Origin of the sequence: Burkholderia sp. IMCC1007, assembly GCF_027257875.1 — a bacterium.
Classification (GTDB): domain Bacteria; phylum Pseudomonadota; class Gammaproteobacteria; order Burkholderiales; family Burkholderiaceae; genus Burkholderia.
On sequence record NZ_JAPVQY010000042.1, the window covers coordinates 1 to 57,671 of the forward strand.

At 67.7% G+C, this 57,671-nt stretch carries 42 protein-coding genes and 2 pseudogenes (1 of these 44 running past the window's edge); 30 read left to right on the forward strand and 14 right to left on the reverse strand.

The annotated features are described in order from the left end of the window. Positions 1-6: 6 nt before the first annotated feature. Together O1Q03_RS28090 and O1Q03_RS28095 are read right to left on the reverse strand one after the other, a co-directional pair. Positions 7-645 (reverse strand): hydrolase, encoded by a 639-nt coding sequence (locus tag O1Q03_RS28090; protein ID WP_098549143.1) that lies wholly within the window; start codon positions 643-645, stop codon positions 7-9. Positions 646-1,034: 389 nt separating this feature from the next. Continuing rightward, entirely contained in the window at positions 1,035-1,772 is a 738-nt protein-coding gene (locus O1Q03_RS28095) for a GntR family transcriptional regulator (RefSeq protein ID WP_269507352.1), read from the reverse strand. A gap of 159 nt (positions 1,773-1,931) precedes the next feature. Here O1Q03_RS28095 and O1Q03_RS28100 point away from each other — a divergent pair, with 159 nt between their 5' ends. The 5 genes from O1Q03_RS28100 (at position 1,932) to O1Q03_RS28120 (ending at position 8,074) form a co-directional block, all read left to right on the forward strand. Further along, complete coding sequence (locus O1Q03_RS28100) at positions 1,932-2,783, forward strand: fumarylacetoacetate hydrolase family protein (protein WP_269507295.1); 852 nt, start codon at positions 1,932-1,934, stop codon at positions 2,781-2,783. Positions 2,784-2,825: 42 nt separating this feature from the next. Next, positions 2,826-4,616 (forward strand): FAD-dependent monooxygenase, encoded by a 1,791-nt coding sequence (locus O1Q03_RS28105; RefSeq protein WP_269507296.1) that lies wholly within the window; start codon positions 2,826-2,828, stop codon positions 4,614-4,616. 11 nt (positions 4,617-4,627) lie between these two features. Further along, positions 4,628-5,569 (forward strand): VOC family protein, encoded by a 942-nt coding sequence (locus O1Q03_RS28110; RefSeq protein ID WP_269507297.1) that lies wholly within the window; start codon positions 4,628-4,630, stop codon positions 5,567-5,569. A 122-nt stretch (positions 5,570-5,691) separates the two neighbouring features. Next, positions 5,692-6,789 carry a porin gene (locus O1Q03_RS28115; RefSeq protein WP_269507298.1) on the forward strand — a complete coding sequence of 366 codons (1,098 nt, stop codon included), beginning with the start codon at positions 5,692-5,694 and terminating at the stop codon, positions 6,787-6,789. A gap of 34 nt (positions 6,790-6,823) precedes the next feature. Continuing rightward, a complete protein-coding gene (locus O1Q03_RS28120; protein WP_269507299.1) occupies positions 6,824-8,074 on the forward strand; it encodes an MFS transporter in 1,251 nt (416 codons plus the stop codon). A 397-nt stretch (positions 8,075-8,471) separates the two neighbouring features. Here the strand turns inward: O1Q03_RS28120 and O1Q03_RS28125 are convergent. After that, a pseudogene (locus tag O1Q03_RS28125) lies at positions 8,472-9,779 on the reverse strand (ATP-binding protein); the annotation flags it as partial. Then, a complete protein-coding gene (locus O1Q03_RS28130; protein ID WP_269507300.1) occupies positions 9,780-10,505 on the reverse strand; it encodes a response regulator in 726 nt (241 codons plus the stop codon). It abuts the pseudogene before it with no gap. A gap of 247 nt (positions 10,506-10,752) precedes the next feature. Between O1Q03_RS28130 and O1Q03_RS28135 the strand changes: the two genes are divergently transcribed. Together O1Q03_RS28135 and O1Q03_RS28140 are read left to right on the forward strand one after the other, a co-directional pair. Next, a complete protein-coding gene (locus O1Q03_RS28135; RefSeq protein ID WP_269507301.1) occupies positions 10,753-11,499 on the forward strand; it encodes a MipA/OmpV family protein in 747 nt (248 codons plus the stop codon). A gap of 276 nt (positions 11,500-11,775) precedes the next feature. Next, positions 11,776-12,108, forward strand: coding sequence for a hypothetical protein (locus tag O1Q03_RS28140; RefSeq protein WP_269507302.1), 333 nt, complete (start codon positions 11,776-11,778; stop codon positions 12,106-12,108). A 364-nt stretch (positions 12,109-12,472) separates the two neighbouring features. Here the strand turns inward: O1Q03_RS28140 and O1Q03_RS28145 are convergent, their stop codons facing one another. Then, positions 12,473-13,720 carry a lytic transglycosylase domain-containing protein gene (locus tag O1Q03_RS28145; protein ID WP_269507303.1) on the reverse strand — a complete coding sequence of 416 codons (1,248 nt, stop codon included), beginning with the start codon at positions 13,718-13,720 and terminating at the stop codon, positions 12,473-12,475. Between the two features lie 392 nt (positions 13,721-14,112). Then, positions 14,113-15,273, reverse strand: a complete 1,161-nt coding sequence (locus O1Q03_RS28150) for a porin (RefSeq protein ID WP_269507304.1) — start codon at positions 15,271-15,273, stop codon at positions 14,113-14,115. A 485-nt stretch (positions 15,274-15,758) separates the two neighbouring features. Here O1Q03_RS28150 and O1Q03_RS28155 point away from each other — a divergent pair, with 485 nt between their 5' ends. After that, positions 15,759-16,352, forward strand: a complete 594-nt coding sequence (locus O1Q03_RS28155) for a flavin reductase family protein (RefSeq protein WP_269507305.1) — start codon at positions 15,759-15,761, stop codon at positions 16,350-16,352. A 40-nt stretch (positions 16,353-16,392) separates the two neighbouring features. Here the strand turns inward: O1Q03_RS28155 and O1Q03_RS28160 are convergent, their stop codons facing one another. Continuing rightward, complete coding sequence (locus O1Q03_RS28160; protein WP_269507306.1) at positions 16,393-17,289, reverse strand: LysR family transcriptional regulator; 897 nt, start codon at positions 17,287-17,289, stop codon at positions 16,393-16,395. A 97-nt stretch (positions 17,290-17,386) separates the two neighbouring features. Here O1Q03_RS28160 and O1Q03_RS28165 point away from each other — a divergent pair, with 97 nt between their 5' ends. Genes O1Q03_RS28165 through O1Q03_RS28175 form a run of 3 tightly spaced genes read left to right on the forward strand, consistent with a single transcriptional unit; the run spans position 17,387 to position 20,397 of the window. Then, the gene (locus O1Q03_RS28165; protein WP_269507307.1) at positions 17,387-18,685 is read left to right on the forward strand and encodes a CitMHS family transporter; all 1,299 of its coding nucleotides are present in this window, start codon (positions 17,387-17,389) and stop codon (positions 18,683-18,685) included. Between the two features lie 39 nt (positions 18,686-18,724). Further along, positions 18,725-20,086, forward strand: a complete 1,362-nt coding sequence (locus tag O1Q03_RS28170) for an acyclic terpene utilization AtuA family protein (RefSeq protein WP_269507308.1) — start codon at positions 18,725-18,727, stop codon at positions 20,084-20,086. Further along, the gene (locus O1Q03_RS28175; RefSeq protein ID WP_269507310.1) at positions 20,086-20,397 is read left to right on the forward strand and encodes an AtuA-related protein; all 312 of its coding nucleotides are present in this window, start codon (positions 20,086-20,088) and stop codon (positions 20,395-20,397) included. Before O1Q03_RS28170 ends, O1Q03_RS28175 begins: the two co-directional genes overlap by 1 nt. Before the next feature lie 25 nt (positions 20,398-20,422). On the opposite strand, the gene O1Q03_RS28180 is transcribed toward O1Q03_RS28175, so the two are convergent. Continuing rightward, positions 20,423-21,244, reverse strand: a complete 822-nt coding sequence (locus O1Q03_RS28180) for a carbon-nitrogen hydrolase family protein (protein WP_269507311.1) — start codon at positions 21,242-21,244, stop codon at positions 20,423-20,425. A 149-nt stretch (positions 21,245-21,393) separates the two neighbouring features. On the opposite strand from O1Q03_RS28180, the gene O1Q03_RS28185 reads away from it, so the two are divergent. Further along, positions 21,394-21,600: a hypothetical protein gene (locus O1Q03_RS28185; RefSeq protein WP_269507312.1), complete on the forward strand. Its 207-nt coding sequence runs from the start codon at positions 21,394-21,396 to the stop codon at positions 21,598-21,600. A 42-nt stretch (positions 21,601-21,642) separates the two neighbouring features. Here O1Q03_RS28185 and O1Q03_RS28190 read toward each other — a convergent pair whose 3' ends face one another. Further along, positions 21,643-22,449 (reverse strand): response regulator transcription factor, encoded by an 807-nt coding sequence (locus tag O1Q03_RS28190; protein ID WP_269507313.1) that lies wholly within the window; start codon positions 22,447-22,449, stop codon positions 21,643-21,645. 130 nt (positions 22,450-22,579) lie between these two features. On the opposite strand from O1Q03_RS28190, the gene O1Q03_RS28195 reads away from it, so the two are divergent. Beyond that, positions 22,580-22,798, forward strand: coding sequence for a hypothetical protein (locus tag O1Q03_RS28195; RefSeq protein WP_269507314.1), 219 nt, complete (start codon positions 22,580-22,582; stop codon positions 22,796-22,798). A 28-nt stretch (positions 22,799-22,826) separates the two neighbouring features. On the opposite strand, the pseudogene O1Q03_RS28200 reads toward O1Q03_RS28195, so the two are convergent. Then, positions 22,827-23,011 (reverse strand): annotated as a pseudogene (locus O1Q03_RS28200) (phosphatidate cytidylyltransferase); the annotation flags it as partial. Positions 23,012-23,215: 204 nt separating this feature from the next. Here O1Q03_RS28200 and O1Q03_RS40305 point away from each other — a divergent pair. The 4 genes from O1Q03_RS40305 to O1Q03_RS28215 all read left to right on the forward strand — a co-directional run bounded on the left by O1Q03_RS40305 (position 23,216) and on the right by O1Q03_RS28215 (position 34,855). After that, positions 23,216-23,851 carry a two-partner secretion domain-containing protein gene (locus O1Q03_RS40305; protein WP_442865865.1) on the forward strand — a complete coding sequence of 212 codons (636 nt, stop codon included), beginning with the start codon at positions 23,216-23,218 and terminating at the stop codon, positions 23,849-23,851. Next, positions 23,757-31,709, forward strand: coding sequence for a hemagglutinin repeat-containing protein (locus O1Q03_RS28205; RefSeq protein WP_442865866.1), 7,953 nt, complete (start codon positions 23,757-23,759; stop codon positions 31,707-31,709). The genes O1Q03_RS40305 and O1Q03_RS28205 overlap by 95 nt, the downstream gene beginning before the upstream one ends. 676 nt (positions 31,710-32,385) lie before the next feature. Beyond that, positions 32,386-32,679 (forward strand): hypothetical protein, encoded by a 294-nt coding sequence (locus O1Q03_RS28210; protein ID WP_269507315.1) that lies wholly within the window; start codon positions 32,386-32,388, stop codon positions 32,677-32,679. Positions 32,680-33,115: 436 nt separating this feature from the next. Further along, complete coding sequence (locus O1Q03_RS28215; protein WP_269507316.1) at positions 33,116-34,855, forward strand: ShlB/FhaC/HecB family hemolysin secretion/activation protein; 1,740 nt, start codon at positions 33,116-33,118, stop codon at positions 34,853-34,855. 233 nt (positions 34,856-35,088) lie between these two features. Here the strand turns inward: O1Q03_RS28215 and O1Q03_RS28220 are convergent, their stop codons facing one another. The 3 genes from O1Q03_RS28220 to O1Q03_RS28230 are packed head-to-tail and all read right to left on the reverse strand — an operon-like array spanning position 35,089 to position 37,137. Then, on the reverse strand, positions 35,089-36,018 hold the full coding sequence (locus O1Q03_RS28220; RefSeq protein ID WP_269507317.1) for a phosphatidate cytidylyltransferase: 930 nt from the start codon (positions 36,016-36,018) through the stop codon (positions 35,089-35,091). Positions 36,019-36,052: 34 nt separating this feature from the next. Further along, positions 36,053-36,685, reverse strand: a complete 633-nt coding sequence (locus O1Q03_RS28225; RefSeq protein WP_269507318.1) for a lysophospholipid acyltransferase family protein — start codon at positions 36,683-36,685, stop codon at positions 36,053-36,055. Next, positions 36,682-37,137, reverse strand: coding sequence for a hypothetical protein (locus O1Q03_RS28230; RefSeq protein ID WP_269507319.1), 456 nt, complete (start codon positions 37,135-37,137; stop codon positions 36,682-36,684). The genes O1Q03_RS28225 and O1Q03_RS28230 overlap by 4 nt, the downstream gene beginning before the upstream one ends. A 6-nt stretch (positions 37,138-37,143) precedes the next feature. On the opposite strand from O1Q03_RS28230, the gene O1Q03_RS28235 reads away from it, so the two are divergent. The 4 genes from O1Q03_RS28235 to O1Q03_RS28250 all read left to right on the forward strand — a co-directional run bounded on the left by O1Q03_RS28235 (position 37,144) and on the right by O1Q03_RS28250 (position 41,448). Next, positions 37,144-37,749, forward strand: coding sequence for a CDP-alcohol phosphatidyltransferase family protein (locus O1Q03_RS28235; protein WP_269507321.1), 606 nt, complete (start codon positions 37,144-37,146; stop codon positions 37,747-37,749). A 68-nt stretch (positions 37,750-37,817) separates the two neighbouring features. Next, positions 37,818-39,587 carry a bifunctional alpha/beta hydrolase/class I SAM-dependent methyltransferase gene (locus O1Q03_RS28240; RefSeq protein WP_269507322.1) on the forward strand — a complete coding sequence of 590 codons (1,770 nt, stop codon included), beginning with the start codon at positions 37,818-37,820 and terminating at the stop codon, positions 39,585-39,587. Continuing rightward, on the forward strand, positions 39,584-40,996 hold the full coding sequence (locus O1Q03_RS28245) for a phosphatase PAP2/dual specificity phosphatase family protein (RefSeq protein WP_269507323.1): 1,413 nt from the start codon (positions 39,584-39,586) through the stop codon (positions 40,994-40,996). Before O1Q03_RS28240 ends, O1Q03_RS28245 begins: the two co-directional genes overlap by 4 nt. Then, positions 40,996-41,448, forward strand: a complete 453-nt coding sequence (locus O1Q03_RS28250; RefSeq protein WP_269507324.1) for a hypothetical protein — start codon at positions 40,996-40,998, stop codon at positions 41,446-41,448. The genes O1Q03_RS28245 and O1Q03_RS28250 overlap by 1 nt, the downstream gene beginning before the upstream one ends. Before the next feature lie 64 nt (positions 41,449-41,512). Here the strand turns inward: O1Q03_RS28250 and O1Q03_RS28255 are convergent, their stop codons facing one another. Then, positions 41,513-42,934 (reverse strand): sensor domain-containing diguanylate cyclase, encoded by a 1,422-nt coding sequence (locus O1Q03_RS28255; protein ID WP_269507325.1) that lies wholly within the window; start codon positions 42,932-42,934, stop codon positions 41,513-41,515. Positions 42,935-43,012: 78 nt separating this feature from the next. Here O1Q03_RS28255 and bcsB point away from each other — a divergent pair, with 78 nt between their 5' ends. The 9 genes in view from bcsB to O1Q03_RS28300 are tightly spaced (at most 27 nt apart) and all read left to right on the forward strand, a layout consistent with a single transcriptional unit that may run on beyond the window. Next, positions 43,013-45,343, forward strand: coding sequence for a cellulose biosynthesis cyclic di-GMP-binding regulatory protein BcsB (gene bcsB / locus O1Q03_RS28260; RefSeq protein ID WP_269507326.1), 2,331 nt, complete (start codon positions 43,013-43,015; stop codon positions 45,341-45,343). A 3-nt stretch (positions 45,344-45,346) separates the two neighbouring features. Further along, complete coding sequence (bcsZ, locus tag O1Q03_RS28265; RefSeq protein ID WP_269507327.1) at positions 45,347-46,567, forward strand: cellulose synthase complex periplasmic endoglucanase BcsZ; 1,221 nt, start codon at positions 45,347-45,349, stop codon at positions 46,565-46,567. Then, positions 46,552-50,493 carry a cellulose synthase subunit BcsC-related outer membrane protein gene (locus O1Q03_RS28270; RefSeq protein WP_269507328.1) on the forward strand — a complete coding sequence of 1,314 codons (3,942 nt, stop codon included), beginning with the start codon at positions 46,552-46,554 and terminating at the stop codon, positions 50,491-50,493. Before bcsZ ends, O1Q03_RS28270 begins: the two co-directional genes overlap by 16 nt. 8 nt (positions 50,494-50,501) lie before the next feature. Beyond that, positions 50,502-52,478: a cellulose biosynthesis protein BcsE gene (gene bcsE / locus O1Q03_RS28275; protein ID WP_269507329.1), complete on the forward strand. Its 1,977-nt coding sequence runs from the start codon at positions 50,502-50,504 to the stop codon at positions 52,476-52,478. Continuing rightward, entirely contained in the window at positions 52,475-52,684 is a 210-nt protein-coding gene (locus O1Q03_RS28280; protein WP_269507330.1) for a hypothetical protein, read from the forward strand. Before bcsE ends, O1Q03_RS28280 begins: the two co-directional genes overlap by 4 nt. Next, positions 52,681-53,460: a cellulose biosynthesis protein BcsQ gene (gene bcsQ, locus O1Q03_RS28285; protein ID WP_269507331.1), complete on the forward strand. Its 780-nt coding sequence runs from the start codon at positions 52,681-52,683 to the stop codon at positions 53,458-53,460. The genes O1Q03_RS28280 and bcsQ overlap by 4 nt, the downstream gene beginning before the upstream one ends. After that, positions 53,457-55,994, forward strand: a complete 2,538-nt coding sequence (gene bcsA / locus O1Q03_RS28290; RefSeq protein WP_269507332.1) for a UDP-forming cellulose synthase catalytic subunit — start codon at positions 53,457-53,459, stop codon at positions 55,992-55,994. The genes bcsQ and bcsA overlap by 4 nt, the downstream gene beginning before the upstream one ends. A 27-nt stretch (positions 55,995-56,021) precedes the next feature. Further along, positions 56,022-57,578: a cellulose biosynthesis protein BcsG gene (bcsG, locus tag O1Q03_RS28295; RefSeq protein ID WP_269507334.1), complete on the forward strand. Its 1,557-nt coding sequence runs from the start codon at positions 56,022-56,024 to the stop codon at positions 57,576-57,578. Next, positions 57,560-57,671 carry the 5' portion of a hypothetical protein gene (locus O1Q03_RS28300; RefSeq protein ID WP_098549096.1) on the forward strand. Its footprint extends 83 nt past the window's final position, so the window shows 112 of its 195 coding nt (coding positions 1-112); it begins with the start codon at positions 57,560-57,562; its stop codon lies beyond the right edge, outside the window. Before bcsG ends, O1Q03_RS28300 begins: the two co-directional genes overlap by 19 nt.

The following is a 57,671-nucleotide window of genomic DNA, read 5'->3' on the forward strand; positions in this document are numbered from 1 at the left end:
CGCGAATCAGCTCTTGTCGTACGAGAACTGGATGCCCGCGGTGCCGCCGGTCTGGATGAACAGGTCGATGAACGCGGGGACGGTTGCGCTGCGCGCCCAGTCGCGCTGCAGTTCGCAGAACAACTGCGCGACGCTGATCATCTGGCCGCCGGCCTGCTCGATGCGGCGCAGCGCGGCTTCGTGCGCGGCCACCGACGTGCCGCCGACCGCGTCGACGACCACGTAGACCTCGTAGCCGGCCTTCAGCGCGTCGAGCGCGGGGAAGGTCAGGCACGCTTCGGTCCACAGCGCGGTCATGATGAGTTTCTTGCGGCCGGTGGCTTCGACGGCCTTGCGGAACTCGACGTCTTCCCACGAGTTGATGCTGGTGCGGTCGTAGGTCGGATAGCCTTCGAGCGCGGCGCGCAGCTGCGGGATCGGCGGCTTGTTCAGGCCGGTCTTCACGTTGACGGTCGAATGGACGATCGGCAGGCCGTACGCGACGGCGGCTTTCGATGCGCCGACGATGTTGTTGATCAGCAGCTGCCGATCCATCGACGCGATGGAGTTCACCTGGACCGGCTGGTAGTCGATGACGATGAACGCCGCGTTCTGCGGGGTGAGCAGGTGGTCGTTCGCGGGATCGCGAATCGGTTCGCTTGCCATGGTTCTCTCCAGATCAAGGTGGTGGGAGGCTGGGGATCGCGATCGCGCCGCCCGTCGTGCGGGCGCGATGCGATTCTGCTGCAGTGCGGTGCCGCGACGATCGGGTCGCGACGTTCGACGGCCACATCGACACGGTCCGCGCCTGGCGATTCGCCGGGTTCGGGTACCGGCGAGTGTCGTCAGCTTATGCGATTCGGGGTGCGGTGCGTAGCGCACGCGGACAGAACATAGTGTTCTCGTTCATCGAACGGAATATGCGCGCGAACGGGCGAACATGCCGATAACATGGGCGGCATGCTCAGGACGACTGATGGGTGTGAAGGCGACTGGCGTCGCGAATGCGCCGCTCGATCCGGCGGTGCGGATCGGTGATGAACGGAATGCGCGGCTTAGCGTCGCGCGCGCGTCTTGCTGGCGCTACGCATGGCCGGCGGTGCGCCGTCGGCGGGCGCGGTGTCTTCGAGCACGAGCTGGGCGGTGACGGCGAAATGCTGGCGCAGCAGTTCGCACGCGCGATCGGCGTCGCGGGCAATGACGGCCTTGACGATTTCTCCGTGTTCGTGGCCGACGTCCCGTTCGCCCGCGTGCTGGCTGCGCAGCGACTGATGGCGGTAGCGGGCCGTCTGCGTGCGCAGCGTCGCGGCGAAATGCTTGAGCCATTTCGAGCGGCAGCCGGCCAGCAGCGTCGCGTGGAAATGGTCATGCGCGCGTTCCCACTCCGGGTTCATCCGCGGCGGCTCGTCGACGACGGTCGGCAGGGTGTTCACCAGATGGAACGCCGCGAGCACCGATGCTTCCCATTCGAGGCTGCCGCTGTCGATCGCATCGCGTAGCGCTTCGGACTCGATGCATTGCCGCACGGACGTGATGTCTTCGAGATCCTCGCGCGAGACGGGCGTGACGCGAAAGCCGCGCTGGTCCTCCGCCTCGACGAAACCGCTCATCGCGAGCCGCGACACGGCCTCGCGCAGCGGGATCACGCCGGCCTGATAGCGGTCGGCCAGTTCCCGGATCTTCAGCTTGGAGCCGGGCGCGAGCGCGCCCGACACGATGTCGCGAAGAATGGTGTCGGCCAGTACCGACGCCATGGTGCGCGAGCCGCTGGCGGTTGCGTCGTCAAACGTCATGTCCACGAATGTTTCCCTCCTGATGGCGAAATTATATGCAGAACGTGGGGACGTATGCACATCCGAGGGTAAACATGCAAAGACGAAAATATATATATTTTCTAAATTTGTATCTAAATCGCGGCCAGCCCGGCGGCGACCCCTTGAACTGGAGATGTCATGCGTTACGTGAACTTTTCGGCTGATGGCCGCAAGCGGATGCTCGGCGTGCAGCGCGGCTCGACCATCGTGTCGCTCGGCGACACGACGCTCGAGCGGTTGCTCGCGAGCGGTATCGATCTCGTCGACTTCGCCGAGCGCCACGCGGCGGCCGGCCCGACCTTTCACGTGGACGAAGTGACGTGGCTGCCGCCGCTCGCGCGGCCCGGCAAGATCATCTGCGTCGGCCTGAACTACGCCGACCACACGAAAGAAAGCCCGTACGAACAGCCTTCCTATCCGACCCTGTTCCCGCGCTTCACGACGAGCCTGATCGGGCACGACGCACCGATGATCCGGCCGCGCGTGTCGGATTCGCTCGACTTCGAAGGCGAGTTGGCCGTCGTGCTGAAGCACGGCGGCCGTCATGTGCCGAAGGCGCGCGCGCTCGACTGCGTGGCCGGCTACTCGGTGTTCAACGACGGGTCGGTGCGCGAGTACCAGTTCAAGGCGCCGCAATGGACGGTCGGCAAGAACTTCGACGGCACCGGCGCATTCGGGCCCGCGCTCGTCACGGCCGACGAGCTGCCGGCGGGCGGCGCCGGCCTGCAACTGCAAACGCGGCTGAACGGCAAGGTGGTGCAGTCGGCGAACACCAGCGACATGCTGTTCGACGTCGCGACGCTGATCGCGATCGTCAGCGAGGCGATCACGCTGGAGGCGGGCGACGTGATCGTCAGCGGCACGCCGGCCGGTATCGGGTGGGCGCGCGAACCGAAGCTGATCATGCGCGACGGCGACGTGTGCGAGGTCGAGATCGAAGGGCTCGGCACCCTGCGCAACACGGTGCGCGACGAGGGCGCGGCGCAGTGAACGCCGGCTGCTGAACGAACCCATCAAGAGACTGAGGAAGACATGAGACAGATTCGAGTTCCGGTACTGGTGGTCGGCGCAGGGCCGGCCGGGCTGACGAGCGCGGCGCTGCTCGCGAAATACGGCGTCGACGTGCTGGCGATCACGCGCTATCCGGGCACCGCGCATTCGCCGCGCGCGCACATCACGAACCAGCGCACGGTCGAGGTGTTCCGCGACCTGGGCATCGAGGAACGCGTGCGTGCGCTCGCGACGCCGAACGAGCTGATGACGAACAACGTGTGGGCGACGAGCTTCGCCGATCGCGAGATCGCACGGCTGCAGGCGTGGGGCACGGGCACGCGGCGCAAGGCCGATTACGACGCGGCGAGCCCGTCGCAGATGTGCAATGCGCCGCAGCATCTCCTCGAACCGGTGATTCTCGGTGCGGCCCGCGAGTACGGCGCGCGCATCCTGTTCAACACCGAACTCGTGTCGATTCGTCAGACGGAAGACGCGGTGATTTCGCGGCTCGTCGACGTCGTCACGCGCGAGGAGATCGAAGTGATCTCCGACTATGCGATCGGCGCGGACGGCGCGCAGAGCATCGTGGTCAAGCAACTGGGCTTCGAGCTGGACGGCGAAATGGGGCTCGGCTGCGCGGTGAACTGCTGGCTCGAAGTCGACCTCGCGAAATACACCGCGCACCGCCCGGGCGTGCTGTACTGGATGAGCCAGCCGGGCAGCGACTACTGGGTCGGCAGCGGCACGTACATCTGCGTGCGGCCGTGGAACGAGTGGGTGCTGCTGTTCATGTACAACCCGAAGGACGGCGAACCCGACCTGAGCCACGAAGCGGTGATCGCGCGGGCGCGCGCGACGATCGGCGACCCCGACATTCCGATCCGCGTGAAGGCCGTATCGAAATGGACGATCAACCGGATGGTTGCGCGCAACCTGGTGAAGGGGCGCGTCGCGATTGCGGGCGACGCCGCGCACCGCCATCCGCCGGCGAACGGGCTCGGCTCCAATACGTCGGTGCAGGACGCGTTCAACCTCGCGTGGAAGCTCGCGATGATCGTGAAGGGGCAGGCATCGCCCGCATTGCTGCAGACCTATTCGGACGAACGGCAGCCGGTGGCCGAGGCGGTCGTCGATCGTGCGATCAAATCGGTCGGCGAGATGCTGCCGATCGCGAAGGCGCTCGGGTTCTCCGAAGGGCAGAGCGTGGAAGCGGGCTGGGCGTCGCTCGACGGGCTGTTCGCCGAGGACGACACAGGCCGCAAGCGTCGCAAGGCGCTCGCCGACGCGGTCGAACTGCAGAACTATCAGTTCAACTGCCACGGTGTCGAACTCGGGCAGCACTACACGTCGTCCGCGATCGTGCGCGACGGCGCGACATTCCCGCTTCCGTCGCGCGACCCGGAGCTTTACTATCATCCGACGACGACGCCCGGCGCATCGATTCCGCACGCGTGGATCCAGCACGACGGCGCACAGGTGTCGACGCTCGATCTCGTCGGCAACGGCGCGTTCACGGTGCTGACCGGGGCCGGCGGACGCGCGTGGCTCGATGCGGCGAAGCAGGTCGGCGACGAGTTCGGCGTCGAGATCCGCGCGGTGGCGATCGAGCAGGGCACGTCGACCTTCGACGTGTACGGCGACTGGGCGCGACAGCGCGAGATCGAGGATCACGGTTGCGTGCTGGTGCGGCCGGACCGCTTCATCGCATGGCGTTCGGAAGCGCTGGCGGACGATCCGGTCGGCGCGCTGCGGCGCGTGCTTGCGCGGATTCTCGGTGGCGTGCCGCGGGCCCGCGCGGAGGTCGACGTGGCCGCACTGGCCGAAGCTTGACGGAGGTCGGAATGACGACTGCGACAAGGAAGCGGGCACCGTTCGGTATCCATAGCATCGACCATTTCGCGCTGGACGTGCCGAGTCTCGCGGAGGCCCGTCGTTTCGTGACGGCGTTCGGGTTCGACGTCGACGCGAGCGGGCACGAATTGCGGCTGCGTACGCAAGCCGGCGGCCACGTATGGGCGACGCTGCGCGAGGGGCCGCGCAAGCGGCTCGCGTATCTGTCGCTGAACTGCTTCGCCGACGATTTCGAGCCGCTGCGCGCGCAGATTCTCGATGCAGGCGGCCGTGCGGCGACGCCGCCCGAAGGCCATTCGCCGGATGACGGCTTCTGGTTCGAGGATCCCGACGGCAACCTGATGCAGCTGCAGGCCGGCGCGAAAACCACGCCGGGATGCAAGCCGGCTGCGCAGCGCGCGACCGCGATCCGGCCGCAGCGCGGCGCGCTGTTTCGCGGCGACGCGCCGGTCGTGCATCCGGCGCGACTGTCGCACGTGCTGATGTTCACGCCGGACATCGGCCGCGCGACCGCGTTCTACGAGCAGGCACTGGGGCTTTCGTTGTCCGACGGCGCCGCCGGCATCGTGGCGTTTCTGCACGCACGCCACGGCAGCGACCATCATCTGATCGCGTTCGCGCAGGGCAGCGCGAAGGGCTGGCATCACAGCGCATGGGACGTGCCGGCCGTCGACGACGTCGGGCTCGGCAAGATGCAGATGCAGCGGGCCGGTTACGTGGAAGGCTGGGGCGTCGGTCGTCACGTGCTGGGCTCGAACTACTTCCAGTACGTGCGAGATCCGTGGGGCTCGTTCTGGGAATACTCGGCCGACATCGATTATGTCGGCGCGGGAGTCGAGTGGCCGGTCGGCGACCACCCGCCGGAGGATTCGCTGTATCTCTGGGGGCCGGACGTGCCGAGCTACTTCTTCGAGAACACCGAAGCCGCCTGATCCTCATCAGATGCCGCCGGCCCGCGCCGGCGCGCTTTTTGCGCCGGACTCGACGGTCCGGCGTTCCGGAATTTCATTCTCGTCACATCAATCAGTATAACGAATGATCATTGGAGATCAGGATGGTCGGCAAAAAGACCTGTGCAATCGGGCTGCTGGCGCTCGGACATGCGTGCGCGGCGAGCGCGCAAAGCAGCGTCACGCTGTTCGGCTTGCTCGATGCAGGCGTGAGCTACGTCAGCAATGAAGGCGGTCACGGCGTCGTCAAATTCGACGACGGCATTTTCACGCCGAGCCTCGTCGGGCTGCGCGGCAGCGAGGACGTCGGCAGCGGCACGCGCGTGATTTTTCAGCTCGTCAGCCAGATCGCGATCGGCTCCGGCGCGACGATCGGCGACGGGCTGTTTGCGCGCACCGCGTTCGTCGGCGTGCAAAACGATCGCTACGGCACGATCACGCTCGGCAATCAGTACGAGTTCATGGCCGATACGCTGTTCTTCGGCGGCGTCGATGCGGCGCGCGACGTGGGCGGCCTCTATAACCTGCGCAACGGCCCGTTCCAGAAGCTCGCGCTGCCGGGCAATCCGACCGGCGCATTCGACTGGGACCGGATGGCCGGCAGCCAGCGCGTCGCGAACGCGGTGAAGTACGTGAGCCCCGTGATCGGCGGATTCAAATTCGGTGCGCTGTACGGCATCGGCGGCGTGCCCGGCAGCATCGGCGCGAACAACACGGTGAGCGTCGGCGCGGACTATTCGATCGGAACGTTCGGTGCGGCGGCCGCCTATACGAACGAGAAATACGGCGCGCAAACGGGCGCGGCTTCGACCAGCGTGCGGAACTGGGGCGCCGGCCTGCGCTACGGCTTCGGCGCGGTCAACCTGAGCGCGCTGTTTACGACGGTGCGCAACGCGGCGTCGGGCGGCGCTGCGTGGATGAGCGAACTGGGCGGCACGTGGAAGCTGACGAACGCGCTGACGCTGGGCGCGGACTACATGTACATGAAGGGCAACGCGACGCTCGACGACAACCATGCGCATCAGCTCACGGCCACCGTTCAGTACCGCCTGTCGAAGCGGACGATGGTCTATGCGAGCGGCGCGTGGCAGCGCGCGAACAGCGGCGCGCACGCGCAGATCAACGGCGTGCTGGACCCGGACGGCGCATCGTCCGGCGCCACCCAGGCGCTTGCACGCATCGGCATGCATACCGTGTTCTGACCGCGCAATCATGCGCACCTCGTGGAGAAACCAGATGAACAACGCACGCGTGTCCAGTCCGGACACCTCGTACGAATGGAAGATCGTCGCGCTGCTCGCGCTCGGATTCGGGCTCGTCGGTGTCGATCGTTTCATGATCATGCCGCTCTTTCCCGTGATGATGCGGGACCTCGATCTCGACTATCAGGATCTCGGCCACATCACGGCGGCGCTGTCGGTCGCGTGGGGTATTTCCGCGCTCGTGACCGGCAACCTGTCCGATCGCTTCGGCCATCGCAAGGTCATCATTCCGGCGATGCTCGCGTTCTCGCTGCTGGCCTGCGCGAGCGGGCTCGCATGGGGCGTGGGCAGCCTGATGGCGATCCGCGCGGTAATGGGCTTCGCCGAAGGGGCATACACGCCGTCGAGCATCACCGCGACGCTCGATGCGTCGGCTCCGGCGCGTCACGGCCGCAACGTCGGCATCCAGCAGGCGGCGCTACCGCTGCTCGGGCTCGGCATCGCGCCGATCGTCGTCACGCAACTGATGCGTTTCGTGCCGTGGCACTGGATCTTCGCGATGGTCGCGCTGCCGGGGCTCGTCGTCTGCGTGCTGACGTGGAAGGTGCTGCGCGATACCAGCGCCGAGCGTGCGGCCGCACATACGGACGCGGGCGACGCAGGCAGCCATCGGTGGCGCGACGTGCTGCGCTACCGGAACGTGCCGCTCTGCTTCGTCGGGATGCTGTGCTGGTTGACCTGCCTGATCGTGCTGAGCGCGCTGCTGCCGAACTACCTGACCGACTATCTGCATCTCGGCCTGCAGCAAATGGGCTTCGTGCTGTCCGCGACCGGCATCGGCGGCACGCTCGGCGGGATCGCGATGCCCGCGCTGTCCGACCGGATCGGACGCCGGCCCGTGATGGTGCTGTCGGTGATCGGCGCATTCGTATCGCTGTGGGCGTTCTCGCGCACGGGCGCCGATCCGGTCGCGCTGTTCGCCGGGCTGCTGGCGACGATCTTCTTCGTGTTCGCGATGATCACGCTGACGGTCGGGCCGATCAGCGCGGAAGCCGTGCCCGCGCAGCTGATGACCACCGCGTCCGGGCTCGTGATCGGCGTCGGCGAGATCTTCGGTGGCGGTATCGCACCGTCGGTTGCAGGCTACGTCGCGAAGCATTTCGGCATCCAGTACATCATGCAGCTCGGCATGGGGGCGCTGGTGCTCGGCCTGATCGTCGCGCTGTCGCTGAAGGAAACCGCGCCGGCGCGACTCGCGCGTACGGTCGCGCTGGCCGAATCGTGAGCGCCGGTCGTTACGGCTGATACGGCTGGTCTGGCGGCTGCGGCGGACCGTAGCGATCGTCCGTGCGTGCGAAGGTGACGATCTCGACGCGGCGATCGGGCTGCAGGCACGCCACCAGACTGTCGTGCGATGGGTTGTCGCTGCAATGGGTGATCGGATCCTGCTCGCCGAGTACAGGCCCCGAGAACGTTGTGGCCGTTGAGACGCGGGCGCGAGGTGTTCGTCGTCGCATCGTTCGCGACCGGTGGCAATCGCACCACCGCGCCACCGCACCACCGCGCCGGCGTCTATCGAAGCGCTGAAGCCGCTTGTGCGCTGCCGGCCTGCCCGCGTGCCGTGCTCGCCGGCGCATCGCTTGTGCGCTGCCGGCCTGCCCGCGTGCCGTGCTCGCCGGCGCATCGCCCAGGAAGTCCGGCAACGTGCGTGCCGGCAGCGACATCACGAAGCGTGCGCCACCGAGCGGAGAGTCCTCGAGCCGCACGTCGCCGCCGTGCACCAGCGCGACGCGCCGCACGATCGCGAGCCCGAGACCGAACCCGCCCGTCTGGCGGTCGCGGCTCGAATCGAGCCGCTGGAACGGTTCGAACACGCGCGCGCGCTCGGCGACCGGAATGCCGGGGCCGTCGTCGTCGACGCTCACGATCAGCGCGCCGGATGCATCGCTCGCCGCGGACAGCCGCACCGTGCGCGACGCATAGCGTGTGCCGTTGCGGATCAGGTTCAGCAGCGCACGGGCGACGAGTTTCGGGTCGCAGACGTGTATGGCGGGCGCGCCGGTCGTCGATACGCCGAGCGTGAGGCCGCGATCGGCGATATCGTTCGCGACGTTGCCGGCGACGCTGTCGATCAGCGCATCGACGACGACCTCCATCGGCGCGAGTTCGCTCGCGCCTTGCTCGAGCCGCCCGATCGTCAGCAGCTCGGTGACCAGCTCGTCGAGTTCGCGCACATCGCGCCGCAACGCGTCGCGGCGTTCGCGCATCCGGCCGCTGTCATCCGACTCGGCGAGCAGCGCGAGCCCGAATTCGAGGCGGGCGAGCGGCGTCTTCAGCTCGTGCGAGATCCCGTGCATCATCTCGCGCTGCTGCTTGATCGACGCCTCGATGCGCTGGGCCATGTCGTTGAACTGCTGTGACAGCTCGTAGATGTTCGAGCGGCCCGACAGCTTCACGCGCGTCGACAGATTGCCGGCGCCGAACGCGTGCGCGGCGGCTTGCAGCCGGCGCAGGTCGCGCCAGTGGTACGAGATCCACAGCACGACCGCCAGCAGCGCGGCGAGTGCGAGCAGCAGGTATGCATAGATCTTGATGTCGAGGTCGAACGGCTGCATCGGGCGCGCGTGCAGCACGGAGCCGTCCGCGAGCGGCATGTAGTAGTCCTGGCCGTCGTAGCTGATCGCGATCCTGCCGTCCTGGAGGTCGCGCAGCGGCGCGCCGGTCAGTTGCGCGCGGGCGTCTGCCATCGTCATGAAGTCGAAGCCTTCATTGCCGTGCTTCGCGAGTTCGCGCAACGCGAGCGCGCGCTGCGCGCCGGGATGGCGTTCGAGATAGTCGTTCAGCACGAATGCGTAGGTCGTCAGCGAGTCGCGCTGTGCCTGCGCTGCGCGTTCGTAGAAGATCCGGTCGAACGAGATCTGGATGAACGCGATCGATGCGGCGACGCACAGGATCACGATGAGGTACAGCCTGATCAACGGGCGCAGCATTTATTCGTCCCACGCGGAAGGGCTGAACAGGTAGCCGCGGCCCCAGATCGTCTTGATCTTGTGCGGCTCCGATGATGCATCCTCGAAGCGGCGCCGCAGCTTCGAGATGCCGGAATCGACCGAGCGGTCGAGCCCGTCGAACTCGATCCCGCGCAACTGTTTCAGGATGTCGTCGCGGCTCAGCACGGTGCCGGCGGCGCGCGCGAGGATCAGCAGCAGATTGAATTCGGCCGTCTTCAGGTCGACCGGCTCGCCGCGCCACGTAACGGTGCGGTTCGGCGGCGAGATCGTCAGCTCGCCGAAGACCAGCGCCTCGGGCGCGACGCGGGCCGCGTCCGGCGCGGCCGGCTGCGCACGGCGCAGCAGCGCGCGGGCGCGCGCCACCAGCACGCGCGGTTCGATCGGCTTCGTCACGTAGTCGTCGGCGCCGGTTTCGAGGCCGGCGACCTGGTCGTACACGTCTGCGCGGGCGGTCAGGATCAGCACCGGGACGTTGGTGAACGCGCGAATGCGGCGGCACACTTCCATCCCGTCGAGATTCGGCAGCATCAGGTCGAGGATCACGAGCGCGGGCTCGTGCTCGCGCACCGCGGCGACGGCCAGGTCGCCGCGCCGCACGACCGTCACTGCGAATTCATAGCTGTCGAGGTATTCGCGTACGAGTTGCGCGAGACGGTCGTCGTCCTCGATCAGCAGTACGCGGTATTTGAGCGGATTGTCGTTCATGGTCTCTTCGAAACGCGCGCGTCGTCTCACACCCGGACAGGCGGGCGCGCGGCGCGGCACGCGAATTTTATCCGGCGTTCCGGCGGCCCGGGCAGCAGCGCCACAATCGCGAACAATCGAACACAATTGGGCACAGATTCTCCGCAGATTCCGGACAGTCCCGGCGCGCGGCGGCACCTAGACTTCGGGCTTCCGTCACTTTTATCTCACTATTGTGCGCTCAACCCTTCGCCGCTCACGTTATTGCATGCCGCTCGCCGGCCTGGCCCTCGCCGCCGCCGCCCACGCGGAAAACCAGTATTCGATTTCGCTCGGCGGCGGGGTCGCGCCGCGTTATCCGGGCAGCAGCCAGTATCGCGGCGTCGTCGCGCCGGGGCTCGCCGCGAAGTTCGGCAACGGCTTCTTCATCGACAGCACCGAGGGCGCCGGCTACCGGCTGGACCTGCCGCACGGCGTGTTCGTGTCGGCGGCGGTGAACTACGATCCGGGTCGCGCGGACGAGAACCGCTTCGACCTGCCGGGTTCCGACTACCTGAAGGGGATGGGCCGCATTCCGGGCTCGGTGCTCGTCGGCGTGCGGGCAGGGGTCACGCTGTTCAATGCGGCCGAGCTGAGCGTCGCGATCGATACGCCGGTGACGCACACGTCGCATGGCGTGTCGGGCCATGTCGACCTCGCGGTGCCCGTGTTCAAGACCGCACAACACGAGATCATCGTGACGGGCAGCGTGCACGCCGGCACCGGGCGCTATACGCAGACGTTCTATGGCGTGACCGATGCGCAGTCGATGACGAGCCGCTTCCGCCCGTATTCGACGAGCGGCGGGATCGACAGCGCGACGATGTCGGTCGCGTGGAACTGGAACGTGTCACGGCACTGGGCGGTGCTCGCGACCGGCGGCGTGACGCGGCTGCTCGGACGCTATGGCGACAGCCCGATCGTCCAGACGCGCAGCAACTACTACGGGATGGCAGGCGCGACCTACAAGTTCTGAGCAGGCTGCCGGCGCGCATGTCGCACGCACTGCGTGGGCGTCGGCGCAGCGCCGTCGTCGCGAATCGCGTGCGGTAACATGCAGGCGGATCCGGCGTCGCGCCGGGCCTGCAACGCAGGCGCGCGGAAGCGGATCGAGCGCGTCGCGCCATGCCGCGCTCCAGCGGCCGCCCTCCGTCAGGACACGGCCGGCGTGCGCGGCGCCACTCACGCATGCGATGCCCGGCCGTGCATGAATGCCGCACAGCGACCGCCGGGACGCGACAGGGAGAAATCGATGAAGCACACGATCGCGCTGCTCGCCGCACTCGTTGCGAGCGCAACCTTTGCAGGATGTGCGGACATGAATACGCAACACCCCAACGCGACGGCCGGCGGTGCGGCACCGATCGGCGTTCCGGCGGGCACGAAGGCGTGCAAGGCGGACGCCGCGCCCGACGACGCGCTGATCGGCAAGACCGAGGCCGACGCGGCCGCGCTGCTCGACGGCTGCCTGTGGCGCGTGCTCGAGCGCGACGGCCAGTCGCTGCCGGGCACGATGGACTATCGGATGGAGCGCCGCGATCTCGGTATTCGCGACGGGAAGGTGATCTGGGTGCGGCGCGGGTGACGAGGCAGGCCGACGGGGAAGTGCCGGCCGCCTCGGTCCGCAGATCGGTGGCGCAGCCGTCAGTGCTGGGGGCTCCGGATGGGCGCGACGTCCAGCTACGGTTGATGGGCAAAAAACGTTTACCGTCACGCGGCGACCATGCCGGATTGCCGCGCCGGCGCAGCGGTGCCGGCGTCGATCAAGCACTACGTGAATACGCGGCCGATGCAGAAAATCGCGACCGCCCGCGACAAATCGTTCCTGGATCGCGTCGCGCATGTGCATCACCCGCTGGCGTCGACCGTAGCGATGCCGTCCCGCACGGCGTTGGTCCGGGTTAATCCGCCGACCCGCGCCGGTTGCCGGCGCGCAGTCGGCCCGCACGCTACTTCGAGATGTACCAGAGTGCGTCGGTGCTGACGCGCGGGGCCGGAGTCGTCGCGGCCGGCGCCTGAGGTGCCGCAACGGGCGGCGGCGTGTTCGACGTCACTGCGGTGGGCCACGTCGCCGGCGCGGTCGGGGCCGCCGTCGCACTGTTCGCCGTGCTCGACGGCGCGGCCGAACCCGACGTCGACGCCGTGTCGATGTACCACAGCGCATCGGCCGATGCGGTGCGCTTGGCTGCGGCATTCGTGCCGTGCTTCGGTGCGGGCGCCGTGCCGGCCGCCACTGGCGCCGTTGCCGCTGCCGTCGCGCCCGAACGCGACGTTCCCGCTGCCGCTCCAGCGCCTGCCTGTGCCGTCGTCCCGGCGCCGCCGCGCTGCGCACGCGCCTCGAACGGCCCGAGCTGGAAGATCAACGTTTGCGCGGGACGTGTCAGAACGGCATACGGGAACTGCAGCTCCCACGACATCAGTACGCGGCCCGACGACGTTTCGGTAAAGATCGCCGGCACGTGCTTCATGTCGCTGAACTGCACGTAGATCCGCGAGCCATCGTCGAACACCTGGGTCGGCTTCGCCTGGTCGGCGCCCGTGACGGTCCAGCCGAAGTTGTACGTGCCGGCCGGGCCGGCGGGGCCGCCTTGCGGTTGCGGCGGCGGCGCGGCCGGTGCGAGCGTGCGCGGCCGCGTGACCGCCGGCGCCGGCACGCTCAGGCTCGCGAACGGGTTGTACGGCTGCACCTGTTGCGGCGGCGTAAAGGACGGTGGAAGGATGGGCATGGGAGTATCCGGCGAATCCGGCAGGGTCCGGATCGCATCATAGACCTTGCGGGCATACGCGAGGCGCTTGTCGGGCGACGCGGCGTTGTACGCGCCGATCGCGTTCCAGTTCGCGCCGAGCTGGCGGATGTTCTGCGACAGGATCCACGCGCCGACATACGCGTTGGTGCACGCATCGAACAGGCTTTCCCGCGTGATGCCTTCGCGCGCGAGCGTGGGCAGCCACGTGCTGTTGATCTGCATCAGGCCGATGTCGACGGTGCCGTTCGTGTTGGTGTTGATGGCGTTCGGATTCATCCCCGATTCGACCTGCGCGATGCCGCGCAGCAGGCTCACGCTGACCTTCTGGAAGATGGCCGCGTCGTCGAGGCAGTCGGCACGCGCGACGCCGTGCAGCGCGCACGACAGCGCGACCGTCGCGACGATCTTCGGCGAGGAGTGGCTGATCGAACGGGCAGTCTGACGCGGCATGGAAGGATGGGGCGGAATCCGGCCGCCCGATGCAAGGAAATTACGCAGACGCGAAGTGTGCCATAGCGCGCAAACAAATGGCTCGCATCACACTTTCCTTTGCATTTGGCGGCCGTCCGGCGCGTGTTGCCGGCGCTGCCGGCATGGTGCGACCTGCTGCAATCGGTAAAAAGGACTGCTTGCCGGGGGCGCGCCGACCCACGCGATGATAGTCACGAAGCTGACGCCGCGCGTCAGCCCTGCCGTGCATGCGGCGACGAACGAAGTGCATCGCGAGCCGGATGCCCGCCGATGCGCGGGCCGGAAACGACGACGGCGGCCGAAGCCGCCGTGTCGGTCGATCGTCGATCGGGCGCCGGCCGGCCGCGCAGTGCGCAGCCGGCCGCCGTCGATCAGAAGCGGTGACGCAGCCCGAGGTTGACGAGGGTCTGCGAGCTCGTGCCCGCATAGCCGTACGACCCGATCGATGCCTGCGCGGCCATCGACCCGCCGTTGCCGTCGCCGGTGCGGCCGCTCGCGTGCTGGTACGCGGCGGTCAGGTACACGTCGGTGCGCTTCGACAGGTTGTAGTCCGCGCCGGCCGACACCTGGTGATAGGTCGCCGACGTGTCGCCGCCCGAGCGCGTGCAGCTGTAGCCGACGCCCACGAGCAGCGCGTTCGTCGCCTGGTAGTTCACGAAGCCTTGCCCGGTGTTGTAGTGCTCGTTCGAGTTGAAGACGGAGCTTGCGTCGCGGCGGTATTGCGCGTTGCTGTAGCCGAGACCGAACGTGAACGGGCCGGCGACGTACTGGCCCGCGATCCGCGCGATGCCGATCGAGTGCGCGCTTGCATAGCCGCTGTTGATCGGGCCGTCGAACGTGCCGTCCGACGAGCTGTTCCAGCCGTTGCGAACCGTGTTCGAGGCGGGGCTGTTGGTCGCGTGGAAGTAGCCGCCCGCGACGCTGAACGGCCCGTTGCTGTACGTCACGGCGGCCGAATACGATTGCGCGGCGCCGGTGCTGCCGGCGATCCCGCCGAACGAATACATCGCCGAGAACTGCAGACCCGAATACACCGCGGACGTGTACTTCACGGCGTTGTCGACGCGGAAGCTGTTGTCGTAGTTGTCGACGTCGCCCGCCGTCGCGAACGCGCTGCCGAGATAGTTGTCGGCGGTGATGCCCTGCACGAGGTCGATGAGCGGATCGTACTGGCGGCCGAACGTGAGCGTGCCGTAACGGTCGCTCGTCAGGCCGACGAACGCCTGCCTGCCGAACAGGCGGCCGTTCTGGCCGAGGCGGCCGTTGCTCGGATCGAAGCCGTTCTCGAGCTGGAACAGCGCCTTCAGCCCGCCGCCGAGATCCTCGGTGCCCTTCACGCCCCAGCGGCTGCCGGCGAGGTTGCCCGCGCTGCTGTTGCCCAGCATCCACGCGCTGTCCTTGCCCTGCGCATGATTCACGTACGTGATCGACGTGTCGATCACGCCGTACAGCGTGACGCTCGACTGGGCATGCGCGACGGGCATTGCCGCGAACGACGCGATCGAAAGCAGCGAAAGGGTCGTGCGTTTCATTTCATCTCCTTGCGTATTGATTTGCATCGGTAAACCGGAATGGCAGGAGACTACCGAGCCGCACGCGAACGACAAAAACGAAATTCTCCGATGTGACGTAAAGCAGACAGCTGCATGCTGCGGCAAGGTCTATTGAGGGATTGGCATTATTGAGATATTCGTATCAATCGATTCGGCATCCGAGATTTCAGGATTGGCGTATTGCCGGATTCGTGATAATTCCGCGCGAATTTCGACTGAATTTCGGAAGCGCGGCATTCGTCGCCGATTGGTCAATTCATTATTTAATGAATTGAATCGCGCGACGGGGGGCGGGCATGTTATCGCGCGCGTGGCACGCGTCACGCCGGAGCGGACCCGCGCGCTTGCCGGCTCGGCGTTCGCGTTGTGCACGGGCCTTCCCGCACGCCCGGCGAAGCCCCGCATTGAATGCGAGAATGCGGCCTTCGGCCGGCGCATTTCGCGTCGCTTTCCAGGGAATTCGAATGGACAGTCATATCGCTCCGGTGGAGCTGAAGAAAGCCTACCGTCTCCTCAACCACGGCCCGACGGTGCTCGTGTCGGCCCGCCACGACGGCGTCGACAACGTGATGGCCGCCGCGTGGGCATGCGCGCTCGATTTCCTGCCGCCGAAGCTCACCGTCGTGCTCGACAAGTCCGCGAAGACGCGCGAGCTCGTCGAGCGCAGCGGCACGTTCGTGATCCAGGTGCCGACGGCCGCGCAACTGCAGCTCACGCATGCGGTCGGCAGCCACAGTCTCGCCGAGCGGCCCGACAAGCTGCGTGAAGCGGGCGTCACGCTGTTCGACGTCGAAGGGCACGACCTGCCGTTCGTCGCCGGCTGCTCGGGCTGGCTCGCGTGCAAGCTGATTCCGGAGCCGCACAACCAGCAGACCTACGACCTGTTCATCGGCGAAGTGGTGGGGGCGTGGTCGGACACGCGCGTGTTCCGCGACGGCCACTGGTATTTCGAATCGGCCGATCCGGCGCTGCGCAGCCTGCACTACATCGCGGGCGGCAACTTCTATGCGATCGGCGAATCGATGCACGTCGATCCGGGCCGGACGCACTCGCAGTAAGCGCCGCGGCAGTACCGTTGCGTCGTCCGAAGCGCGCGGCTCACGCGCGCTTTTTCAATGCGGCCAGCATGACGTCGGCGAACGCCTGCGCGACGCGCGGCAGCGTGCGTCCGCGCTTCGCGACGAGCGCGATCGGCCGCACGAACGCCGGGTCGTCGATCGGCTTCGCGACGAGGTCGGGTTCGGCGCGCACCTCGCGCGCGGTCGCCGGCAGGATCGTCACGCCGAGGCCGCCGCGCACCATCGCGACGGCCGTCATCATGTAGGTCGGTTCGCATGCGATGTCGGGCGTGCAGCCGGCCGCTTCCAGCGCGCGATCGACGACGCTGCGCACGCTCGTGCCCTGTGCGGTCAGCACGAGCGGCACAGCCGCGACGTCGGCGGTGCGCACGCGCCGCTTGCGCGCGAGCGGATGATCCTTCGGGCACACGGCGACGAGCTGGTCGGCGCCCGCATACAGCACGTCGAGCGACGCGTCGAACGCATCGCCGCCCGTCAATCCGAGATCGGCTTCCTCGTTGCGCACCAGCGCGGTGACGAGGCTCGCGACGCCGTCGCGGATCTCGAAGCCCGCGCGCGGCACGTCGCGCCGGAACGACTGGATCAGCTCGGGCAGCAGGCTCGACGCGAACGTCGCCAGGCACGCGAGCCGCACCGTGCCGCTCGCGCCTTCGCCGAGCGCGCGCGCATCGCGCAGCACACGCTCCATGTCGTCGAGCGAGCGCTGCAACAGCGGCAGCAACTCGCGCCCGGTCTGCGTGAGCGCGACGCTGCGGCTGTTGCGGTCGAACAGGCGTGCCCCGACGATTTCCTCGAGCCGGCGGATCTGCACGGTCAGCGCCGGCTGCGACAGGTGCAGCCGCGCGGCGGCGCGCGTGAAGTTGCCGGCGTGCGCGACGGTGACGAACGCGCGAATGTCGCGGAGATTCAGATCCATAACGGTTCGTGATTGCTGCGATCAAATCATTTCAATTGTGCTATCGCTGCGCCGACCTTACGCTCGTCTCCAACAAAAGACAAGGTAGGAGACACCGATGCTGCCGCTACTCGGGCTGGGCACGATCGTCGTGCTGCTGGCCGCGATTCTGTCGAAGCGGATGTCGCCGCTCGTCGCACTGATCATCGTGCCGATCGCGGCGTCGCTGATCGGCGGCTTCGGGCTGCATACGAGCAAGTTCGTGATCGACGGGCTGAAGGGCCTCGCGCCCGTCGTCGGGATGTTCGTGTTCGCAATCCTCTATTTCGGGACGATCACCGACGCCGGCACGCTCGATCCGATCATCGACCGGATCCTGCGCGCGGTCGGCACGCGACCCACGCGCATCGTGATGGGCACGACGCTGCTCGCGCTGCTGATCCACCTCGACGGCTCGGGCGCGGTCTGCTTTCTCGTGACGATTCCGGCGGTGCTGCCGCTGTACGACCGGCTGAAGATGGACCGCCGCGTGCTGGCCGCCGCTGTGTCGATGGCCGCCGGCATCAACTTCCTGCCGTGGACAGGGCCGATGATCCGTGCGTCGGCGTCGCTGCACCTGCCGGTGTCGGCGCTGTTCAATCCGCTGATTCCGGTGCAGGCGATCGGCCTCGTGTTCGTGTTCGGCGTCGCGTACTGGCTCGGGCGGCGCGAGGAGAAGCGGCTCGGTCTGTCGGGCAACGACGCGTCGATCCCGCTGCCGAAACGCGAGCTGACGCCCGACGAGCAGGCGCTGCGCCGCCCGCACCTGTTCTGGTTCAACCTGCTGCTGACGCTCGTCGTGCTCGGCACGATGGTCGTGATGGGCGAGAAGATTCCGCCGGCGATCATGTTCATGGTCGGGCTGTGCGTCGCGCTGATGGTGAACTACCCGGACGTCGACATGCAGCGCAAGCGCATCGACGCGCATGCGCGTGCCGCGCTGATGATGGCCGGCATCCTGCTCGCGGCCGGCGTGTTCACCGGGATCATGCAGGGCAGCGGCATGCTGAAGGCGATGGCGCAGGCGGCGGTCGGCTTCGTGCCGCCGTCGATGGCCGGCCACATTCCGGTCGCGCTCGGCCTCGTGTCGATGCCGCTCAGCATGCTGTTCGATCCGGACTCCTTCTACTTCGGCGTGCTGCCGGTGATCGCCGAAGTGGCCGGCCAGCTCGGCGTGCCGGCCGTGCACGTCGGGCAGGCCGCGCTGCTCGGCCAGATGACGACCGGGTTTCCGGTCAGCCCGCTGACGCCCGCGACGTTCCTCGTCGTCGGCCTGTGCGGTATCGAGCTGGCCGAGCATCAGAAGTTCACGTTTCCGCTGCTGTTCGGCGCGTCGATCGTGATGACGATCGCGTGCGTCGTGCTGGGCATCTTTTGATTTTTGCCGGCGCGCGCCGGATGACGGTACGGTACGAACATGACAGCAAAGCCTTTACATCAACCGCGCGTGCGCATCGGCGCGGGCGCCGGCTACTCGGGCGACCGGATCGAGCCCGCGGTCGAACTGGCCGAACACGGACAGCTCGATTATCTCGTCTTCGAATGCCTGGCCGAGCGCACGATCGCGATCGCGCAGCAGGCGCGCCGCAAGGATCCGGCGCTCGGCTACGACCCGTTGCTCGACGCGCGCATGCACGCCGTGCTGCCGGTGGCCGCGGCCCGGGGCGTGCGCATCGTGTCGAACATGGGCGCGGCGAATCCGCGCGCGGCCGCGCGGCGCACCGCGCAGATCGCGCAGTCGCTCGGCCTCGCGGGGCTGAAGGTCGCGGCGGTCGAGGGCGACGACGTGCTCGACGTCGTGCTGCGCGGCGCGTTCCGCTTCGAGGAATCGGGCGAGGAAGTGGCCGCGTATCGCGAGCGCATCGTGTCCGCGAACGCGTATCTCGGCGCGGCGCCGATCGTCGACGCGCTCGCGGCCGGCGCGGACGTCGTGCTGACCGGGCGCGTCGCCGACCCGTCGCTGTTCGTCGCGCCGCTGATCCACGCGTTCGGGTGGCGGATGGACGACTGGGACACGCTCGGACAGGCGACGGTCGTCGGCCACTTGCTCGAATGTGCGGGCCAGGTGACGGGCGGCTATTTCGCGGATCCGGGTTACAAGGACGTGCCGAACCTCGCGCGCCTCGGGTTTCCGATCGGCGAGGTCGAGGCCGACGGCTCGGTCACGATCACCAAGGTGCCGCACGCGGGCGGCCGCGTGAGCGCGGCGACCTGCAAGGAACAACTGCTGTACGAGATTCACGATCCGGCGCGCTACCTGCAGCCCGACGTGGTCGCGGATTTCACGCGGGTGGCCGTCGTGGAGGAAGCGACCGACCGCGTGCGCGTGACGGGCGGGCGCGGCACGGCGCGCACCGACACGCTGAAGGTATCGGTCGCATACGTCGACGGTCATATCGGCGAAGGGCAGATCTCGTACGGCGGGCCCGGCGCGCTGGCGCGCGCGCGGCTCGCGCTCGAGATCGTGCGCGAACGGCTCGCGCTGACCGGCGTGGCCGCGACCGAATTGCGCTTCGACCTGATCGGCGTCGATGCGCTGTACGGTACGGCGACGCCCGCGGTGCGTGGCGAGCCGGCCGAGGTCCGCATCCGGGTGGCCGGCCGCGCGGCGAGTGCGGCGGAAGCCGCGCGGATCGGCAACGAAGTCGAGACGCTTTATACGAACGGGCCGGCCGGCGGCGGCGGCGCGTTCAAGTCGACGCGCGAGGTGATCGCCGTGCAGTCGGTGCTGTTGCCGCGTGCGGCCGTGACGCCGTCGTTTTCATTCGTGGAGGCATGATGCAACTGCGTGAACTCGCGCATGCGCGCACTGGCGACAAGGGCAATACGCTGAACGTGTCGGTCATCTGCCGCGATCCGCGTCATTACGATCATCTGCGCGCGCATCTCGATGCGCAGGCCGTGAAGGCATGGCTCGCGGGCATCGTGCACGGCGACGTCGTGCGTCATGAGTTGCCGACGCTCGCCGCATTCAATTTCGTGTTGCGCGATGCGCTCGGCGGCGGCGTCACGCGTTCGCTCGCGCTCGATGCGCATGGCAAGTCGGTCAGCTCGGCGCTGCTGGCGATCGACGTGCCGGCTCCGGTGTGACGATGCGGCGCGGTCGTGCCGGCGATCATGGAATCAGCAACTCACGCCGTCCGTCCGCGTGCTCGATGCGCTCGCCGCCGATGTGCAGGCGCTGGTCGGCGCGATAGTCGTAGATCGCGCGCGACGCGGCGACCTGCTCGAGATCGAGTTCGACCGTGTGGCGCGATTCGCCGCTGCCGGCTTCAAAAATCAGGTTTCCGAACGGATCGGCCGCGAGACTGCCGCCCGCGAACACGACGTCGTGCGTGCTGCCGCCGACGCGGTTCGCGACGACCGCGAACACCTGGTTTTCCATCGCGCGCGCCGACACCGACGTGCGGTGCACCTGGCGGTACGGCTCCATGTTGCCGTCGGTCACGAGGATCAGCTGCGCGCCGAGCGCCGCGAGCGCGCGGCCGCTTTCCGGGAATTCGCTGTCGTAGCAGATCAGCAGGCCGATCCGCACGCCGCGCCATTCGACGGTCGCGTAGCGGTCGCCGGGCAGCACCACGCCGCGCTCCGACACCCACAGATGTGTCTTGCGATAGTGCAGCGCGATGCCGTCCGGCGTGACGAACACGGTCGTGTTGTAAAAGCGCCCGCCGTCGTTCTCGATGAGCCCGACCACCACCGCGACGTTGCGCGCCCGCGCGGCCTCGATCACCGCGCCGACGCTCGGGCCGTCGAGCGGCTCGGCCACGCGCTCGAGTTCCGACGGATCGAGAAAGCCGGTGAGTTGCGCTTCCGGAAACATCACGATGTCGGTGCCGGGCGCGCAGCTCGCGATCGCTTCGAGCGTGCGTTGCAGGTTGTAGCGCGTATCGCCGTCGCGGCCGGCGAGCTGGATGATGTCGAGCTTCAGTTTCATGAGTGATTCCGCAGGAAGGACCGGCATCGATGCCGGGATGTCCGAGTATGCGCCGAACGGCCGGTTTTCCTATCCCGCCGACGCGTTAACCCGGCAGGGGTATTGATTCCGGGCCACGCGGCGGGTGTTTTTCGTATGGTCTGACCAGTGTGACGGTCGCCGCGAACGAGCAGAGCATCGGGCTCGCGCAGGTCGACGAGGCGGTGTCGCAGCGCGATCACTCGACGCAGCAGACCGCCGCGCCGGTCGAGGAGTCGGCGCGCGGCGCTGCTGTGCGAGCAGGCCGCGCGGCTGACGCAGACGTCGGCGAATTCAAGCTCGCGCGGCCGCCGTCGGCCGATGCGCTCTCCGCGTGAGTCCGGCTGCGCCGCTCGCAGTCGGGCGGCGCGGGCCCTGCGTCATCCGGCCGTCTGCGCCTTCAGGAACAACGCGAACAGCTCGGACTGCGAATTGATGTCGAGCTTCGCATAGATGTTGCGCCGGTGCACCTTGACCGTTTCCGCCGAGATCGCCAGCTTGTTCGCGACTTCCTTGTTCGAGCGGCCGCTCAGGATCAGCCGGATCACGTCGAGTTCGCGCGCGGTGAGCGGCGTGCCGAGCCGCGCCATCGCGTGCTCGAAGCCGCCGCGCGCAGCGCTGTCGGCGCCGCGCGGCGCTGCGGGCCCGGCGGGCTCCGCGGCGGCCGGCTCGAATGCGAGCCGCTGACGCATCAGGCCGGCGACCCAAGGGCGAATCAGGTCGAGCAGCGCGACCTGCTCGGGGCTGAAGCGCCGCTTGCTGCCGAGCGACAGGCACAGCGTGCGCGTGCGGTCGAGCACGACGTTGAACTGCACCTCGTCCTCGACCACGTTGTGCGTGAAGTACAGCGTGTAGTAATCGGTATCGCGAAAGCACTCCGGCGCGACGTCGGACAGCCGGAACAGGCCGCTTTTCGGCGCATCGCGGTTCGCGATATAGAACGGATCGAGCTGGTACAGCCCCTGCACGTAGTCGCGAAACAGCGGGTCGGGGCCGCCGCCTTCGTACGGACATTCGGCGAACACCTGCGGGCGATCGTCGCCGAACATCAGCACGACCCAGCTGTCGATCGCGACGTATTCCTCGATCAGCCGGGTCAGCGCGAGCCAGAAGCCCGACTGGTCGAGCGACTCGACGAGCCGGCCGACCGACCGGTGCCAGGCGACGTCCTGCAAGCTCAGGTTCATGCGTGTGTCCATGTCGGGCCGGACCGGCGCGCTGCGCGCTTGCGATGGCGCACCGAGCGTGTGCGCTACGGGCTCGTGGGCGCATGCCCGCGCGCGCGGCACGGGCCGCGCGCATCCGCCGGATCCTGGAATGAAGAACGAGATCGTAACGCCGGCCGGCGCGAATGGCGAGGCCGTGCGCGGCTGTCAGTGCGGGGCGCTCGCCGTACTGCCCGCGCTTGCGCTATTCGCTGCGCTTGCCGCGGTGTCGCCAGTTCATGCGGCCGAGCAGGTTCATCCCGAGCGCCAGCTGCACAAGTTCATCCGCCGGTTTCCGTTGATGCTTTCGTGCCGCGCGGCGCCGGCATGATGTCATGCGCCGGCGCGGCACGAACGCATCACACGTACAGATAACGCACGAGGTGGAAGAACACCGGCGCGGCGAAGCAGATCGAGTCGACGCGATCGAGCATCTCGCCGTGCCGGCGATCATCGAGCCCCAGTCGTTCGTGCCGAGCGAGCGCTTGACGGCCGACAGCACGAGCCCGCCGACGAAGCCCGCGATCACGATCGCGAGCGAGATTCAAACTGCTAATTCGCGTGGTACTTCTCGTTCGATTCGCAGCTTTCTAAGTCGTACGTCAGTACACGTCAATTAGACAGGTCCGAAATGCGAGATTTGTGGTTCTCCTTCAACAGCTTGGCAATATTTGACAGTCATTCGCAAGGCTTTCGGTAAGCGCGCGTCCAATAAGCAAACGAATGGGCGCGGGCCGCGTCGACGAGAATGAACAAGAATACGCATCGCCTGGTGTATTCCAGGCTTCGGGCTATGGTGGTGGCCGTCGCGGAGACGGCGACAGCTGAGGGCAAATCGGCAACGGGCGAGGCGCGCGCGCGGCGGCGGTCGTCGACGTCTGGCGCTGGCGTTGTGATGGCGGGCGTCGCCGCGCTCGGCATGTTACCCACCCTGTCCGGTGCGCAGATCATCCCGACGCCGGGCGTCAGCACGCATGTGGTCCAGACGCCGAACGGCTTGCCTCAGGTCAACGTCGCCAAGCCTTCGGGCGCTGGCGTATCGGTCAACACCTACAATCAGTTCGACGTCCAGAAGCCTGGCGCGATCCTGAACAACTCGGCCACGATGGTTCAGACGCAGCAGGCGGGCTGGATCAACGGCAACCCGAATTTCGGAGCGGGGCAGGCCGCGCGGATCATCGTCAACCAGGTCAAGTGCCGATCTCACGAACAGCGGGACGCTCGCGGCGCAGCAGAATGCAACGGTCAACGCCGGGAGCCTCAACTCGACTGGCACGCTCGGCGCGGGCGTGAACAACGACGGTTCCGTCGCGCACAGTGGCGACCTCAACCTGACGGCGTCGGGCCAACTGACCGCGACCGGCCAGAATATCGCGGGCGGTAACGCATCTTTGACGGGCGGCAGCGTGAATCTCGCCGGCAGCCAGACAGCAGCGAACGGCAATCTGTCGCTGAACGCGACGGCCGGCGACGTGAACCTGTCGAATGCGACAACGAGCGCACAAGGCGCCATTCAAGCGAATGCATCGGGCACCGTGATCAACGATCACGGCAGCTTGTCGAGCGGTGGCAGCACGACGCTGACCGGCGGTAACTTGTCGAACCAGGGCGGCAAGGTCTCGTCGCAAGGCCCGCTGTCGGTGAATGTCGCCGGCCAGATCGCCAACCAGTTCGGCGAACTGGTATCCGAAAGTACGGCGGACGTGCGTGGCGGTGCCATTGCGAACAACCAGGGCACCCTTCAAAGCGCGGCCGGCATGACGGTGGCCGGTGCGTCGCTGGACAACACGGCGGGCCGAATTACGTCGCTCAACGGCGATGGCCTGTCGGTGACGACGAGTGGCCAGTTGACCAACGCCGCAGGGACGACCGCGAACGGCGCGCAAGGCGGTGTGATCGGCGGCAACGGCGATGTGTCGATCCAAGGCGCAAACGTTGTCAACCGCGGCGCGATGACGTCCAACACGAATTTGCGTGTCGCGGGCCAGTCGGTCGACAACGGCGGCGGTACGCTGCAGGCCGCGCGGAACGTCGCCGTGAATGCCGGCGCGCACCTGATGAACAACGGCGGCTCGATCGCGGGCAATGCAGCCACGGTTAGCGCGACGAAGCTCGACAACAGCGCGGGCACAGTGCAGGCGGGGCAGGTTTCGTTGAACGCGATCGACCTCGTGAACCGCGGCGGCACGATCACGCAGACCGGCGCGGGCGCGATGAGCGTGAACGTGTCGGGCACGCTCGCCAACTCCAGCGGCGGCACGCTGCAAACCAACAGTACCGACCTGACGCTTTCTGTTGCCGCACTCGTCAACGACGGCGGCACGATCACGCATGCCGGCAACGGCGCACTGACGCTCGGAAAGGGTTCAGGCTCTGTGTCGAACGTCGGTGGCGTGATCGCCAGCAACGGGCGCGTCGTCGCACAAGCCGGCGCGCTGAACAACACGGCGGGCTCGATCAACGCGCAGAGTGGACTGGAGGCAACCGTCGGCGGCACGCTGAACAATGCGAGCGGCAAGCTCCTGTCGAACACGGATCTGAGCATCACCAGCGGTACGCTCGCGAACGACGGTGGCCAGATCGGTGCCAGCACGAACGCGACGATCCACACAGGCTCGATGACGAACCAGGGCGGTTCGATCGTCGGACCGAACCTGTCGGTTACCGCCGATTCGACGCTCGACAACAGCGGCGGCAAGCTCGAGGCCAATCAGCTTGCGCTGACGGCAGCGAACCTCGTGAACCACGGCGGTACGATCACGCAGTACGGATCGTCAGCGATGGGGATGAACGTCAGCGGCACGCTCGACAACTCGGCCGCCGGCGTGATCCAGACCAACAGCGCGGACCTGACGCTCACGCCGGCCGAGTTGAACAACGCGGGCGGTACCATTACGCACGCTGGCACGGGTACGCTGACGATCACGCCAGGCAACGGATCGAGCGCGCTGAACAACGCGTCGGGCACCATCGTGACGAAGGGGCAAGCCGTCGTCAATGCGGCTTCCTGGAACAACGCGAGCGGTATCCTCGCCGCGCAGCGCGACATCAACGCCACGATTGCGGGTGACGTGAACAACGCACTGGGCTTGCTGCGATCGGATGCATCGCTGTCGTTGAAGAACGGCGGTGCATTGTCGAACCGAGGCGGGGACATCCAAGCGGGGCAATCGGTTGCGGGTGACACCAGCACGCTCACCATTCAATCTGCCTCGATCGACAACGCGGACGGCGCCATCGTCGACCTCGGTGCCGGCAAGATGACGGTGCAAGGCGGCAGCCAGATTGCCAACAGCCACGCCGGCGGCGTAGCAGGCATGGGTGCGATTACCGGCAACGGCGATGTGGCGGTCAACGCCGCGTCGATCAGCAACACGCAAGGCGGTCAGCTCAGCGGCGCATCGCTGCATGTTCAAGGCAACACCCTGGACAATAGCGGCGGCACCATCGGCAACGTCACGAATTCGAACGGCGACGTGAATGTCACGACGACCGGCGCGATCACGAACACCAACGGCCAGATCAGCTCGACGCATGACCTGTCGGTCGCGGCGGCCACGCTGCAGGGCGGCGGCACATACAGCGCGACGCGCGATGTCAGCGTGAACCTGCAGGGCGACTACACAGCGGCATCCGACACGCAGTTCAACGTCGGTCACGATCTTGATTTCACGTTGCCCGGCACCTTCACAAACAACGCGAACCTGCAATCGGTCAGCAACCTGAGCGTCAACGCGGGCAGCATCGTCAACGTGGGCGCTTTGACGGCTGGCGGCTTGCTGCACACGCAATCGACCAACCTGATCAATACCGGCGCGCTCGTGGGCGCCAGCGCCTCGCTCAACGCGACGAATACGATCTCGAACCTCGGGTCGACCGCGTTGATCGGCGGTTCGGACAACAACGGCACGCTCGAAATTCTCGCGCGCGACATCGAGAACCGCGATGAGACGACAGCCACCGACTCGATGGCGACGACGGCCATCTTCGGCATGGGCAAGGTCGTGCTGGCCGGCGGCAAGGACGCGAGCGGCAACTACACGAACGCGGCGCTCGTCAATAATGTGTCGGCGTTGATCCAGTCCAGCGGCGACATGGAACTGCACGCGGACAAGGTGACGAGCACACGGCGCGTGATGAAGACCTCGACAAGCTCGATCGATCCATCGCTGCTCGGGCAGTTCGGCATTCCGATCAGCGGCCGCACGGGCCAGGTCGGCGTGAAGGATCCGGACAGCATCGGCGGCGTCTACACCGAGCCACCTCATGGCGGCCAGTGGAACAGCACGTATCAATTCACGACCTACTATGCGGACAGCGCGACGGCGACGACCGTGACAGACATCAGCCCGGCCGCGCAGATCGTGTCGGGTGGCAAGATCGATGCGTCGTCGGTCGGCACCCTGCAAAACTACTGGAGCAATATCGCGGCGGTCGGCGACATCAAGATGCCGGCCCACTATGACGCCGACGGCTGGGCGGCGTCTGGGCACAAACTGCCGGGCGTGACGGTTTCCTACTCGGGGCAGTATCACTACAACAACTACGACAATTCCGAACATGACTGGAAGTTGCCGTTCGGCAATGCGCCGTTCGTCGGCAGTCGCCCGGGTGGCTACACGCAGGCGGCACCGGCGTCGATCAAGGATTACACGCTGCCCGGCTACTTCTCGACGATAAGTTCGAACGGCACGATTTCCGGCACGGGCGTCAGCGTCAACAACACGGCAGGCAACGCATCGATTCCGTCGCTCGGCTTGCTGCCGGGGCAGTCGGTGCCGGGCCTCACGCCTACCAACTTGAGCGGTAACGCGAGCGGCGCGAAATCGGGAGCGTCGGCCGTACACGGCGGTCCGTCGGCGCCGGTCGATCCGATCATCGCCAGTGCGACGGCGCTGAACGTGCTGAACAACCTCACGATTCCGCACGGCGGCTTGTTCAAGCCGACGACTGCGCCGAATGCGAGCTACGTGATCGAAACGAATCCGGCATTCACGAACCAGAAGAACTTCATTTCGAGCGACTACTTCTTCGGTCAGCTCGGCGTAGACCTCACGCACATCCCGAAGCGACTTGGTGACGGCTTCTACGAGCAGCAGCTCGTGCGCAACGAAGTCACGGCGCTGACCGGCAAGGCCGTGCTTGGGCCGTACGCAGACCTGCAGACCATGTATCAATCGTTGATGGCGGCCGGCGCGGATCTGTCGAAGTCGCTCGATCTGCCGATCGGCGCGAGCCTGTCGGCCGATCAGGTGTCGAAGCTGACCGGTAACGTGGTCATGATGGAAACGCGGGTGGTCGACGGTCAGTCGGTGCTCGTGCCGGTCGTCTATCTCGCGAAGGCCAGCCAGCAGAATATCGACGGCCCGTTGATCAGTGCGACGAACATCGATTTCCAGAATGCACAGTCGTTCACGAACAGCGGCACGATCAAGGCGGACAACACGCTGGCGATCCAGGGCAAGCAGATCGACAACGCATTCGGTGCGCTGCAAAGCGGTGGGCTGATGTCGCTGAAGACCGAGAACAACATCGACCTGACGTCGGCGAACGTGAAGGCCGGCAGCCTGCAGCTCGATGCCGGGAAAGACCTGATTCTCGATACGGCGACGAAGACGAACACACGGATGAGTCGCGACGGCGCGACGAGCGTGGTGACCACGCTCGGGCCGACCGCGAAACTCGACGTGGCGGGCGATGCGTCGATCACGACGGGCGGCAACTTCCAGCAGAACGCGGGCAACCTGTCGGTCGGTGGCAATCTCGGCATGAATGTCGGCGGTAACTGGGATCTTGGTGCGGTTCAGACCGGCGAGCACAAGATCGTGCAGCGGGCCAATGGCGTGTCGAATACCGACATCAACAAGGTCACCGGCAGCTCGGTGACGGTCGGCGGACAGTCGAATGTCGTCGTGGGTGGCGATGTGACGGCCAAGGGCGCACAGATCGACTTCGGCCAGGGCGGGACGCTTGCTGCCAAGGGTAACGTAACGCTCGGCGCAGCGAGTGCGACGTCGACGGTGAACAGCACCAGTTCGGGTAGCGACAGTCACGGCAGCTATGCGGAGACGCTGCACACGTCGGATCAGGCGCTTACAGGCACGACACTCAAGGGCGGCGACACGGTGAACATCGTGTCGGGCAAGGACATTACGCTCTCCGGCAGCGCAATCAGCCTCGACAAAGGCAACGCGAACCTGCTGGCAGTTGGCGACGTGAATATCGGCTCGGCAACCGAGACGCACGAGCTGAATTCGCACGAAACGCATAGCCATAGCAATGTGGTGAGCGGCGTGAAGGTCGCGAGCGGCATCGACCAGACGATGACGCTCAATCGCGGCAGTCTAGTGTCGGCGGACGGCGTGAACATTGTCAGTGGAAAGGACGTCAATGTTCAGGGCAGCACCATCGTCGGAACGAACGACGTGACGCTCACGGCAGCGCGCAACGTGACGGTTACGACCTCGCAGGATACCTTGCAGTCATCGAGCTACTTCAACAAGAAGGAGTCGGGGCTGATGTCGGGCGGGGGACTGTCGGTGTCGGTGGGCAGCAGCTCGCTGAAGACGACCAGTCAGACTACCGAGGTGTCGAACAACAGCAGCACGATCGGTTCGCTGAAGGGCAACCTTAGCATCACGGCTGGAAACGACCTGCACGTGACGGGCAGCGACCTGATCGCAGCGAAGAATCTCAGCGGTACGGGCGCGAACGTGACGATCGACGCAGCGCAGGACACGCATCATCGCGGCGAAACACAGGAAGTGTCGAAGAGCGGCCTGACGCTGGCGCTGAAGGCACCGGTGATCGACGCGGTATCGAACGCTGTGGGTCAATCTCGTGCGTCCGGCAGTAGCCAGGATGGCCGGGCAGCGGCGCTGCACGGGATGGCCGCGGCGAGCGCGGCATGGGATGCGAACATGGCTGCGGGCGATGTGGTCCGGGCGCTGGGGGCTGGCGAGACGCCGCAGTTCAAGGTCGAAGTCAGCGTCGGCAGCAGCCATAGCAAGAGCGCGTTCTCCGAAGACAGCGTGACGAATCGCGGCTCGAATGTGAGTGCGGGCGGGACGATGGCGTTTGCGGCGACCGGCAATGGTCAACCGGGTAGCGGCAATGTGACGATCGCTGGCTCGAACGTGAACGCAAACGACGTGATCCTGGCGGCGAAGAATCAGGTCAATATCGTCAATACGACCGATACGGATTCGACGCGCAGCACGAACGAATCGAAGAGTGCGAGCGTGGGCGTGTCGGTCGGCACGGGCGGGTTCGGTGTTTCCGCGGCGATGTCGAAGGCCAACGGCGACGGCAACAGCGATCTGGCCACGCAGAACAACAGTCACGTGAACGCGGCAAACGGCGTGACGATCATCTCAGGCGGCGATACGAACATCATCGGCTCGAACGTGAAGGGTAATCATGTGAACGCCGACGTGGGCGGGAATCTGAACATCGTCAGCGTGCAGGACACGCTGACGAGCGCGGCGCATCAGTCGAGTTCGGGCGGCGGCTTCAGCATCAGTCAGGGCGGCGCCAGCGCGAGCTTCAGCCAGAGCAAGGGCAACGCGTCGGGCAGCTATGCGGGCGTCAATGAACAGGCCGGAATTCAGGCGGGGGACGGCGGGTTCAATATCAACGTCACTGGCAATACCGACCTGAAGGGCGGGCTGATCGCGAGCGATGCAGAGGCGTCGAAGAATTCGCTGACGACGGGTTCGTTGTCCTTCTCCGACATCCAGAACCAGTCGCATTACGATGCGAGTTCAAGCGGCTTCAGTGCGGGGGCGACGACCGGCGATGGCGGGATGAACTACAGCACGCACGGCAGCACGTCGGGCAAGAATGCGGGGGGTGCCGCGCCCATGCTTGGCCAGAACGACAGCGGCAGCGATAGCGCGACGACGAAGAGCGGCGTGAGCGCGGGGACGGTCACGATCACGGATTCGGCGAACCAGAAGCAGGATGTGGCGAGCTTGAACCGTGACACGACGAACACGAACGGTACGGTCGCCAAACTTCCGGATATGCAGAACCTGTTGGCCAAGCAGTCGGACATGATGGCCGCGGCCAGCGCGGCTGGTGAAGCCGTGTCGCGCCGGGTCGGGGACTACGCGGACAAGATGATGAAAGACGCCGCAGCCAATGGCGACCAGGCAGGTGTCGACGCATGGAAGGAAGGCGGAGCGAATCGCGCGCTGATGCAAGGCGCGGGCGCGGCATTGGTGACGGGGCTGGCAGGCGGCAACGCAGTAGGTGGCGCAGCCGGCGCGGCGATTGCGTCGATCGCGTCCGGCAAGCTGAACGAACTGAGCAGCGCAATTGCAGGCAGCGATCCGACCGGCAACGCGAATATGAATCAGGCGCTGGGCAACATCGTGGCGAACGCGCTTGCGACGGGGGCTGGCGGTGTCGTGGGTGGTGAATCGGGGGCGTTCTCGGGGTACAACGTCGATCGGTTCAATCGACAGTTGCACGACAATGAAAAGAAAGCAATTGCCGAGAAGGCCGGGAAGGACAAGGCGGAGCAAGAGAAGCTGACGCGCGCAGCGTGCTATGCGGTGAAGTGTTGGGCAGAATACCCGGAAGGGAGCGCGGAGCGGAACAAGAACTTCGTGAGTGAAGTTGAGGTGGCTTCGCTGGGTCCGGAGCTGGATTGGGTAAATCGGCAGAAGGAAGCGGGTTTGTTCGATTACACACCGATGCAGAAGGTTGGCGATGCGTTGAAGAACGATCCGGTTGGAGTCGCGACGGATACCGCTAAGGTCGTTGTTGGTGGTATGACGGTAAAGACGGGCGCGGGACTTTGTGCAAGCGGTCTGGGTTGTGCTCTCGGCGGTGGAGGAATGATCGTTTTTGGATTGGGTGATATGGCAGAAGGCACGGATGGTCTTTACAACCGTTACAACGGAACTAGTTCTCCTGGTGTGAATCCTGTACGGTATGGGTTTAATGAGGCATTGCCCGCTGGTTGGGGGAATGTTGTATATGACGGGTTGAATTTGGTAGCTGCGATTGCGGCGCTGAAAGCGCCAGTCCCGCTCAAGATGGGTAATGCCGATGGTCTGAATCGTCCGGGATCCATGTTTGATGTGACCGTGCCACGTATCAATAACAATACCTTGATTCCATTCATTAACCGAGCGGCACCATACGGGACGACGCAGGGCATTTTGCTGTTTGGTGTTGGTTCGAAGGGGGCAACGGTCATCAATGATGTTCACCGCGCAGGAGAGCAGAAATGAATTGGCGGCGACTCTATGCGACGGCTCAAATATGGCTCATGGTTTGCTTGGTTTCGATTTTTAGTACGGGATGCTATACGGTCGTTGTGATTGGTATTTGTCGGAAACTGATGGGGCTGAGTGATGGCGTCTCTGCATTTGCTATAGGCCTTCCGTTCTTTATTGTTCTTCTGGTTTTGCACATTCGATTTTTGCCGAAGCCGTTGCGTAAGGCCGGGATGTTGAGCGATGATCCATCGAAATTCGGCCCGTGGTTCAAGTCTGAGAGCAAAAGCTAAAACGACGGTCCCAAACATACGGCAATACATTGTTTGCGCGCGGATGGGTGGCAGTTAAAAAAGGAGGCTAACGAACTGTCGTTTTGTAAGAGTGGCGCTTTTTCATCAGTAACTGCTCCGACAGCTGACAGGGACGGTTCGATAGCAATGATTTTCGACGCTGCGAGCATTTCTAAGTGCCAGGAGCTGCTGCGTGCAAGTGGAGCGCATTGAGCAGTTTACTAACTGATAGCCACATCGCGAAATTCCGATGGGCGCGTAATGTAGATTTGGTCCGGGATTAGTGTTTAGGTAGGGTCATCAGGTAGAAAATCTGCTTAATCCGAATAGTGTTTCTGCGATTGGTGGTGGTGTCGGCGGTGCTGCCGACGCTGAACCAGGAGCTAAAGCGATAAACGATGCCAAATCTCGGCCGGGGAAGTGAAGGAATATTTGAGTTGGTTATTTTATATGTGGCCGCTTTTTTGCTGTCATTTATGTGTTTTGCCTCTATAAAAGTATTTGTAATGACCTTCGTGGCCTGTTTTTATGGTGGCGGTTTCTTATGGGTGGGCAACGACACAAGGTTCGTTTTGGTGAGCGGCACTCTGTTGGGGCTTGTTTTTGTGTTTTTGCAACAGTGGCTTTTGTGCGAAAAAATGATTCATGATGCTATTGGGCGAATCAATTCAATCAGTAGTTGCGCGACGTAGTTGTATAAACAAAGCGGCACGAACCGAGCTGATGCTTGCATGCGAGTCGACCGAAAGTGACGCATTGATAGCACACACATCCCAGCCGTGGTACGCGATCGCATATTAAGAAAAACATGTATCGTTTTGTAAAAAGGGGTGCGCGCCGCGCTGAATCTTGTGCCTGAGTGGTTTCCTGAGAAGCAGATTAGTATTTATGATCTGTCAATGGAATGCAATTCTGGGGCGGTAATGAATTGTAGGTGATGAGGTTCTGGAGATGACGATTTCGTCACTTCGGCGGCGCTGAATAGATAGACGATGCCGTCTCGATTGGTTTGAGCTTATTTATTGGGAAAGAAATGAGACTCATCGAAGACGGTAATTTCGCAGGGTGGCTTAGAGTTGTACTTTTTCGGTTGGCTTAGGTAGTCCACGACCACATATCAAGAAAAGCATGAAAATTATTCGCCGAGAGAATTCGGTTGCCGCAGCACTGCTGTTTATCGCAACCACTGTGTCGGCGCAAGAAGCCTCGCGCCTGATCGTTCCGGGCAACTACCAGCAATCCCGACAGCAAGAAGAGACACGTGAACGCGAGCGGACCGTCACGGCACCCGGGGTGCGTTCGGACGTCGTGGCAAGCGCGGAATTTCCAACGCTGCCATCGGAAACGCCCTGCTTTCGCATCGAGCATTTCGCGCTCGACGTACCCGATGCGCTACCGGCCTCCCTGAAGTCTCAAGGCGCCTCGGCATTGCCGATGGATCGCTTCGCCTTCGCGCGCGAATGGCTCGAGCACTACACCGGCCAGTGCGTCGGCAAACACGGGCTCGACGTGCTCGTCAAGGGCCTGTCGCAAGCGATCCTGGCGCGTGGGTACGTCACGACACGCGTGCTGCTGCCCGAGCAGGATTTGTCGACCGGCACCCTCAAGTTTTCGCTGATCCCCGGCGTGATCCGCCACGTCCGCTTCGCCGACGAGAAGCTCCGCGGCACCTGGAAAAGCGCCTTCCCGACCCGCGACGGCGAACTGCTGAACCTGCGCGACCTCGAACAGGGCCTCGAGCAGATGAAGCGCGTGTCGAGCCAGGACGTCTCGATGCAGATCGTCCCGGCCGACGTACCCGGCGAAAGCGATGTCGTACTTGACGTGAAGCGCGGCAGACCGTGGTCCGTCGTCGCGTCCGTAGACAACTCGGGCACGCGCGCAACCGGCCGCCTTCAGGGCAACCTGTCGCTCGGCATCGACAACCCGCTCGGCCTGAACGACATCTTCAACATCGGCGTGAGTCAGGATCTCGAGTTCGGCGACAAGCGGCTCGGCTCGCACGGCTGGAACGGGTTCTATTCGATCCCGTGGGGCTACTGGACCGCCACGCTATCCGCATACACGAGCACGTACTACCAGCAAATTGCCGGCGTCAACCAGACCTTCATCGCGAGCGGCAATTCGAAGACGGTCGACTTCAAGCTAAACCGGGTGCTGTCGCGCAGCCAGAACGGCGTGTTCGGTGCGCAGTTCCGGCTGTCGCGCCGCTTCGGCCAGAGCTTCATCGAGGACACCGAGATTCCGCAGCAGCGCCGCAACAACACATTCGTCGAGTTCGGTCTGACCGATCGTCACTACTTTGGCAACGCGCAGTTCGACGGCACGCTCGCGTACCGGCAGGGTATCGGCGCGTTCGGCGCGCAGGACGACATCCTCGCGGCCGACGGTGGCCCGACCTACCGCTACAAGATGACCGTGCTCGATGCGAATCTGTCGGTGCCGTTCGCCATCGCCCAGCAGCTGTTCCGCTACGTGACGACATTCCACGGCCAGTACACGGGCAATACCCTCTACTACATCGACGACCTGACGATCGGCAGCCGTTACACGGTACGCGGCTTCGATGGAGAGACGATGCTGGCGGCTTCTCGTGGATTCTACTGGCGCAACGAGCTCCAGGCGCCGATCGGACAGACGGGAATGGCAGTTTACGCGGGCCTCGACTACGGCCGCGTATGGGGCCCGCAGCCGCTCGCGCTGGTTGGCACGCAACTGGCAGGCGCGGTGATCGGCGTGAAGGGGAGCGTTGCGACGCGTTTCGGCGGGTACGGCTACGACCTGTTCGCCGGTACGCCGGTGTACAAGCCGTCCGGCTTTCCAACGAACCGGGTCACGCTCGGGTTCCAGCTGACGGCCCAGTTTTGATGAATATGCGATCGAGTCGCTCGGCACTTCATGGATTCAAAATGCCGACGAGGACCGGGGACCGATGGTGTTTCTGACCGTACAGATCGCAGCAGTCTTGTTCGCGAACAGTTGGCAGGCTATCGATGTTCGAATGCCCGGCTTTCCAGTGCTGCTTCAGCAGGACAATCGGCACAGTGCTAGATCGGCGACAGGTTTTGGCGTACGACGGGCGGCATGGCGCCGCCCGTGCATCACACGTACAGATAACGCACGAGGTGGAAGAACACCGGCGCGGCGAAGCAGATCGAGTCGACGCGATCGAGCATCCCGCCGTGGCCCGCGATCATCGAGCCCCAGTCCTTCGTGCCGAGCGAGCGCTTCACGGCCGACAGCACGAGCCCGCCGACGAAGCCCGCGATCACGATCGCGAGCGAGATGCCGAACGCCGCGCCGAAGCTGAACGGCGTCACGCGATACAGCGATGCGCCGCACAGCGTCGCGAGCAGCCCGCCGCCGATGAAGCCTTCGACCGTCTTCGACGGCGACAGGCGCGGCGCGATCTTGCGGCGTCCGAACAGCTTGCCGACGACGTACTGCAGCACGTCGCTGATCTGCACCACGAACAAAAAGAAGAACAGCAGCAGCGCGTTCTGCCCGGCGTAGCGCGGAATGTCGAGGATCAGCACGGCCGGCGCGTGGCTCAGCCCGTACACGCACACCATCAGCGCCCAGTTGATCTTCGCGTTGCGGCTCAGGAATTCGCGCGTGTCCTGCGTGAGCGCCGACACCAGCGACATCGCGAAGAACAGGTGCACCGGCACGAAGATCGAGTACATCCCGTACCAGTTGATCCCGAGCAGCAGGTACTGCACCGGAATCGCGACGAAGAACGCGATGAAGAGCGTCGTATGGTCGCTCGCGGTCGTCGGCGTGAGCGTGATGAATTCGCGCAGCGTCAGGTACGACAGCAGCGCGAATACGAGATACGTGACGTTGTTGCCGAGCCCGATCGCGATGACCATGATCGCGATCATCGCCCACCACGCGCGGATGCGCTGGTTCAGGTTGACGATCGTCGCGCTGGTGCCGCCGCTGCGCGCGCCGAGGATCGCGCCGACCAGCGTCGCGATCACGAGCACGCCGGTGACGCCCGCGACGAGTTCCCAGAAGAGAGTTCGCATGGAGATATCCGGAAAAGAAGAGGAGGGCGCGCGTTCAGCCCGCCGGCCGCTGCGGCGGCGCGAGCGCGACGATCGCGTCGCGCATGCGGGCGAGGAAGGCCGGCTTGTCCTCGGCGGCGCCGAGCGCGTCGTTCGCGCCGAAGTGCACCTTGCAGATCAGCGGCACGGGCCAGATCGCGCCCTTCGGCATGATGCGCTGCAGGTTCTCGAGATAGACGGGTGCGAGCGCAACGTTCGGGAACTCGGTCGCGAGATGGAACAGCCCGCTCTTGAACGGCTGCGGCAGCACGTCGGCGCCGCGCGTGCCTTCCGGGAAGATGATGATCGAGTGGCCTTGGCGCAGCGCATCGCGCACCGGCTCGAGCGGGTCGCCGCCGCTCTCGCGGTGCCGGTCGATCAGCACGACGTTCAGCAGTTTCTGCGCGATGTGACGCTTCAGGTCGCTGCTGTCCCAGTAGTCGCGCGCGGCGACGGGCCGCACGACCGCACGCACGTCGCGCGGCAGCGCGGCGAGGATCGCGAGCGTGTCGATGTGGCTCGTATGGTTCGAGAAGTAGATCTTCTGCGTCGGCGACGGCGGCGCCTGATGCCAGACCGGATACGCGCCGGCGACGAGTCGCACGATGGACAGCAGGAAATCGCGCTGCCAGACGTTGAGGATGTTCATCGGCGCGGCGCCTCCTGCGTGCATGCCCGCGCAGCCGCGCACGCGCGGCAGGCGGAATCCCGGAATGCCGGCGCGGCAGGATGCGCACCGGACGGCCATTGTTCAAGTTTTTTCAAATTCGTGGCTGCCTGTCGCAGGGCCGCGATAATCGGGCGATCCGCCTGACCTCGTTGCGTGGCGAATGCACCGCTCGACGGCGTGATAATCGGCTGTTGCACGAGCGCCCGTTTGCAGTTCGAATGGATTGCTGCGTTGCGGGCCAGCGGATTATCGCGAGTTTCCGGCGAAAACGCCAGATTGCCCGGCGCGGCACGGCCGGCGTGCGGCTTGACGCGTCGGGGCCGCTCGGCGACGATACAGGCCACCTGTCGACAGCCGCCGCCGGCGGTGGCACCCCGGCGCAGCGCGGCTGCAAACGTGTCCGAACGTGTCCGAACGTGCAGAATCAACAAAAATCGATGAGCCTCTACGCACTCAAACCGAAATTCCAGAACCGTCTTCGTCCGTTCGCGAATTCGCTCGCCGAGCGCGGCGTCACCGCGAACCAGGTCACACTGTTCGCGGCCGGCGGGTCGATCGTCGTCGGCGCGCTCGCGGGGCTCGGCGTGTTCGCGCGCGTGCTGTTCCTGCTGATTCCGATCTGGCTGTTCGCGCGGATGGCGCTGAACGCGATCGACGGCATGCTGGCGCGCGAACACGGACAGAAGAGCACGCTGGGCGCGTACCTGAACGAGCTTGGCGACGTCGTGTCCGATATCGCGCTCGTGCTGCCGTTTCTCGCGATTCCGGCGTTCGCTCCGGCGGACGTCTGGCTGTTCGCGCTGACGGCCGTCATCGTCGAATGCGCGGGCCTGATCGGGCCGCTCGTCGGTGCGACGCGCCGCTACGACGGCCCGTTCGGCAAGAGCGACCGCGCGCTCGCGCTCGGTGCATTCGCGCTGTGGATCGGCTTCGGGATGCCGGTCGGCGGCGTCGCCACGTGGTTGTGGCGGGTGCTGATCGTGCTGTCGATCGTGACGGCGGTGCGGCGCGTGCAGGCCGGCATCGCCGAAGCCGGCGGCTGACGGCAGCAGGTTGACCGGCGCCGGAGGGCGGCGCCGCATGATTCGAATAACGAAACGAGAGAGATCGCATGAGCGCACGCACGGCCCGCGAGGCCGACTTCATCACGCACGACGGCGAAGCGCTGTTCTATCGTCACTGGCCCGCGACGGGCCCGCGCTGTCGCGGCGCAATCGTACTGCTGCATCGCGGCCACGAACATTCGGCGCGCGTCGCGCACCTCGTCGACGAACTCGACCTGCCGGATTTCGCATTCTTCGCGTGGGACGCACGCGGCCATGGCCGCTCGCCCGGCGCGCGCGGCTACAGCCCGAGCGCGGCCGCATCGGTGCGCGACCTGCAGACCTTCGTCGAGCATATCCGCGACACGCACGGCATCGCGATCGACGCCATCGCCGTGATCGGCCAGAGCGTCGGCGCGGTGCTCGCGGCCACCTGGGTGCACGATTACGCACCGCCGATCCGCTGCCTCGTCGTCGCGTCGCCGGCGTTCCATATCAAGCTGTACGTACCGTTCGCGCGGCCGGGCCTGCGGCTGATGCACAAGCTGCGCGGGCGCTTCTACGTGAACAGCTACGTGAAGCCGAAATTCCTCACGCACGACCGCGAACGGATCGCGAGCTATGCGGCCGATCCGCTGATCACGCGGCCGATCGCCGTCAACATGCTGCTCGACCTGCACGACACCGCGCAGCGGATCGTCGCCGATGCGGCCGCGATCACCGTGCCGACGCAGTTGCTGATCTCGGGCGCCGACTGGGTCGTGCATCGCGGCCCGCAGGACCGCTTCTTCGAGCGGCTCGGCGCCGCCCGCAAGGAGCGCATCGTGCTGCCGGGCTTCTATCACGACACGCTCGGCGAGCGCGATCGCGCGCAGGCGCTCGCGCCGCTGCGCGCGTTCGTGCTGCGCGAGTTCGATACGCCGAGCCCGCGCGTGTCGCTCGCCGACGCCGATCGGCGCGGCGCATTCCACGATGAATACGCGGCGCTCGGCCGCCCGCCCGCGAACCCGTTCGCGCGTGCGTACTGGGCGATCACGCGGGCCGGGCTGAAGCTCGGCGGCGCGCTGTCCGACGGCATCGCGCTCGGGCTGCGGCTCGGCTTCGATTCGGGTTCGACGCTCGATTACGTGTACCGCAATCGTGCACAAGGGCGGCTCGGCGTCGGCGCGCTGATCGACCGCACGTATCTCGATTCGCCGGGCTGGGTCGGCATCCGCCAGCGCAAGGTGCATCTGCAGGAACTGATCGGCGCGGCGATCGGCCGGCTGCGCGGCCATGGCGAACCGGTGCGGATCGTCGACATCGCGGCAGGCCACGGGCGCTATGTGCTCGACGCGATCGCGACGGCGGCCGAGCGCGACGGCGCGGCGCCCGACGACATCACGCTGCGCGACTACAGCCCGCCGAACGTCGAGGCCGGGCGCGTGCTGATCGCGCAACGCGGGCTCGAGACGATCGCGCGCTTCGAGCGCGGCGACGCGTTCGACGAAGCGTCGCTCGCGACGCTCGAGCCGCGCCCGACGCTCGCGATCGTGTCCGGCCTCTATGAACTGTTCGGCGAGAACGCGCTGATCGAGCGCTCGCTGCGCGGGCTCGCGCACGCGGTGCCGCCGGGCGGCTATCTCGTCTACACCGGGCAGCCGTGGCATCCGCAGCTCGAATTCATCGCGCGGGCGCTGAACAACCATCGCGGCGACGCGACGTGGGTCATGCGCCGCCGGTCGCAGGCCGAGATGGACGAGCTCGTCGCGCGCGCGGGGTTCCGCAAGCTCGACCAACGGATCGACGAGATGGGCATTTTCACGGTGAGTCTCGCGCAGCGGGTCGACGCATCATGAGCGCGCTCGACGGCGGGGCGGGCGGCGCGGGCGGCGTTCCCGCCGAGCCGGCAGCCGGCCCGCGCGACGCGTCGCTTGCGCTGCGCGTCGGCTGGCTCGCGGCGATGGGCGCGGTGTTCTTCTCCACGTACGGCTTCGCGAACTGGCTCGCCGCGCGCCGCGCCGCGGTGCCGACGTTCGCATTCGGCTGGGAACATGCGATTCCGTTCGTACCGTGGACCATCGTGCCGTACTGGTCGATCGATCTGCTGTATGCGCTGTCGTTCCTGTTCTGGACGCGGCGCGACGACCTGCTCGATCACGTGAAGCGGCTGCTCACCGTGCAACTCGTGTCGGTCGCATGCTTCATCGCGTGGCCGTTGCGCTTCGGCTTCGAGCGACCGGATGCGGGCGGTGTGGCCGGTGCGCTGTTCACGCTGCTGATGGGCTTCGACAAGCCGTACAACCAGGCGCCGTCGCTGCATATCGGGCTGCTCGTGGTGCTGTGGGCCGTCTACGCGACGCATCTGCGTGGCACGGTCGCGCGCGCCGTGCTGCATCTGTGGTTCGCGGCGATCGGCGTGTCGGTGCTCACGACCTACCAGCATCATGCCGTCGACGTGCCGACCGGCGCGGCCGTCGGCTGCGTCGCGCTGTTCCTGTTTCCGTTGCGCGATGCCGCGGGCCGCTTGCCGGGCGCGGAAGGGTCGCCGTCCGGCGCCGGTCGCGCGCTCGCGCGCCGCTATGCGCTCGGTGCGGCACTGGCCGCGCTCGTCGCGCTTGGCTGCGTGTCGCACGCGCCCGGCTGGGCGCTCGCGGCGGGATGGGGCGCACTGGCGCTCGCGTGCGTCGCGTGGATCTACCGGCGCGGCGCGCCCGGTGCGTTCCAGAAGGACGACGCGGGCCGCTTCCCGGTGTTCATCCGCTGGCTGTTCGCGCCGACGATCGCCGGCGCGTTCGTCAATTCGCGACTGTGGACGTTCCGGCAGCCGGCGCTGGTGCGGATCGACGAGCGCGTGTCGATCGGCCGTACGCCGACGACACCCGACGTGCGGCGCTATGGCTTCACCGCGCTCGTCGACCTGACCGCGGAGATGCCGCGCTGGGTCGCGGCCGACGCGTCGCTGGCCTATGCGGCGGTGCCGCAACTCGACCTCGTCGCGCCGAGCGCGGCGCAGCTCGCGGCGGCCGTCGCGACGCTCGAACGGCTGCATCGCGAAGGGCGCGACGTGCTGGTCTGCTGCGCGCTCGGCTACGGGCGCAGCGTGCTGTGCGCGGCCGCGTGGCTCGCGGCGCGGCACGGGTTCGGCGACGCGCGCGAAGCGCTCGCGGCGGTGCGGGCGGTGCGGCCGCACGCGGTCTGGTCGGACGACGGCGTGGCCGTGCTGCAGGACTGGATCGATCGCCGCCGCGTCACGGGAGGTGCGTGATGCGGGATCCGTCCGCACCGTTCCGGATCGCCGCCGCGCGTGGCGCGCTCGATGCGGGCGCGTGGGCGATCGCGGCCGCGCTGGCCGCGGCGGGCGCCGGCTGGTGGATCGCATCGGGCTGGCCGCCGGCGACGATCGCGCGCGTGTTGCTGGCCGTGATCAGCACCGGGTCCGGGATTGCCGCGCTGTGGTACGCGGTGCGCATCGAAATCGACCGGCGGCTGTTCGCCGCGCTGGCACGTGCGGCATCGGCCGACGCGCCGGTCGACGACGGGCTGGCCGCGCTCGACCGTGCGCTCGCCGATCTCGGCTGGATCGACGCAGCGAAGGTCGGGCGGGCGCTCGACTCGCGTGTGCGCGGCGCCGTCGGGCTGTGCCGCGCCGGCGTGCTGGTCGCGATCGTGCAGTGGGTCGTGGTCGGGATCGCGATCGCGCTGCCACAAGTGGGTTAGCGGCGCGGCTGCGGGGCGCGCGGTTGCGGCGCCGGGCCGCTATACCTGCGCGGTGCGCCGTCCGTCATGCGCGGACCGCCCGCGGCCCCCGCATCCGCTTCGCCTCATACATCGCCTGGTCCGCATGCTCGATCAGCGCGGTCATGTCGGTGCCGTCGTCCGGCAGCAGCGCGACGCCGACACTGACGCCGAGCGCAAGCGGGTGTCCTTCGAATTCGAACGGTTGGCCGACCTGCTGCGCGAGCCGCGTGCGTTGCGCGTCGACGTCGTCGCGGTCGCCGACGTTCGGCAGGATCACCGCGAATTCGTCGCCGCCGACGCGTGCGACCGTATCCGAGCGCCGCACGGCACCCAGCATCCGCGTGGCGATCTCGCGCAGCGCGGCGTCGCCCGCGCGGTGGCCGTAGCCGTCGTTGATCGGCTTGAGCCCGTCCATGTCGATGTTGAGGAGGCCGAGCCGGCCGTTCGCGCGCAGCGCGGCGTGCATCGACTGGCGCAGGCGGTCGTAGAACAGCGCGCGGTTCGGCAGGCCGGTGAGCGCGTCGTGCGTCGCGCGCAGATAGAGTTCGTTCGCCTCGTTGCGTGCCGCATGGAACATCGCGGCGGCGATCAGCTCGGCCGTGAGCCGCAGTGCGCCGGCATCGGCACGCGAGAACCCGTCGACGTCCGGCGACATCACCTTCAGCACGCCGATCGTCGTGTCCGCGTGCGTAAGCGGCATCACGAGCATCGAGCGCAGCCCGACGCGGCGGCACGCGTCGCGGTCGACGCGCGGGTCGGTTTCCGAATCCGTGCAATGCAACAATTCGCCGCGCGTCACGCACAGGCCCGACAGGCTGCCCGAGCGGCGCAACCGCAGCCCGAGCATTCCGGCAGCGCAGCCCGACGCGGCGCGGTAGACCATGTCGTCGCCTTCGGCGAACTCGATCGCCGCACCGCTCGCGCCCGTCAGATGCGGCACCTGCTCGGTCACATAGGCCATCACGCCGCCGAGATCGAGGCCGAACTTCGCTATCTCGGTTTGGGTCGCGATGATGCGCAGCAGCGTGGCTGGGGACGGGGTGGCGGTGTCGACGATTTGATCCAAGTCAGTTTTCCATGAATAAAGAGCGGCGCGACGCGCGCGCTTGCGGTAGCATACGCGCCGCTCACGCGGCAGCGCGTTCCGGGCGCGCCCGCAACGGGCCGGCCGTGCGCTGCCCAGTCCATTCGCGCCGGCAGTATGCCGGTCGGTCCGGCCGCCAGCAACAATGCAATCTTTGCCGTTGATCCGCTGCGCTAAGTATTTCCGACCGAATTGAGTTTTTTTCACTTCGTCGCGGCGAATCGGGGTAAGTTTCGTCCTATTTTTGAGATAGTGTGACGAATGAGCGAGCGCAGGCGTCGGGCACACGAGTAGAGCGAATCGGCCGTGGAGCCATTCGCCGCGTCGCCGCGTACATTCATTCAGGTCAGACAATTGAGGGGAAGCAGTGGGGATGTGCATTCATGGGCATGGCTGCTTTGTGCGCGCGGGTTGCGACGCGCTTGACGACCGGATGATCGAGACGATGGGGAGCGGCGCATGAAGCCGGCCGCGTCGTTGTTCGTCCTGTCGGTCGCCACGTTTGGCGCGTTCCATGCGGCTGCGTTGTCGGCCGCGCCGATGCCGGCGGTGCCGGCGAGCGCTGCGGGGCCCGCCGCCGCGGCGTCTGCCGCCGCCGCGAATGCGTCGGTGCTCGCGTCCGCGCCCGCGGCGGCCAGTGCGGGTGGTGCCGCGTCGGCCGGGTTGCCGGCGACGACGGTGCGCCTGCCGTTCGCGTCGCTCGGCGCGTTCGATCCGTTGCGCCTGCGCGGTGCCGACGACGCACGCACGGTCAACGCCGGCGTGCGGCTCGATCGCGTGGTCACGGGCGCGCGGCTGCGCCTGACCTACGCGTACTCCCCGTCGCTCGTGTTCCCGATGTCGCACCTCAAGGTGTCGGTGAACGGCGAGGTGGTCGCGACCGTGCCGTTCGACGCGCCGCACGCGGGCCGCACGGTCACCCAGGACATCCCGATCGATCCGCGCTACTTCTCCGACTTCAACCAGATCGGGCTGCGCCTGATCGCGCATTACACGCTCGATCATTGCGAGGATCCGGCGAACTCGGCGCTGTGGGCCGATGTGAGCCCGACGAGCGAGCTGCTGCTCGACGAATCGCCGGTGCGCCTGCCGAACGATCTCGCGCTGCTGCCCGCGCCGTTCTTCGACCGGCGCGACAACGGGCTGCTGCGGCTGCCGTTCGTGCTGCCGGGGTCGCCCGACTCGGCGACGCTGCGCAGCGCCGGCGTGCTCGCGTCGTGGTTCGGCGCGCAGGCCGACTACCGGCAGGCACGCTTCCCGGTCGCTTCGATGCTGCCGGCCGACGACCAGGCGGTGGTGATCGGCACCGCCGCGACGTTGCCGGCCGGCGTTGCGCTGCCGCCGGTCAACGGTCCGACGCTCGCCGTCGCCGACAACCCGGCCGCGCCGGGACGCAAGCTGCTGGTGGTGACGGGCCGTACGGCGGCCGAAGTCGACGACGCGGTCGCGACGCTCGTGCTCGGCCGCGCGGCGCTGTCGGGGCCGTCGGCGACGGTCGCGCACGTCGATCTCGGCGCGCCGCGCAAGCCGTACGACGCGCCGCGCTGGCTGCCGGTGAACCGGCCGATCACGTTCCGCGAGCTGGTGTCGGACGCGCGCGATCTCGAAGTGCGCGGCACGACGCCCGACGCGATCCGCCTGAACCTGCGCGTGCCGGCCGATCTCCATTCGTGGAACGGCTCGGGCGTGCCGATTACGCTGCGTTACCGCTACACGGCGCCGACCGTGCAGGACAACTCGACGCTCGCCGTCGAGATCAACGACCAGCTCGTGAAGTCGTACCGGCTCGGGCCGGCTCACGCGGAAGACGCGCGCGGGCGCATGCAGCTGCCGCTGCTGTCGGTGCCGGAAGGGCGCGTGACGAGCGACGTCGACATCCCGGCGTTTCGCGTCGGCAGCGGCAACCAGCTGCAGTTCCGCTTCACGCTCGATTCGCAGAAGACGGGGCTCTGCTCGAGCTCGGCGACCGAACCGCAGCGCGCGGCGATCGATCCCGATTCGACGATCGACTTCTCGCACTTCGTCCATTACGCGCAATTGCCGAACCTCGCGTTCTTCGCGAACAGCGGCTTTCCGTTCACGCGCTTCGCCGACCTGTCGCAGACGGCCGTCGTGATACCGGATCGTCCGTCGCCGCAGGAGCTCGAAGCCTATCTGACGATGCTCGGCCACATGGGGCAGTGGACGGGCTTCCCGGCGCTGCGCGTGCAGGTCGCGCGACCCGGCGACGTCGCCGCGCTGGCCGGCCGCAAGGATCTGCTCGTGATCGACGGCTCGCCCGCGTCGCCGCTGCTGTCGCAGTGGCGCGCGTCGCTGCCGCTCGCGATCGACGCGCAGGCCGGCGCGGGCGCGACGCGTGTCGCGTTCTCGGTGAAGGAGCGCTGGCGCAACGGTGTCGGGCTGGCCGACGGCGGCGCGCACATCGAACAGTCGGGCCCGCTCGCGGCGCTCGCCGGGTTCGAGCTGCCGGGCAGCCACGGCCGCAGCGTCGTCGCGCTGACGGCGACGAACCAGGCGCACCTCGGCGATCTGCTCGACGTGTTCCAGAAACCGGGCCTCGTGTCGCAGCTGCAGGGCGATCTCGCGCTGGTGCGATCGGGGCAGGTCGACAGCCTGCGCGTGGGCGAACCGTACGTGGTCGGCTTCGTGCCGTGGTATGCGCGCGTCTGGACGCACGCGGCGCGGCACCCGGTCGTGCTCGGCGCGGTCGGCGTCGTCGCGGGGCTGCTGCTCGCGCTCGGCGTGTTCAGCGTGCTGCAGCGAATCGCCGCGCGTCGACGGGGGATGTAACGGATGGCGCGGGCAATCGCAAGGCGACGGGCAACGCAGCCGGCGCGCCGCGTCGGCACGGCGCTCCTGCTGGCCGTCGCGGCCGCGTGCACGGCGGCCGGCGCATCCGGCGCCGCGCAGGCGGCGCAAAGCGGCGCGGCCCAAGCGCCATGCAGCGCGGCGTGGCCGCGCTGGGATGCGTTCAAGCGCGACTTCGTGTCGACCGACGGCCGCGTGATCGACGTCGGCTCGGCCGATTCGCGCACGGTGTCGGAGGGGCAGGCGTATGGACTGTTCTTCGCGCTCGTCGCGAACGACCGGCGCGCGTTCGACACGATCCTCGCATGGACCGAGAACAACCTCGCGCAAGGCGACCTGAGCGCCCGTCTGCCGGCGTGGCTGTGGGGCCGCGCGCCGGACGGCACGTGGCGCGTGCTCGACGCGAACGCGGCGTCGGATGCCGACCTGTGGATCGCATACACGCTCGTGGAAGCCGGCCGGCTGTGGCATGAGCGCAGCTACACCGCGCGCGGCGCGCTGCTGGCCAAGCGCGTGCTCGACGACGAGACGGCGAGCGTGCCGGGCCTCGGCCTCACGCTGCTGCCGGGGCCGGTCGGCTTCAAGCTGGCCGACGGCCAGTACCGCGTGAACCCGAGCTATTCGCCGCCGCAAGTGATACGCGGGCTCGCCGCGCGGCTGCCCGACGATCGCCGCTGGGCGGCGCTCGCGACCAGCACGGGCCGCGTGCTGCTCGACACCGCGCCGAAGGGTTTTGCGCCGGACTGGGCGCTGTATCGGCCGGGTACGGGCTTCGGGCCCGATCCGCAGACGCATGCGGAAAGCGCGTACAACGCGATCCGCGTGTACCTGTGGGCCGGCATGCTCGATCGTGCCGATCCGCTCGCCGCGCCGCTGCTCGCGCGGTTCGCGCCGTTCGCCGACTACATCGCCGCCCATGGCGCGCCGCCCGAGAAGGTCGACACGACGACCGGCGTCGCGGGGCCGAACGACGGCAACGGCGGCTTCTCTGCGGCGGCCGTGCCGTTTCTCGACGCCCGCGGCCAGCGCGCGCTCGCCGATGCGCAGGCCGCCCGCGTCGATACGCTCGCGCGCCAGACGGCGCCCGGCTACTACACGAGCGTGCTGACGTTGTTCGGCCTCGGCTGGCGCGACGGCCGCTACCAGTTCGACGCGGACGGTTCGCTCGATGCGCGCTGGGAGGGCCGTTCATGCGCGGCCCGATGAAGCGCACCGCGCCGCGCGTCGCCGGCTTCGCATGGCTCGCGTCGTCGGTCTGCGTGGCTGCGCCGGCCGCGGCCGCCGCAGCCGCCGTCACGGCGGCGCCCAAAGCCGTTGCGCCGAAGGCCGCGCCCGCACCGGCGCCGGTCACGGCCGATTTGACCGACGCGCAGCGCCAGCTCGCGACCGCCCGCATGTGGGGCGCCAAGCATCGCGACGACCTCGCGCGCGATGCGGTGCGCAAAGGGCTGCTGATCGCGCCGAACGATCCCGGACTGCTCGCCGAGCAGATGCGCGTGCTGCTGCGGCTCGGCGACGCGAAGGGCGCGCAGGCGGCGCTCGCGCGGCTGCAGGCGAGTGCGCCGGCCGCGCCGGACACGCGGCGCGCGGCCGACGAATACCGCGTCGCGACGAGCGGCCGCGGCGAGATGGCGCAGATCCGCCTGCTTGCGCGCAGCGGCCGCTCGGACGAAGCCGCGAAGCGCATCGTCGCGCTGTTTCCGAACGGCGCGCCGTCCGGCGCGCTCGGCGCCGAGTACTACCAGATCGTCGCGAATGCACCGGGCGGGCGCGAGCCCGCGATCGCCGCGCTGCGCCGTGCGGTCGCGGCCGACCCGCAGGACACCGGCGCGGCGCTGGCGCTCGCGCGGCTGCTGAACCAGCGCGACGACACGCGCCAGGAGGCGAACCGGCTCGCGTGGTCGCTCGCGAAGCGCACCGATGCCGACCATACCGAAGCGATGGCCGTATGGCGGCGCGTGCTGCAGTCCGCGGGCAGCGATCCCGCCTATGCCGACGCATTGCATGCGTATCTCGCGCGGGTACCGGACGATACCGAGTTCCGCGACCGCGTCGCCGAACTCGACCGGCAGCGCGACGCGCAGCGCCGGCTCGAACGCGATCCCGACTACATCGCGCAGCAGCGCGGGCTGCAGGCGCTCGCGCGCGGCGATCTGGCCGCGGCTGACCCGCTGCTCACGCGAGCCGCGCGGGCGCGCGCCGACGACGCCGAGGCGCTCGGCGGCCTCGGCTTGCTGCGCCTGCGCGAAGGCCGGCACGACGAAGCGCGTGCGCTGTTCGCGCGGGCCGCGACGCTCGCGACCGACCAGCGTGGCAAATGGCAGGGCCTCGCGCGCACCGCGCAGTTCTGGGGGCTGCTTGCGCAAGGCCGCGCGGCGGCATCGGCGGGGCGTGCCCAGGATGCCGAGCGGGCGGCGCGCGCCGCGCTCGCGATGCAGCCCGACAGCCCGGACGCGAAGCTGCAGCTCGCCGATGCGCTGCTCGCGCAGCGCGACTGGACGCACGCGGAGCCGTTGCTGCGCGCATTGCTGGCCGCGCGCGCGCCGAGCCTGTCGGCGGTGCGCGATACCGCGACGCTGTATGAAAACACGGGCCGCGCCGAGCACATCGGCCCGCTGCTCGATGCGCTGCAAGGCCGCGTGACGGACCGCGACGATCGCCGCGCGCTCGACGGCCTGCGCGCCGACCTGCTCGCGACCCAGGCGAAGGCGCTGGCGGACAAGGGCGAACGCGGGGCGGCCGCGCAGCGCTACGAAGCGGCGGTGCGCGCGGCGCCCGACGCGGCATGGACGCGCTTCGCGCTGGCGCGGCTCTACCGCGACATGGGACTGCGGCAACTCGGCCGCACGGTGATGGACGACGGGCTCGCGCAAGGCGATACGCCCGAGATGCGCTACGCGAGCGCGCTGTATCGCAATTCGGTCGACGACATCGCCGGTGCACAGGCCGCGCTTGCCGGCGTCGACGATGCGCACCGCACGGACGGCATGCGTGCGCTCGCGCGCAAGCTCGACGCCGAAAGCGCGCTGGCCGACGCGCGCGGCGCGCTCGGTCGCGGCGATCGCGCGGCGTTCGCCGCGTCGCTCGCGCAAGCGCAGGCGAGCGCGCCGGACGATCCCGACATGCTCGCCGCGATCGGCGCGCAGTGGATCGACGCCGGCGAACCCGAGCGCGGCCTCGCGCCGCTGCGCGACTGGATCGCCGCGCATCCGCAGGATGCCGATGTGGACGTGCGGCTGCGCTACGGCGACCTGCTCGGCAGCGCGGCGCGCGACGATGCGCTCGCCGCGTGGCTCGACACGCTGCGCCGCGAACCCGCGCTGACGCCCGCGCAGACCGCGAGGATCGAGGATCAGTCGCTGCGGCTCGTGCTGCGGCAGGCCGACGACGCCATCGCGCAACAGGACTATGCGCGGGCCCGCACGCTGCTTTCTCGCGCGAGCCCGGCGGGCCGCGAAGACACGCGCTACGCGCTCGAACTGGCCGATCTCGAACGCGCGCAGGGGCACTACGATGCGGCGCGCGACGCGCTCGCGCCGGTCGTCGCGCGCACGCCGGACGATGCCGACACGCAGCTCGCGCTCGCGCGGATCGACGAGGACAGCGGCCATCGCGCGGCCGCGCTCGCGCGCGTGCAGGCCGTGCTCGCACGCACGCCGGATGACGACGTCGACACGCGGCTGTCGGTCGTGCGGCGCCTGAACGCGCTGCGCCGGCCGGACGAAGCCGCGCAGGTGACCGACCCGCTGCAGGCCGCATACCCGGCACGCGCCGACGTGACGGTCGCGGCCGGGCGCGTGGCCGAAGCGCAGGGCCGCTACGACGATGCCGCGTCGCTGTACCGGCTGTCGCAGTCGCAGGAACGCACGAGCGGCGTGAGCGCGGGCCGCGACGGCCGCACGCCCGCGCAGGCCGCGTTCGCGGATCTCGAACAGCGACGCAATCCGGAGATCGAGATCGGCTGGCTGCCCGCGTACAAGTCGGGCGACGAGGGGATTTCCGCGTACCGCGCGCAGCAGGTGCCGATCTACATGCAGATGCCGGTGCGCTACGACGGGCATGCGTTCCTGCAGCTCGACACCGTGCATCTGGATGCCGGCACGCTCGATACGAGCGACCCGAACGCGTATTCGTTGAAGACCTTCGGGACCTACGCGGCGCTCAAAGCGCTGAACGGGCTGCCGCCGCCGTTCCACCTGACCCAGCCGGCGGATGCGCTGATCGCGAACCCGCCGGGTGCGCTGCACCAGCCGATGACGGGCGTCGCGCTCGGCGCCGGTTATCGCACCGATGCGTGGCGCTTCGATTTCGGCACGTCGCCGCTGGGCTTCCCGGTGCATTACCTGGTCGGCGGCGTGCGCTATCGCTTCGACGCCGGGCCGGCGAGCTTCACCGTGAACGCGTCGCGCCGGCCGGAGACGAGCAGCGTGCTGTCGTATGCGGGGATGCGCGACCCGTGGACCGGCGCGGTATGGGGCGGCGTGCGCCGCGACGGCGTGAACCTGCGCGGGTCGGTCGACGTCGGCCGCGTGAACCTGTTCGCCGAACTCGGCGCGGGCGTGCTGTCGGGCCGCAACGTCGAGCGCAACGCGGAAGTCACGTTGCGCTCGGGCTTCACGGTGCCCGTGTACGAACGCGCGACGATGAAGGTCAGCACCGGGCTCGTCGGCAATGCGTGGCACTACGCACAGAACCTGCGCTACTACACGTACGGGCAGGGCGGCTACTACAGCCCGCAGCGCTACCTGTCGCTCGGCGTGCCGATCGAATGGGCGGGGCGGCGCGACGCGCTGTCGTGGGACCTGACCGTCACGGGCGGGATCTCGAACAGCTACGAGAAGGACTCGCTGTTCTATCCGACCTTCGCGGACCGGCGCGCCGAGCAGGAGGCCGCCGGCCTCGTCTACGCGGGCAGTTCGACGAAAGGCGTGTCGTTCTCGTACGGCGTGAACGGCATCGTCGAGTACCGCGTGAATCCGCACCTGAGCGTCGGTGCGCAACTGCACGTGGACCGTTCGCACGACTATGCGCCGAGCTCGGCGCTCGTTTACCTGCGCTATGCGTTCGACGCACGCGCTGAGCGCAACTGGCTCGTTACGCCGACGCCGGTGCAGCTTTATTCGGATTACTAGGGGAACGCGTGAATACCGAAATCGATGCGACACGTCCCGCGTTCGGCGCCGCCGGCCTGCTGGGCCGCCTGCGCCTGCTGCTGCGCACGGGTCCGGCCGGCGGACGCACCGGCTCGCTGAGCCGGCTCGCGATCGACGGGCTGCCCGATGCGTGGACGCGGCTGGAAGCGGGCGGCCTGTATGCCGTCTATGCGGCCGCCGCCACGCCGGCCTGCGACGCGCTCGTCTGGGAAAGCGCGCGGCAGTCGCGCACGCGCGACGTGACGGTCGTGCTCGCGCGGGACGCCGAGCGTGTCGCCGCGCAGATGCAGGCGCGCGGTTTCGCGGGCGGCGCACATCCGGCCGGCTGGCCGCGCAACCTGAACGTGCTGGCGATGCCGCCAGCCACCGGGGCGGCCGACGGCGAGGCCGCGACGGAAGCGGACGCTCCGCGCCGCGCGGCTCCCGGGCCGTTCGCGCGGCTCACGGGCGGCTTGCGCGCGATGAAGCGCTACGGTTTCCGGGCGCGCTCGGTGTATTTCATCGAAGGCGCGCAGCGCTGGTTCAGCTGGGACGATCCGGCCGCGCTCGCGGAAGAGGGGCATGCGCTCGCCGACTGGTGCCGCACGCACCGGATCGCGCTCGTGTTGCTGCTCGACCCGGAGATCGCCCGCACCCGTGCCGATTCGAATACCGACGATCCGCCGCTCGTGCGCGATGCGAGCCGCGCGCCGCGCGGCGAATTCCACGGCGTGTGCGCCGGGGTCGCGCAGTTGCAGCGCACGCACGGCGAGCTGCTGTGGGTCGTCGATTTCTGGCGCGCGGGCGACATGCTCGCGGCCGGCGAAGTGCGGCCGTTGCGCTTTGCGCCGAGCGGCCGGCTCGCCGCGGTCGCCGACGGCGACGCGACCGAGCCCGCGCGCCGGATGAAGCTCGCGACCGACGAGGACCGTGTCGTCGTCAGCCGCGCGATCCTCGACGACGCGAGCCGCGTGCCCGCCGACTGGGAAATCGTCGACGACAACGCGGCGGTCGTCGCCGCCTGCGCACACGCACAGGCCGCGACCGCGGTGCTGGCATTCCGCTCGCATGCGCAGCTCGAGGCGCTGTGCGCGGCGGTGCACGCGCTGCGCCGGCAATGCGGCGGCGCGCTCAAGATCGCCATCGTCGAGCGCAACGAAGTGCTGCGCCAGCAGTTCGAGATGCTGCTGCTGAGTGTCGGCGCGAATCGCGTCGTCGCGCGCGACCTGCCGGTGTCGCGCATGCAGGCCGCCGTGCACGCGCTGCGCGGGCAGCTGTATGCGCGGCCCGTCGCGCCCGACTATCGTGCGGCGCTCGCGGCCGCACTCGGCGATTCGGTGCTCGGCTACCTGCCGGTCGGCGCGTTCTGCCTGCGCATCCGCGCGGTGCTCGATCGCGGCGCCGTGCTGTCGCTGCCGCACACGCTCGCGAAGATCGCACTGCTGCCGGGCGTGTCGCACGTCGATGCGCTGCGGCACTGCCGGCCGCGCCGCGCGGGCGACGTCGTGACGGCCGACGCCGGGCACCTGTACGTATTCCTGTTCGCGTGCGAGCCGGCCGATGCGGACGACGCGCTCGCGCGGATCTTCGACGTGCCGGTCGATACGCTGTCGGACCGCGTCGTGTGTCTCGGGCACGAAAGCATCGACAAGGAACTCGATGCGCTGAAGACCGAGAACCGGCGCGCGCCCATTGCCGACTACAGCGACCTGTTCGCCGCGGTGCGGCCGGCTGTTGCGGCGCAGGCGCCGGCCGAACGCGCGGGCGAGCGTGCACGGCGCGCGGAACCGGGCGGCGCGAACGATGCGCCGCATGCGCCGGGTGCAGCCGAGATGCTGACCGATGCGACGCCGCAACCCGCGCAGGCCGATGCCGCCGCCGCGCCGGCCGCCGATGCGCCGGCGCCGGTTCCCGTATTCCCCGCCGCGCGTGCGCGCGGCGCCATTCGCAGCGCGATGCCGCTGCGCAAGCCGGAGGGCGCATGATCGCCGAACTCGTCATCGGTTTCATCGCCGGCCTCGCGATCGCGGTGCCGGTGTGGATCGTCGCCCAGCACCTGGGCATCGGCCGCGGCTTCCAGGCGCCGCGCGGCATCAACCGGCGCGACGCGGTGCCGTGCGAACTCGTGCCGGTCGCGCTGCGCGGGCGCCTGCTGCCCGATGCGGATCGCACCGGCGAGGCGGCGCCATGAAGACGATCGCCATTACGTCGACCACGGGCGGCGCGGGCCGCACGACGCTCGCCGCCGCGCTCGCGGTGCTGCTCGCGCGCCGCGGCCGGGCGGTCGCCGCGATCGAATTCGACGCGCAGAACCTGATGGGCGCGACGCTCGGGCTCGACACGCTGCCAGAGCACGGTCTCGCGCACAGTCTGCTCGGCGACGCCGCGCCGTGGCACGCGCAGACCTGGCGCAATGCGGACGGCGTGCTGTTCGTGCCGTACGGGCAGGTCGACGCGGCGGGCGCCGCCGCGTGCGACGCGCGGCTCGTGGCCGATCCCGCGTGGCTGTCGCGCGCGCTCGACGAGATCGCGCTGCCGGCCGACGGCATCGTGCTGATCGACACCGCACGCTATCCGTCGCCGCAGGCCGAGCAAGCGATTCGCCGCGCGGACCTGACGCTCGTCGTCGTGCCGCCCGACCCGGCGGCATGCGCGACGGTCGCCGCGCGTCTCGACGCGCTGCGCGCCGGCGGCGGCGAACTGCAGCTCGTCGTGAACCGGCTGAACCCGGCGCGCGACATGCAGCGCGACGCGCTCGGCATGCTGCGCGCGGTCGCGGGGTCGGCATCGATGCTCGAACAACGCATCCACGTCGATGCAGCCGTGCCCGAAACGCTCGCGCGCGGCAGCTGGATCTTCGACGACGCGCCGTATTCGCAGGCGTCGCACGACCTGAACGGCGTCGCGAACTGGGTCGATGCGTGGCTCTCGGCGGCCGTGGCCGGCCGCACGGGAGCGTCGCGATGAAGCGCGCATTCGCGTCGCGCTGGGGCACGGCCCGCCGCCGCGTGGCGGACTGGTGCGCGCGCGGGATCGGGCTGCCGGTGCAGCGCACGCTGCTCGACTGGCTCGTGCGGCTGTTCTTCCATGCGCCGCCGCCCGGGCGGCCCGACCCCGTGCGGCGCTGGGCGCGGGCCGGCTTCCTGGGGCTCGCGCGCGACTGGGGCGTGCTGCAGCCGCTGAGCCCGCGCGAATGGCTGTGGCGCGCGATCGTGCGTGCGCCGCGCGGCGCCGACGGCCGGCCCGCGCGCGATCCGCTCGCATGGTTCGACACGTTCGTCGTGCCCGTCTACGTCGCGGCGCGCGCGCTCGCGCGGCGTGCCAATGCGCAGCTCGAGCGCCTGCCGTGGGCGCGCTGGGGCGGCTGGCTCGATGCGCGCGCGAACGGCGTCGGCCGCCACCGCTGGCTCGCGCCGCTGCTGCTGATCGCCGGCGGGGCGATGTGGGCCGTGGCCGGCATGTCGCCGCTGATGCCCAATGCGCAGTTCGCGTTCTTCGCGATCGTCGCGGTACTCGCGCTGGCGCTGCGCCGCCTGCCCGGACATCTGCCGACCCTCGCGCTCGCATCGCTCGCGCTGCTCGCGACGGTGCGCTACATGTGGTGGCGCACGACGCAGACGCTCGATTTCCGCGGCCCCGTCGAGGCCGTCCTCGGCTATCTGCTGTACGGTGCAGAAGCCTATACGTGGATGATCCTGCTGCTCGGCTTCGTGCAGACCGCGTGGCCGCTCGATCGCCCGATCGTGCCGCTGCCCGACGACCCCGACGAATGGCCGAGCGTCGACCTCTACATCCCGACCTACAACGAACCGCTGTCGGTCGTGAAGCCGACCGCGTTCGCCGCGCAGAGCATCGACTGGCCGACCGACAAGCTGCGCGTGTACCTGCTCGACGACGGCCGGCGCCCCGAGTTCGAGGCGTTCGCGAAAGAGGCGGGCATCGGCTATCTGACGCGCGACGACAATCGCCACGCGAAGGCCGGCAACATCAACCGCGCGCTGCCGAAGACGCACGGCGAATACATCGCGATCTTCGATTGCGATCACGTGCCGACGCGCTCGTTCCTGCAGACCACGATGGGCGTGTTCCTGCGCGACCCGAAGTGCGCGCTGGTGCAGACGCCGCACCATTTCTTCTCGCCCGATCCGTTCGAGCGCAACCTCGGCACGTTCCGCGAGATCCCGAACGAGGGCAACCTGTTCTACGGGCTCGTGCAGTCGGGCAACGACCTGTGGAACGCGACGTTCTTCTGCGGATCGTGCGCGGTGCTCAAGCGCAGCGCGCTGGAGGAGGTGGGCGGCGTCGCGGTCGAGACCGTGACCGAGGATGCGCACACGGCGCTCAAGCTGCATCGCCGCGGCTACACGTCGGCCTACCTGCCGACCGTGCAGGCGGCCGGCCTCGCGACGGAAAGCCTCGCGGGCCACGTGAAGCAGCGCACGCGCTGGGCACGCGGGATGGCGCAGATCTTCCGCATCGACAATCCGTTCCTCGGGCGCGGGCTCGGCTTCATCCAGCGGATCTGCTACGGCAACGCGATGCTGCACTTCTTCTACGGGATCCCGCGGCTCGTGTTCCTGTCGATTCCGCTCGCGTACCTGTTCTTCCACCTGTACTTCATCAATGCGTCGTCGGTCGCGCTCGCGAGCTACGTGATTCCGTATCTGGTGCTCGCGAACGTCGCGAACTCCCGGATGCAGGGGCGCTATCGCCATTCGTTCTGGGCCGAGGTCTACGAATCGGTGCTCGCGTGGTACATCGCACTGCCGACTACCGTCGCATTCTTCAGCCCGAAGCACGGCAAGTTCAACGTGACCGACAAGGGCGGCAAGATCGACGAAGGCTACGTCGACTGGTCGACGTCGAAGCCGTACCTCGTGCTGTTCGCGCTGAACGTGCTCGCGATCGTCGCGGGGCTCTGGCGGCTCGTGGCCGAGCAGGGCGACGAGGCGGCGACGATCCTGATCACGCTCGGCTGGACCGTCTACAACCTCGCGATGCTCGGCGCGGCGCTCGCGGTTGCGCGCGAGACGAAGCAGGTGCGCGTCACGCACCGGATCGCGATGCGCGTGCCGGCGACGCTGCTGCTCGCCGACGGCTCGACGGCCGCCTGCTTCACGAGCGACTACTCGACGGGCGGGCTCGGCCTCGAAGCGGTGCCGGGGCTGACGCTCGCGGTCGGCGACACGCTGACGGTGTGCGTGTCGCGCGGCGACCGGCCGTTCCCGTTCCCGGTGCGCGTGAGCCGCGTGACGCCGACCCACGTCGGCGTGAGCTTCGAGGCGCTCACGCTCGAACAGGAGCGCCAGCTCGTGCAGTGCACGTTCGGCCGCGCGGACGCGTGGCTCGACTGGCACGCGGGCTCGCGCCCCGACACGCCGCTGCGCGGGTTGAAGGACGTGCTGCAGGTGGGCGTGGACGGGTACGTACGGATGTGGAAGGGCGCGGCGCGCAGCGTGCAGGCCATGCTGGCGCCGAAGCTCGATCGGGCGCGCGACTGACGCGGCGCTCATGACGGAGTGGTTTAGATGACGTTCTGGAATCTGTATTTCATCCTGAAGTTCGCGCTGTTCGCGACCGGCCACCTGGAGCCGCTGTGGCTCGCGAACCTCGCGTTCGCCCTGGTGCTCGCCGCGAGCGCGCCGATCCGGCAGCGCGTGTGGCGCATCGTGCGGCAGCTCGTGGCGATCGCGATCGCGGTGCCGCTGCTCGCGCGCGAGCTGCATGCGCCGCCGCTCGCGCGGCTCGCCGAGGCCGCGCGCGAGGTCAGCACGTTCCGCCTCGACTACTGGATGGAACTGCTGCCGCGCCTGTTGCCGCCGATGCTGGTGCTGACGGTGGTGGGCGCGCTGATCGTCTATTTCATCGTGAACCGCTGGCTGCGCGTCGCGACCTTCGTGCTCGCCGTGCTGATCGTGATGCCGGTGTGGCAGGCCGGCAACGGACTGATGGCGCGCGTCGTCGCGCCGCTGCCGCAGCAGCTCGCCAACGGCAACGGCGCGCGCTCCGACCAGCCCGAGGATCACAACGCGGCGCTCGCGACGTTCCGCGCGCAGGAGTCGCAGCGGCAGGTCACGTTCGGCCATCTCGGCAACGATCCGTCCACGCAGTTCGACGTGATCGTGCTGCACATCTGCTCGCTGTCGTGGGACGACCTCGACGCCGCGAAGGTGCGCAACCATCCGATGCTGAGCCACTTCGACTACCTGTTCAACAACTTCAGCACGGCCGCGAGCTACAGCGGGCCGGCCGCGATCCGCGTGCTGCGCGCGAGCTGCGGCCAGGAAGCGCACGCGGACCTGTACAAGCCCGCGCCGCAGCAGTGCTACCTGTTCTCGCAGCTCGCGGCCGCCGGCTACACGGTGCAGTCGCTGCTGAACCACGACGGCCACTTCGACAACTTCCTGCAGGTCGTGCACGACAACATCGGCGTGCCCGACGCGCCGATGATCTCGAACGCGGCCGCACCGGTCGCGATGCACGCGTTCGACGGCTCGGCGATCAAGGACGACTACCAGACGCTCGCGACCTGGTACGCGCAGCGCGCATCGGTGCCGGGGCCGGTCGCGCTGTACTACAACACGATCAGCATGCACGACGGCAACCGCGTGGTGGGCAGTGCGGTAACCAGCATCGACTCGTATCCGCAGCGCGCGACCAAGCTGATGGACGACTTCGACCGGCTCGCCGACCTGATCGCGCAGTCGGGCCGGCGCGCGGTGATCGTGTTCGTGCCCGAGCACGGCGCCGCGCTGCGCGGCGACAAGAACCAGGTCGCCGGCCTGCGCGAGATTCCGACGCCGCGCATCGTTCACGGGCCGGTCGGCATGCGGCTCGTCGGCTTCACCGGCAATCACGGCACGACCACCGTGATCGACCAGCCGACGAGCTTCCTCGCGCTCGCGCAACTGCTGTCGAACCTCGTGTCGAACAGCCCGTTCAAGCCCGGTGTGACGCTCGCGCAATACGCGGCCGATCTGCCGCGCACGCGGATGGTCGGCGAGAACGAGGGCACGGTGGCGATGCAGACGCCTGCCGGTTATGCGGTCAAGACTCCGGACGGTGTATGGATCGACGAACAATAAACATCGGCGAAGGCGACGAAGGCCGCCTGTCGCAACCGAACGACGTGCTCGGCCTCGCGCGCCATCTGCCCGCGCTGGACCCGGCGCATTATG

Bases quoted from the DNA above. Each gene is read 5' to 3' on its own strand.
- O1Q03_RS28270 (WP_269507328.1), top strand. From the start codon at position 46,552: ATGCGCGGCCCGATGAAGCGCACCGCGCCGCGCGTCGCCGGCTTCGCA.
- O1Q03_RS28095 (WP_269507352.1), bottom strand. From the start codon at position 1,772: ATGACGTTTGACGACGCAACCGCCAGCGGCTCGCGCACCATGGCGTCG.
- O1Q03_RS28245 (WP_269507323.1), top strand. From the start codon at position 39,584: ATGAGCGCGCTCGACGGCGGGGCGGGCGGCGCGGGCGGCGTTCCCGCC.
- O1Q03_RS28165 (WP_269507307.1), top strand. From the start codon at position 17,387: ATGCTGCCGCTACTCGGGCTGGGCACGATCGTCGTGCTGCTGGCCGCG.
- O1Q03_RS28090 (WP_098549143.1), bottom strand. From the start codon at position 645: ATGGCAAGCGAACCGATTCGCGATCCCGCGAACGACCACCTGCTCACC.
- bcsB (WP_269507326.1), top strand. From the start codon at position 43,013: ATGAAGCCGGCCGCGTCGTTGTTCGTCCTGTCGGTCGCCACGTTTGGC.
- O1Q03_RS28110 (WP_269507297.1), top strand. From the start codon at position 4,628: ATGACGACTGCGACAAGGAAGCGGGCACCGTTCGGTATCCATAGCATC.
- O1Q03_RS28120 (WP_269507299.1), top strand. From the start codon at position 6,824: ATGAACAACGCACGCGTGTCCAGTCCGGACACCTCGTACGAATGGAAG.
- O1Q03_RS28130 (WP_269507300.1), bottom strand. From the start codon at position 10,505: ATGAACGACAATCCGCTCAAATACCGCGTACTGCTGATCGAGGACGAC.
- O1Q03_RS28190 (WP_269507313.1), bottom strand. From the start codon at position 22,449: ATGAACCTGAGCTTGCAGGACGTCGCCTGGCACCGGTCGGTCGGCCGG.
- bcsZ (WP_269507327.1), top strand. From the start codon at position 45,347: ATGGCGCGGGCAATCGCAAGGCGACGGGCAACGCAGCCGGCGCGCCGC.
- O1Q03_RS28140 (WP_269507302.1), top strand. From the start codon at position 11,776: ATGAAGCACACGATCGCGCTGCTCGCCGCACTCGTTGCGAGCGCAACC.
- O1Q03_RS28100 (WP_269507295.1), top strand. From the start codon at position 1,932: ATGCGTTACGTGAACTTTTCGGCTGATGGCCGCAAGCGGATGCTCGGC.
- O1Q03_RS40305 (WP_442865865.1), top strand. From the start codon at position 23,216: ATGAACAAGAATACGCATCGCCTGGTGTATTCCAGGCTTCGGGCTATG.
- O1Q03_RS28210 (WP_269507315.1), top strand. From the start codon at position 32,386: ATGCCAAATCTCGGCCGGGGAAGTGAAGGAATATTTGAGTTGGTTATT.
- O1Q03_RS28235 (WP_269507321.1), top strand. From the start codon at position 37,144: ATGAGCCTCTACGCACTCAAACCGAAATTCCAGAACCGTCTTCGTCCG.
- O1Q03_RS28250 (WP_269507324.1), top strand. From the start codon at position 40,996: ATGCGGGATCCGTCCGCACCGTTCCGGATCGCCGCCGCGCGTGGCGCG.
- O1Q03_RS28170 (WP_269507308.1), top strand. From the start codon at position 18,725: ATGACAGCAAAGCCTTTACATCAACCGCGCGTGCGCATCGGCGCGGGC.
- O1Q03_RS28220 (WP_269507317.1), bottom strand. From the start codon at position 36,018: ATGCGAACTCTCTTCTGGGAACTCGTCGCGGGCGTCACCGGCGTGCTC.
- O1Q03_RS28160 (WP_269507306.1), bottom strand. From the start codon at position 17,289: ATGGATCTGAATCTCCGCGACATTCGCGCGTTCGTCACCGTCGCGCAC.
- O1Q03_RS28215 (WP_269507316.1), top strand. From the start codon at position 33,116: ATGAAAATTATTCGCCGAGAGAATTCGGTTGCCGCAGCACTGCTGTTT.
- O1Q03_RS28240 (WP_269507322.1), top strand. From the start codon at position 37,818: ATGAGCGCACGCACGGCCCGCGAGGCCGACTTCATCACGCACGACGGC.
- bcsQ (WP_269507331.1), top strand. From the start codon at position 52,681: ATGAAGACGATCGCCATTACGTCGACCACGGGCGGCGCGGGCCGCACG.
- O1Q03_RS28255 (WP_269507325.1), bottom strand. From the start codon at position 42,934: ATGCACATCCCCACTGCTTCCCCTCAATTGTCTGACCTGAATGAATGT.
- O1Q03_RS28175 (WP_269507310.1), top strand. From the start codon at position 20,086: ATGCAACTGCGTGAACTCGCGCATGCGCGCACTGGCGACAAGGGCAAT.
- bcsA (WP_269507332.1), top strand. From the start codon at position 53,457: ATGAAGCGCGCATTCGCGTCGCGCTGGGGCACGGCCCGCCGCCGCGTG.
- O1Q03_RS28105 (WP_269507296.1), top strand. From the start codon at position 2,826: ATGAGACAGATTCGAGTTCCGGTACTGGTGGTCGGCGCAGGGCCGGCC.
- O1Q03_RS28155 (WP_269507305.1), top strand. From the start codon at position 15,759: ATGGACAGTCATATCGCTCCGGTGGAGCTGAAGAAAGCCTACCGTCTC.
- O1Q03_RS28150 (WP_269507304.1), bottom strand. From the start codon at position 15,273: ATGAAACGCACGACCCTTTCGCTGCTTTCGATCGCGTCGTTCGCGGCA.
- O1Q03_RS28280 (WP_269507330.1), top strand. From the start codon at position 52,475: ATGATCGCCGAACTCGTCATCGGTTTCATCGCCGGCCTCGCGATCGCG.
- O1Q03_RS28135 (WP_269507301.1), top strand. From the start codon at position 10,753: ATGCCGCTCGCCGGCCTGGCCCTCGCCGCCGCCGCCCACGCGGAAAAC.
- O1Q03_RS28180 (WP_269507311.1), bottom strand. From the start codon at position 21,244: ATGAAACTGAAGCTCGACATCATCCAGCTCGCCGGCCGCGACGGCGAT.
- O1Q03_RS28115 (WP_269507298.1), top strand. From the start codon at position 5,692: ATGGTCGGCAAAAAGACCTGTGCAATCGGGCTGCTGGCGCTCGGACAT.
- O1Q03_RS28145 (WP_269507303.1), bottom strand. From the start codon at position 13,720: ATGCCGCGTCAGACTGCCCGTTCGATCAGCCACTCCTCGCCGAAGATC.
- O1Q03_RS28195 (WP_269507314.1), top strand. From the start codon at position 22,580: ATGAAGAACGAGATCGTAACGCCGGCCGGCGCGAATGGCGAGGCCGTG.
- bcsG (WP_269507334.1), top strand. From the start codon at position 56,022: ATGACGTTCTGGAATCTGTATTTCATCCTGAAGTTCGCGCTGTTCGCG.
- O1Q03_RS28225 (WP_269507318.1), bottom strand. From the start codon at position 36,685: ATGAACATCCTCAACGTCTGGCAGCGCGATTTCCTGCTGTCCATCGTG.